The 56,728-nt window shown below is 57.4% G+C and carries 58 protein-coding genes, 1 tRNA gene and 1 pseudogene (1 of these 60 cut by a window edge); 19 read left to right on the forward strand and 41 right to left on the reverse strand.

What is annotated here, in order from left to right; genetic code table 11:
- Both BCF11_RS25575 and BCF11_RS25580 read right to left on the reverse strand, forming a co-directional pair.
- On the reverse strand, window positions 1-667 hold a 667-nt coding region (locus tag BCF11_RS25575; RefSeq protein WP_158229291.1), incomplete at its 3' end, for a TAXI family TRAP transporter solute-binding subunit.
- Window positions 668-715: 48 nt separating this feature from the next.
- Window positions 716-928, reverse strand: coding sequence for a DUF3820 family protein (locus BCF11_RS25580; protein ID WP_098497694.1), 213 nt, complete (start codon window positions 926-928; stop codon window positions 716-718).
- Between the two features lie 206 nt (window positions 929-1,134).
- Between BCF11_RS25580 and BCF11_RS25585 the strand changes: the two genes are divergently transcribed.
- From BCF11_RS25585 to BCF11_RS25595, 3 genes are read left to right on the forward strand one after another with little or no spacing between them, the layout of a single operon-like run.
- Window positions 1,135-1,860: an ABC transporter ATP-binding protein gene (locus BCF11_RS25585; RefSeq protein ID WP_098497695.1), complete on the forward strand. Its 726-nt coding sequence runs from the start codon at window positions 1,135-1,137 to the stop codon at window positions 1,858-1,860.
- Window positions 1,857-4,445 (forward strand): ABC transporter permease, encoded by a 2,589-nt coding sequence (locus BCF11_RS25590; protein ID WP_098497696.1) that lies wholly within the window; start codon window positions 1,857-1,859, stop codon window positions 4,443-4,445. Before BCF11_RS25585 ends, BCF11_RS25590 begins: the two co-directional genes overlap by 4 nt.
- Entirely contained in the window at window positions 4,445-5,536 is a 1,092-nt protein-coding gene (locus BCF11_RS25595) for a lipocalin-like domain-containing protein (protein ID WP_098497697.1), read from the forward strand. The genes BCF11_RS25590 and BCF11_RS25595 overlap by 1 nt, the downstream gene beginning before the upstream one ends.
- 20 nt (window positions 5,537-5,556) lie before the next feature.
- Here the strand turns inward: BCF11_RS25595 and BCF11_RS25600 are convergent, their stop codons facing one another.
- The gene (locus tag BCF11_RS25600) at window positions 5,557-6,423 is read right to left on the reverse strand and encodes a LysR family transcriptional regulator (protein WP_098497698.1); all 867 of its coding nucleotides are present in this window, start codon (window positions 6,421-6,423) and stop codon (window positions 5,557-5,559) included.
- Between the two features lie 133 nt (window positions 6,424-6,556).
- On the opposite strand from BCF11_RS25600, the gene BCF11_RS25605 reads away from it, so the two are divergent.
- The 3 genes from BCF11_RS25605 to BCF11_RS28105 all read left to right on the forward strand — a co-directional run bounded on the left by BCF11_RS25605 (window position 6,557) and on the right by BCF11_RS28105 (window position 8,664).
- Window positions 6,557-7,960: an MFS transporter gene (locus BCF11_RS25605; protein WP_098497699.1), complete on the forward strand. Its 1,404-nt coding sequence runs from the start codon at window positions 6,557-6,559 to the stop codon at window positions 7,958-7,960.
- A 159-nt stretch (window positions 7,961-8,119) separates the two neighbouring features.
- Window positions 8,120-8,497: a hypothetical protein gene (locus BCF11_RS25610; RefSeq protein WP_143751516.1), complete on the forward strand. Its 378-nt coding sequence runs from the start codon at window positions 8,120-8,122 to the stop codon at window positions 8,495-8,497.
- A gap of 23 nt (window positions 8,498-8,520) precedes the next feature.
- Entirely contained in the window at window positions 8,521-8,664 is a 144-nt protein-coding gene (locus tag BCF11_RS28105; RefSeq protein WP_158229292.1) for a hypothetical protein, read from the forward strand.
- A gap of 55 nt (window positions 8,665-8,719) precedes the next feature.
- On the opposite strand, the gene BCF11_RS25615 is transcribed toward BCF11_RS28105, so the two are convergent.
- From BCF11_RS25615 to BCF11_RS25640, 6 genes are all read right to left on the reverse strand, one after another.
- Entirely contained in the window at window positions 8,720-9,334 is a 615-nt protein-coding gene (locus BCF11_RS25615) for a glutathione S-transferase (RefSeq protein WP_098497701.1), read from the reverse strand.
- A gap of 168 nt (window positions 9,335-9,502) precedes the next feature.
- Complete coding sequence (locus tag BCF11_RS25620) at window positions 9,503-9,727, reverse strand: hypothetical protein (protein ID WP_098497702.1); 225 nt, start codon at window positions 9,725-9,727, stop codon at window positions 9,503-9,505.
- Window positions 9,728-9,799: 72 nt separating this feature from the next.
- Window positions 9,800-9,985: a hypothetical protein gene (locus tag BCF11_RS25625; protein WP_098497703.1), complete on the reverse strand. Its 186-nt coding sequence runs from the start codon at window positions 9,983-9,985 to the stop codon at window positions 9,800-9,802.
- A 673-nt stretch (window positions 9,986-10,658) separates the two neighbouring features.
- On the reverse strand, window positions 10,659-11,219 hold the full coding sequence (locus tag BCF11_RS25630; protein WP_098497704.1) for a hypothetical protein: 561 nt from the start codon (window positions 11,217-11,219) through the stop codon (window positions 10,659-10,661).
- Window positions 11,220-11,340: 121 nt separating this feature from the next.
- A complete protein-coding gene (locus tag BCF11_RS25635) occupies window positions 11,341-12,108 on the reverse strand; it encodes an anti-sigma factor (protein WP_098497705.1) in 768 nt (255 codons plus the stop codon).
- Complete coding sequence (locus tag BCF11_RS25640; RefSeq protein WP_098497706.1) at window positions 12,105-12,659, reverse strand: sigma-70 family RNA polymerase sigma factor; 555 nt, start codon at window positions 12,657-12,659, stop codon at window positions 12,105-12,107. The genes BCF11_RS25635 and BCF11_RS25640 overlap by 4 nt, the downstream gene beginning before the upstream one ends.
- 154 nt (window positions 12,660-12,813) lie before the next feature.
- On the opposite strand from BCF11_RS25640, the gene BCF11_RS25645 reads away from it, so the two are divergent.
- On the forward strand, window positions 12,814-13,734 hold the full coding sequence (locus BCF11_RS25645) for a metallophosphoesterase (RefSeq protein ID WP_098497707.1): 921 nt from the start codon (window positions 12,814-12,816) through the stop codon (window positions 13,732-13,734).
- Between the two features lie 2 nt (window positions 13,735-13,736).
- Window positions 13,737-14,102 (forward strand): cupredoxin domain-containing protein, encoded by a 366-nt coding sequence (locus BCF11_RS25650; protein ID WP_098497708.1) that lies wholly within the window; start codon window positions 13,737-13,739, stop codon window positions 14,100-14,102.
- 15 nt (window positions 14,103-14,117) lie between these two features.
- Here BCF11_RS25650 and BCF11_RS25655 read toward each other — a convergent pair whose 3' ends face one another.
- The 4 genes from BCF11_RS25655 to BCF11_RS25670 form a co-directional block, all read right to left on the reverse strand.
- The gene (locus tag BCF11_RS25655) at window positions 14,118-14,711 is read right to left on the reverse strand and encodes a YdeI family protein (RefSeq protein WP_098497709.1); all 594 of its coding nucleotides are present in this window, start codon (window positions 14,709-14,711) and stop codon (window positions 14,118-14,120) included.
- Window positions 14,712-14,913: 202 nt separating this feature from the next.
- Window positions 14,914-15,378 carry a transposase gene (locus tag BCF11_RS25660; protein ID WP_098497710.1) on the reverse strand — a complete coding sequence of 155 codons (465 nt, stop codon included), beginning with the start codon at window positions 15,376-15,378 and terminating at the stop codon, window positions 14,914-14,916.
- Window positions 15,379-15,409: 31 nt separating this feature from the next.
- Window positions 15,410-16,657 (reverse strand): AraC family transcriptional regulator, encoded by a 1,248-nt coding sequence (locus BCF11_RS25665; protein ID WP_143751518.1) that lies wholly within the window; start codon window positions 16,655-16,657, stop codon window positions 15,410-15,412.
- 369 nt (window positions 16,658-17,026) lie between these two features.
- Window positions 17,027-17,701 carry a haloacid dehalogenase type II gene (locus BCF11_RS25670; RefSeq protein ID WP_098497712.1) on the reverse strand — a complete coding sequence of 225 codons (675 nt, stop codon included), beginning with the start codon at window positions 17,699-17,701 and terminating at the stop codon, window positions 17,027-17,029.
- An 83-nt stretch (window positions 17,702-17,784) separates the two neighbouring features.
- Here BCF11_RS25670 and BCF11_RS25675 point away from each other — a divergent pair, with 83 nt between their 5' ends.
- From BCF11_RS25675 to BCF11_RS25695, 5 genes are all read left to right on the forward strand, one after another.
- The gene (locus BCF11_RS25675) at window positions 17,785-18,321 is read left to right on the forward strand and encodes a thermonuclease family protein (protein ID WP_098497713.1); all 537 of its coding nucleotides are present in this window, start codon (window positions 17,785-17,787) and stop codon (window positions 18,319-18,321) included.
- A 77-nt stretch (window positions 18,322-18,398) separates the two neighbouring features.
- Window positions 18,399-19,538: an NHL repeat-containing protein gene (locus BCF11_RS25680; protein ID WP_098497714.1), complete on the forward strand. Its 1,140-nt coding sequence runs from the start codon at window positions 18,399-18,401 to the stop codon at window positions 19,536-19,538.
- Between the two features lie 688 nt (window positions 19,539-20,226).
- Window positions 20,227-20,718 (forward strand): type VI secretion system tube protein Hcp, encoded by a 492-nt coding sequence (locus BCF11_RS25685; RefSeq protein ID WP_098497715.1) that lies wholly within the window; start codon window positions 20,227-20,229, stop codon window positions 20,716-20,718.
- Between the two features lie 495 nt (window positions 20,719-21,213).
- Window positions 21,214-21,951, forward strand: coding sequence for a hypothetical protein (locus BCF11_RS25690; protein WP_143751520.1), 738 nt, complete (start codon window positions 21,214-21,216; stop codon window positions 21,949-21,951).
- 67 nt (window positions 21,952-22,018) lie between these two features.
- Window positions 22,019-23,977: an exotoxin A binding domain-containing protein gene (locus BCF11_RS25695; RefSeq protein WP_199111249.1), complete on the forward strand. Its 1,959-nt coding sequence runs from the start codon at window positions 22,019-22,021 to the stop codon at window positions 23,975-23,977.
- 3 nt (window positions 23,978-23,980) lie between these two features.
- Here the strand turns inward: BCF11_RS25695 and BCF11_RS25700 are convergent, their stop codons facing one another.
- Window positions 23,981-26,068 (reverse strand): TonB-dependent copper receptor, encoded by a 2,088-nt coding sequence (locus BCF11_RS25700; protein WP_233212714.1) that lies wholly within the window; start codon window positions 26,066-26,068, stop codon window positions 23,981-23,983.
- 160 nt (window positions 26,069-26,228) lie between these two features.
- Complete coding sequence (locus BCF11_RS25705) at window positions 26,229-26,642, reverse strand: PPC domain-containing DNA-binding protein (protein ID WP_098497982.1); 414 nt, start codon at window positions 26,640-26,642, stop codon at window positions 26,229-26,231.
- Between the two features lie 142 nt (window positions 26,643-26,784).
- On the opposite strand from BCF11_RS25705, the gene BCF11_RS25710 reads away from it, so the two are divergent.
- On the forward strand, window positions 26,785-27,423 hold the full coding sequence (locus BCF11_RS25710) for a LysE family translocator (RefSeq protein ID WP_098497718.1): 639 nt from the start codon (window positions 26,785-26,787) through the stop codon (window positions 27,421-27,423).
- Window positions 27,424-27,472: 49 nt separating this feature from the next.
- On the opposite strand, the gene BCF11_RS25715 is transcribed toward BCF11_RS25710, so the two are convergent.
- From BCF11_RS25715 to BCF11_RS28450, 5 genes are all read right to left on the reverse strand, one after another.
- Window positions 27,473-29,077 carry an FAD-dependent oxidoreductase gene (locus tag BCF11_RS25715; RefSeq protein WP_098497719.1) on the reverse strand — a complete coding sequence of 535 codons (1,605 nt, stop codon included), beginning with the start codon at window positions 29,075-29,077 and terminating at the stop codon, window positions 27,473-27,475.
- A 114-nt stretch (window positions 29,078-29,191) separates the two neighbouring features.
- The gene (locus tag BCF11_RS25720) at window positions 29,192-31,129 is read right to left on the reverse strand and encodes a thiamine pyrophosphate-binding protein (protein WP_098497720.1); all 1,938 of its coding nucleotides are present in this window, start codon (window positions 31,127-31,129) and stop codon (window positions 29,192-29,194) included.
- Window positions 31,130-31,548: 419 nt separating this feature from the next.
- Window positions 31,549-31,920: a hypothetical protein gene (locus BCF11_RS25725; protein ID WP_098497721.1), complete on the reverse strand. Its 372-nt coding sequence runs from the start codon at window positions 31,918-31,920 to the stop codon at window positions 31,549-31,551.
- 293 nt (window positions 31,921-32,213) lie between these two features.
- On the reverse strand, window positions 32,214-32,768 hold the full coding sequence (locus BCF11_RS25730; RefSeq protein ID WP_098497722.1) for an RNA 2'-phosphotransferase: 555 nt from the start codon (window positions 32,766-32,768) through the stop codon (window positions 32,214-32,216).
- Between the two features lie 117 nt (window positions 32,769-32,885).
- Window positions 32,886-33,857, reverse strand: a complete 972-nt coding sequence (locus tag BCF11_RS28450; protein ID WP_233212715.1) for an energy transducer TonB — start codon at window positions 33,855-33,857, stop codon at window positions 32,886-32,888.
- A 423-nt stretch (window positions 33,858-34,280) separates the two neighbouring features.
- On the opposite strand from BCF11_RS28450, the gene BCF11_RS25740 reads away from it, so the two are divergent.
- Entirely contained in the window at window positions 34,281-34,919 is a 639-nt protein-coding gene (locus tag BCF11_RS25740; protein WP_098497723.1) for a dihydrofolate reductase family protein, read from the forward strand.
- Window positions 34,920-35,049: 130 nt separating this feature from the next.
- On the opposite strand, the gene BCF11_RS25745 is transcribed toward BCF11_RS25740, so the two are convergent.
- The 8 genes and pseudogenes from BCF11_RS25745 to BCF11_RS25775 form a co-directional block, all read right to left on the reverse strand.
- A complete protein-coding gene (locus tag BCF11_RS25745; protein WP_098497724.1) occupies window positions 35,050-35,310 on the reverse strand; it encodes a hypothetical protein in 261 nt (86 codons plus the stop codon).
- An 83-nt stretch (window positions 35,311-35,393) separates the two neighbouring features.
- On the reverse strand, window positions 35,394-36,335 hold the full coding sequence (locus BCF11_RS25750; protein ID WP_098497725.1) for a cupin-like domain-containing protein: 942 nt from the start codon (window positions 36,333-36,335) through the stop codon (window positions 35,394-35,396).
- Window positions 36,336-36,835: 500 nt separating this feature from the next.
- Complete coding sequence (locus BCF11_RS25755; protein WP_233212716.1) at window positions 36,836-37,036, reverse strand: hypothetical protein; 201 nt, start codon at window positions 37,034-37,036, stop codon at window positions 36,836-36,838.
- A 55-nt stretch (window positions 37,037-37,091) separates the two neighbouring features.
- Complete coding sequence (locus tag BCF11_RS25760; RefSeq protein WP_199111251.1) at window positions 37,092-37,664, reverse strand: GNAT family N-acetyltransferase; 573 nt, start codon at window positions 37,662-37,664, stop codon at window positions 37,092-37,094.
- Between the two features lie 117 nt (window positions 37,665-37,781).
- Window positions 37,782-38,054: a hypothetical protein gene (locus BCF11_RS25765; RefSeq protein WP_143751523.1), complete on the reverse strand. Its 273-nt coding sequence runs from the start codon at window positions 38,052-38,054 to the stop codon at window positions 37,782-37,784.
- A 220-nt stretch (window positions 38,055-38,274) separates the two neighbouring features.
- Entirely contained in the window at window positions 38,275-42,780 is a 4,506-nt protein-coding gene (locus BCF11_RS25770; RefSeq protein WP_369827885.1) for a YadA-like family protein, read from the reverse strand.
- A 42-nt stretch (window positions 42,781-42,822) separates the two neighbouring features.
- Window positions 42,823-42,921: pseudogene (locus BCF11_RS28735) on the reverse strand (ESPR domain-containing protein); the annotation flags it as partial.
- A 118-nt stretch (window positions 42,922-43,039) separates the two neighbouring features.
- On the reverse strand, window positions 43,040-43,471 hold the full coding sequence (locus tag BCF11_RS25775) for a transposase (protein ID WP_098497728.1): 432 nt from the start codon (window positions 43,469-43,471) through the stop codon (window positions 43,040-43,042).
- Between the two features lie 310 nt (window positions 43,472-43,781).
- Between BCF11_RS25775 and BCF11_RS25780 the strand changes: the two genes are divergently transcribed.
- Window positions 43,782-44,804 (forward strand): AraC family transcriptional regulator, encoded by a 1,023-nt coding sequence (locus BCF11_RS25780; RefSeq protein ID WP_098497986.1) that lies wholly within the window; start codon window positions 43,782-43,784, stop codon window positions 44,802-44,804.
- A gap of 146 nt (window positions 44,805-44,950) precedes the next feature.
- Here BCF11_RS25780 and BCF11_RS25785 read toward each other — a convergent pair.
- The 13 genes from BCF11_RS25785 to mltG form a co-directional block, all read right to left on the reverse strand.
- Window positions 44,951-46,128 (reverse strand): IS3 family transposase gene (locus tag BCF11_RS25785; protein ID WP_098493244.1). Its coding sequence is split into 2 segments (ribosomal slippage): window positions 44,951-45,867 and window positions 45,867-46,128, totalling 1,179 coding nucleotides; the frame shifts between segments, so codons are not numbered across the junction.
- Between the two features lie 197 nt (window positions 46,129-46,325).
- Complete coding sequence (locus BCF11_RS25790; protein WP_098497729.1) at window positions 46,326-46,691, reverse strand: hypothetical protein; 366 nt, start codon at window positions 46,689-46,691, stop codon at window positions 46,326-46,328.
- A complete protein-coding gene (locus BCF11_RS28110; RefSeq protein ID WP_098497730.1) occupies window positions 46,678-46,950 on the reverse strand; it encodes a hypothetical protein in 273 nt (90 codons plus the stop codon). The genes BCF11_RS25790 and BCF11_RS28110 overlap by 14 nt, the downstream gene beginning before the upstream one ends.
- A 289-nt stretch (window positions 46,951-47,239) precedes the next feature.
- Window positions 47,240-47,632, reverse strand: coding sequence for a hypothetical protein (locus BCF11_RS25800; protein ID WP_098497731.1), 393 nt, complete (start codon window positions 47,630-47,632; stop codon window positions 47,240-47,242).
- A gap of 226 nt (window positions 47,633-47,858) precedes the next feature.
- Entirely contained in the window at window positions 47,859-48,494 is a 636-nt protein-coding gene (locus tag BCF11_RS25805) for a hypothetical protein (protein ID WP_098497732.1), read from the reverse strand.
- Window positions 48,495-48,910: 416 nt separating this feature from the next.
- Window positions 48,911-49,000 (reverse strand) — tRNA-Ser (locus BCF11_RS25810).
- 92 nt (window positions 49,001-49,092) lie between these two features.
- A complete protein-coding gene (gene hemW / locus BCF11_RS25815) occupies window positions 49,093-50,349 on the reverse strand; it encodes a radical SAM family heme chaperone HemW (protein WP_098497733.1) in 1,257 nt (418 codons plus the stop codon).
- On the reverse strand, window positions 50,346-50,930 hold the full coding sequence (rdgB, locus tag BCF11_RS25820; protein WP_098497734.1) for an RdgB/HAM1 family non-canonical purine NTP pyrophosphatase: 585 nt from the start codon (window positions 50,928-50,930) through the stop codon (window positions 50,346-50,348). Before rdgB ends, hemW begins: the two co-directional genes overlap by 4 nt.
- 98 nt (window positions 50,931-51,028) lie before the next feature.
- A complete protein-coding gene (locus BCF11_RS25825; RefSeq protein ID WP_098497987.1) occupies window positions 51,029-51,541 on the reverse strand; it encodes a GNAT family N-acetyltransferase in 513 nt (170 codons plus the stop codon).
- A 21-nt stretch (window positions 51,542-51,562) separates the two neighbouring features.
- Window positions 51,563-51,943, reverse strand: a complete 381-nt coding sequence (locus tag BCF11_RS25830; RefSeq protein ID WP_098497988.1) for a PilZ domain-containing protein — start codon at window positions 51,941-51,943, stop codon at window positions 51,563-51,565.
- A 20-nt stretch (window positions 51,944-51,963) separates the two neighbouring features.
- Complete coding sequence (locus tag BCF11_RS25835) at window positions 51,964-53,007, reverse strand: DNA polymerase III subunit delta' (RefSeq protein ID WP_098497735.1); 1,044 nt, start codon at window positions 53,005-53,007, stop codon at window positions 51,964-51,966.
- A gap of 28 nt (window positions 53,008-53,035) precedes the next feature.
- Entirely contained in the window at window positions 53,036-53,665 is a 630-nt protein-coding gene (tmk, locus tag BCF11_RS25840) for a dTMP kinase (RefSeq protein WP_098497736.1), read from the reverse strand.
- Window positions 53,666-53,757: 92 nt separating this feature from the next.
- Window positions 53,758-54,738, reverse strand: a complete 981-nt coding sequence (gene mltG / locus BCF11_RS25845; protein ID WP_098497737.1) for an endolytic transglycosylase MltG — start codon at window positions 54,736-54,738, stop codon at window positions 53,758-53,760.
- Between the two features lie 144 nt (window positions 54,739-54,882).
- Between mltG and BCF11_RS25850 the strand changes: the two genes are divergently transcribed.
- The 3 genes in view from BCF11_RS25850 to BCF11_RS25860 are tightly spaced (at most 7 nt apart) and all read left to right on the forward strand, a layout consistent with a single transcriptional unit that may run on beyond the window.
- Window positions 54,883-55,926 (forward strand): folate-binding protein YgfZ, encoded by a 1,044-nt coding sequence (locus tag BCF11_RS25850; protein ID WP_098497738.1) that lies wholly within the window; start codon window positions 54,883-54,885, stop codon window positions 55,924-55,926.
- A 7-nt stretch (window positions 55,927-55,933) separates the two neighbouring features.
- Window positions 55,934-56,227, forward strand: a complete 294-nt coding sequence (locus BCF11_RS25855; protein WP_098497739.1) for a DUF4936 family protein — start codon at window positions 55,934-55,936, stop codon at window positions 56,225-56,227.
- Window positions 56,218-56,728, forward strand: partial view of an NRDE family protein gene (locus BCF11_RS25860; protein WP_098497740.1) — the 5' portion only. It continues 266 nt past the right edge of the window; 511 of the gene's 777 nt are visible here — the first part of the coding sequence; its start codon is at window positions 56,218-56,220; the stop codon falls past the right edge of the window. Before BCF11_RS25855 ends, BCF11_RS25860 begins: the two co-directional genes overlap by 10 nt.

A 56,728-nucleotide genomic window follows, 5' to 3' on the forward strand; every position in this document is an offset into this window, starting at 1 on the left:
TCATGGTCGGCGGCGAGGCTGAATCGCCCATCAGGAAAGCGGCGTCGATCTTGCCGTCGGTCAGGGCCTGCGCCGCTTCATCGCCGCCCATGTCCAGCAACTCGGTGCTGCCGCCGAGTTCGATCTCGTTGGCTTTCAACAGCGTCAGCGCCAACACCCGCGAGCCGCTGCCGGGAACGCCGATCGCCACCCGCCTGCCGCGCAGCTCGGACAAGCGGTCCAGCCGCTCATGGCCGCGGTAGAACACCGACACCGGCACATAGGAAATGCTGCCCAGCGACACCAGGCCGTCGATCGGCATGTCGCCGGCCACCCCGCCCTGGACAAAGCCGACGTCGATGCCGGAATGCGGATCGCTCAGCTTCTTCAGGTTATCCAGCGAACCCTCCGAGCTGACGATCTTCAGCTTGATGCCGTTGCGCGCCAGGATCGTCCGGTATTTCTCCGCGATCTTCCAGAAACTACTGTTTTCGGAACCCGTGCTGATGGTGATGGTGCTCGGCGGCGCCGGGTGGATGAACTTGATCGCCAGCCAGATCGCGAAGATGGCCAGCAAGGCAATCGGACCGAAGCTGATCGCCAGGTCGCGCCAGGAAATCGCGACGAAGCGCGTCTTGATGTTGATTGCGGATTGCTTGAGGTCGGACGGTTTGAGTGGATTAGCCATGCGTCTTATTTTATCGTTGAAGAGCTGCAACCAGCACTTTTCTTTACCTTATCGCTGGCGCAAGGGTTCCAGCAGGTGCGCCAATGCATTGTGATCCAGTTCATACATCAGCGCCAGCAGACCGCCCAGCTCGCCGGCGGGAAAGCCTTCACGGGCAAACCAGGCCAGGTAATCGCCCGGCAGATCGGCGATCAGGCGCCCTTTGTATTTCCCAAACGGCATCTGGCGGGTCACCAGCAGTTGTAGATGTTCCGGATTCATGGCGCGATAGCTTCTTGTTCAAGGCAATGGATGCTTGGTAGTGGCGCGTATTGTGCCAAAATTCCTGCCGTCATGCGCTTTTTGCAAAAACAAGAGATGGCGCCGCTATTTGCGCTATCTGCGCGCACAAGCAACTGTAGGAGAAAAATCCTCTACACTGTCGACCACAAACTTACTTAATCACTCAATTCAACGCCCAACCTTCCATGCAAAGCAGCACCGAACCAACCGCACCAGCCGACACCAGCATTCCGGCACTGGAATGCCGCGGCTTGCGCAAGACCTACGGCCATGGCCGGGTGGTGCTGGCGCATCTCGACTTTACCCTGGCGGCCGGCGAATACGTCGCCATCATGGGCGACTCGGGGGTCGGCAAGTCGACCTTGCTGAACCTGATCGCCGGCCTCGACAACGCCAACGGCGGCGCGATACTGATCGACGGCGTCAACATCTCGCACCTGGGCGACGACGCCGCCACCCTCCTGCGCCGGCAAAAGCTCGGCTTCATCTTCCAGGCCTTCCATATACTGCCGCACCTGACCTTGCAGCAGAACGTCGCCCTGCCTTTGCTGCTGAATCAAGCGCCGCAGGAGCGCGCGCTGGAGTTGCTGGCGGCAGTCGGCCTGGACGGCCGCGGCAACGATTTTCCGCGCCAGCTGTCGGGCGGCGAACTGCAGCGCGTCGCCATTGCGCGCGCCCTGGCGCACCGCCCCAAGCTGATCCTGGCCGACGAACCGACCGGCAACCTCGATCCGGACACTGCCCATGAAGTGCTGGCTCTGCTGCGCCAGGAAATCAAGGCCAACGGCGCCTCCGCCATCATGGTCACCCATTCCGCTGCCGCGGCTGCCAGCGCCGACCGCATCCTGATCATGAGCGCCGACGGCTTGCGCCCACTGCCGGAAAACGCCACGCTGCCGCTGCTGCAATGAGCGCGGACGCCCCTGCCGCAGTCCCGATCGAAGGCGGCAAGCCGCTGCGCACGCTGTCGCGCTGGCTGCTGCTGGGTGAATGGCGTGCGCATCCGGTGCGGGCGCTGGTGGCGATTGCCGCCATCGCGCTCGGCGTCGCCCTCGGCTACGCGGTCGACCTGATCAACGATGCTGCCTTCAACGAATTTTCCGCCGCCACCCGCAGCCTGTCCGGCCAGTCCGACCTGCAGGTGCGCGGCGTCCAGGCCTGGTTCGACGAAGCGCTCTATCCACAGCTGGCGCAACGGCCAGGAGTGGCTGCCGCCAGTCCGGTGCTGGAACTCAATGTCACCGTGCCAGGTCAGCAGAGCGCCCTGAAAGTACTCGGCATCGACGTCTTTCGCGCTGCGCACATTGCACCCGACCTGGTTGGCGTGCCGGCCCCGGAACGGCCCTTCGATACGCTTTCCGACGATGCCATTTTCCTGTCGGCGGCAGCGCAGGAATGGTTGCAGGTGCGGCCGGGAGAGCAGCTGGCGCTGCGCAACGGCACCGGCCTGGTCCATCTGCGGGTGGCCGGCGGCCTGGCCAGTGCGCGCGCCGGACAGCGCGTGGCCGTGATGGATATCGGCGCCGCGCAATGGCGCTTCGGCCGCATCGGCAAACTGTCGCACATCGATCTCAAGCTGCAGCCCGGCGTCAACCGCGCCGCATTCAGAGAGCAACTCAGCAGCCAACTACCGGCCAGCGTGCAAGTGACGGCCAGCCAGGATCAGGACAGCCGCAACAATAATATGTCGCGCGCCTATCGCATCAACCTGAACGTGCTGGCGCTGGTGGCGCTGTTTACCGGCGCCTTCCTGGTGTTCTCGACGCAGGCGCTGTCGGTCATCCGGCGCCGCCCGCAATTTGCCCTGCTGCGCGTAATGGGCTTGCGCCGGGCCCAGCTGCTGCGCCAGGTGCTGCTGGAAGGCGCCCTGCTCGGCTGCCTGGGGGCGTTGCTGGGACTGGCGCTGGGATACGCCCTGGCCGCGGCGGCCCTGCATTTCCTCGGCGGCGACCTCGGCGGCGGCTATTTCCGCGGCGTGCAGGCCAGCGTCCGCTTCGACCTGCCGGCCGCGCTGGTTTTCTTTGCCCTGGGCAGCGGCATTGCCCTGCTCGGTAGCCTGGCGCCAGCGATGGAAGCAGCCAGGGCCAAACCCGCGGCAGCGCTCAAATCCGGCAGCGAGGAAAGCGCGCTGGCGCGGCTGGCGACGCCCTGGCCGGCGCTCGCCTGCCTGCTGCTGGGCGCCCTGCTGACCCGCTTGCCGCCGCTGTTCGGCTTGCCAGTGTTTGGCTATCTGGCCGTGGCCCTGCTGCTGATCGGCGGCATCACGCTGATGCCACGGCTCGCCGCTCTGGCGTTTTCCGCGCTGCAGAGATTCAGCCTGGGTCGCCGCATCGGCATCGTCCAGACGCTGGTGCTGGCGCGCCTGGCCAACGTCCCGGGGCAGGCTTCGATAGCGCTGGGCGGCGTGCTGTCCAGCTTTAGCCTGATCGTGGCGATGGCCATCATGGTGGCTAGCTTCCGCGTCTCGGTCGATGACTGGATGCAGCAGCTATTGTCAGCCGACCTGTATGTACGCTCCGCCAGCAACGGCGAAACCGGCGCCATGCGCCCTGCCGAGCAGCGCCAGCTGGCGGCGGCGCCCGGGGTCGCGCACGCGGATTTCCTGCGTAGCTCGCCGCTGACGCTAGAGCCGGCGCGGCCGCCGGTGATACTTATCGCCCGCAACATCGACGCTGCCGATCCCGGCCGCACCCTGCCGCTGATCGGCCCGCTGTTGCCGGCGTCTGCCGTGGCCGCGGCTATTGCCGCCAGCGAGCTGCCGATATGGGTATCGGAAGCCATGGTCGATATCTATCACTACCGCCTGGGCCAACGCCTCATGCTGCCGCTGGCCGGCCGCAGTTTTCCGGTGGTGGTGGCCGGCACCTGGCGCGACTATGCGCGGCAATCGGGCGCGATCCAGTTGCGCCTGGCGGATTACCAGCGCCTCAGCGGCGATAGCGAAGTCACCGACGCCGCCCTCAGCCTGCAGCGCGGCGTCGATCCGGAGACCGTGATCGCGGCGCTGCGCAAGCTGCCGTTCGGCGCGGCGCTGGAGTTTTCCCAGCCGGGAGAAATCCGCGCCCTCACCCTGAAAATTTTCGACCGCAGCTTCGCCATCACCTATCTGCTGGAAATCGTCGCCATCGTGATCGGCCTGTTCGGCGTCGCCGCTACTTTCTCGGCCCAGACCCTGGCGCGCGCCAGGGAATTCGGCATGCTGCGCCATGTCGGCGTCACCCGGCGCCAGATCCTGTCCATGCTGGCGCTGGAAGGCGGCTTGCTGACGGCGCTGGGAATGGCGGTGGGCTTCCTACTGGGCTGGGTGATCAGTCTGATCCTGGTGTTCATCGTCAATCCGCAATCGTTTCACTGGACCATGGATTTGCATATGCCCTGGTTCGGCCTCGCCATCGTGGCGTTGCTGTTGCTGGTTTCCGCCGGCGCCACGGCTTTGCTGGCGGGCTTGCGCGCGGTGTCTATCGATGTCTTGCAAGCGGTGCGGGAGGATTGGTGATGTTGCAGAGAATATTCACATGGCTGGCCGGCTGCTTTCTATGCGCCATACTGGCATGGGCGCCGCCGTCATTCGCCGCAGCACCCGAGTTTGTCCAGGTCACCCCGGAAAAGACGTTGGCGCTGCCGCAAGACACCGGCGCCCATCCCGATTTCCGCACCGAGTGGTGGTATGCCACCGGCTGGCTGGCTCTGCCTGACGGTAAGCCGCTCGGCTTCCAGATCACGTTCTTCCGCTCCGCCACCGAACATGACCGCGCCAACCCCAGCGCCTTTGCACCCAGCCAATTGATCATCGCCCACGCAGCGCTGTCCGATCCGAGCCTCGGCAAACTGCTGCACGATCAGAAAAGCGCCCGCGCCGGCTTCGGCCTGGCGTATGCCAAAGAGGGCAACACCGACGTCGCCCTGGATGACTGGCGCCTGCTGCGCCAGGCCGACGGCCGCTACCTGGTCAGCGTCGCCGCCCGCGACTTCACGCTGGAGCTCAGCCTAGCGCCGACCCAGCCGCCCTTGCTGCAAGGCGACGGCGGCTATTCGCGCAAAGGGCCGCAGGCAACGCAAGCCAGCTACTACTACAGCGAACCGCAGTTGCAAGTAAGCGGCAAAGTGAGCCGCGCCGGCCAGGCCCAGGCTGTCAGCGGCAGCGCCTGGCTGGATCACGAATGGTCGACCAGCGTGCTGGCGGCCGACGCCGTCGGCTGGGACTGGCTAGGCGCCAACCTGGACGATGGCTCCGCTCTGATGGGGTTCCAGATCCGCAATCGCAGCGGCGACAAGGTATGGGCGCATGCGGTCTTGCGCGATGCGCACGGCCAGGTCACCCAGTACGGACCGGAGCAGGTCAGCTTCGTGCCGCAACGCAGCTGGCGTTCGCCGCGCACCGATGCCAGCTATCCGGTGCAAGCCGTCTTGCACACCGGCGCAATCGCATGGTCGCTGCTGCCGTTGCAGGACGATCAGGAGCTCGATTCGCGGCTGTCGACGGGATCAGTCTATTGGGAAGGCGCGGTCACGGTGAACCGGGACGGCAAACGCGCCGGGCGCGGCTATCTGGAGCTGACCGGCTATCTCAAGGCCTTGAAATTCTGAAGGCAAGCTGTGCGCTCTGCTTACATGTCGCCATACACTTCGACGATGGCATCGGCCACGGCGCGCACCCGCGCCGTGCGGTTCAGGTCACCATGCAGCACCAGCCAGATATCGTAGGCTTCGGCGCGCTGCGGCCAGATGCGCGCCAGCAGAGGATCGCCGTCGGCCATATGGGTCGGCAGCTCGCCGATGCCGAGCCCGGCACGCACCGCTTCGATCATCATCAGACCGGAATTCACTTCCATCGCCACGCGCGCATTGCCGCAGGGTTCGCCGCACAAGGCTTCGCTCTGAGAAGGTGAGATGCTGCGCTGGTAGATCACCACGTCGTGTCCCTGCAAGGCGCTATCCGGCTGTGGCTGGCCGCGCAGTTTCAGATAGCTTTTGGAGGCATACAAGCCGACTTGGCGCCGCGTCAGGTGGCGCGATATCAGATCCGGACTGCTCGGGCGCAAGGTGCGTACCGCCAGGTCGGCTTCACGCCGGGTCAAATTGGAAAGCTGGGTAGAGGTGCTCAGCACTACCCGGATATCCGGATGCAAGACGTGCAAACGCTGCATGGCGATCATCAGGAAATGCTTGCCCATGGTATCGGTGGCGGCCAGACGCACTGTGCCGGACAGACGGTCGTCAATGCCTTGCATCTGCCGCTGCAACTGGTCGGCGGCCTGCTCCATGCGCTCGGCCGCGGCAAAGGCCAGCTCGCCGGCCGGAGTCGGCACATAGCCGGTGGGGGTACGCAGGAACAGGCGCGCGCCGAGCGATTGCTCCAGCGCCGCCAGACGGCGGCCGACCGTAGCCTGGTCGAGGTGCAGCAAGGCGGCAGCGCCGCGCAGCGTGCCGACACGATAGATGCCGAGGAAAATCCTGGCGTTGTCCCAATCCATAAATCCTCGCCGCTGTTTTAGTGATGCATTTTTGCATCAGACAAATGAAATTATACGGATTTATTACATCAGCAGAGGGGACTACCATACAGGGCTATTAATAGACATGCCGGCAACACAGGAGAAACAGACCATGGCCGCTCAATGCCCTACCCCCGTCAATCTCGCCGGCACGGCGCCCAGCGGTCTGCTGCCGCTGGTCACGCTGGCCATCGGCTTCGTCATGGCGATGCTGGACGTCACCGCCGTCAATGTCGCGCTGGCCGACATTTCGCATAGCCTGCGGGTACCGCTCAGCGGCCTGGTATGGGTGGTCGACGGCTATACCCTGACCTTTGCCGCCTTGCTGCTGGTCGGCGGCGCGCTGGCTGACCGCTATGGCGCCAAGACTGTCTACCTGGGCGGACTGGCGCTCTTCATGCTGGGCTCGGCGCTATGCGGCGCCGCACCCGACGGCAACGCCCTGATTGCCGCCCGCATGCTGCAAGGCGTGGGCTCGGCCTTGTTCATGCCAAGTTCGCTGAGCTTGCTGACGCACGCGTACCAGGACGACCGCGTACGCGCTCGCATGCTCGGCACCTGGTCGGCGATTGTTGCCGTGGCGGCGGCCATGGGCCCCTTGGTGGGCGGCGTGCTGGTCGACCGCTACGGCTGGCGCAGCGTGTTTCTGATCAACCTGCCGGTCGGCCTGCTCGGCCTGCTGCTGGCGCAGAGCGTGATCCCTGCGGTGCCCAGGCACTGGCGCGCGCTGCCTGTATTCAGCCACGTGCTTGGCATCGGTGGCCTGGCCAGCCTGTGCTTTACCTTGATTGAAGGGCCTGTGTACGGCTGGACCTCGGCGCCGATTTTGACCAGTGCGGCGCTGTTTGCGACTGCGCTGGCGCTGCTGGTGCGGCGCGAACGGCGCGGCGCCGAACCGCTGCTGCCGCGCGCCCTGTTTGACACGCCGCGCTTCGCGGCTGCCAATGCGATAGGCTTCCTGATCAATTTCAGCGCCTTTGGCCAGCTGTTCCTGCTGAGCCTGTTTTTACAGCAGGCGCGCGGCAGCGATGCCTTGCATACCGGTTTGCAGCTGCTACCGGTGATGGCGGTATTTTCCATCGGTAACCTGCTGTCGGGACGTATTACAGCGCGTTGGGGCGCACGCCTACCGATGCTGGGCGGCCTGTTGCTGGCGACCGCGCTGACTGCGCTGCTGGCCGGCATGAAGCCGGATACCCCGTATCTGCTGCTGGCGCTGGCGGTGGCCGTCGCCAACTGGGGCGTCGGCATTGCGATTCCGGCGATGACCACCACCGTGATGCAGGTCGCCGGACGCAGCTATGCCAACAGCGCAGCGGCAGCCTTGAACGCCAACCGCCAGATCGGCGCCCTGGTCGGCGTCGCCATTGTCGGCAGCATCCTGCATGCCGCCTCCGGCTGGGATAGCCGCCTGCCGCTCGCCTTCGGCGCCATCAGCCTGGCTTATGGCGGCGCCGCACTGCTGGTGTGGCGCTACATCAGGAATCCGGCGCAATCGCGCAGTGTGCGAGCCTGATGACAACCGTTCAGCCCGGCGCTTGCTATCAATGCTGCTCGATCGGCGCCAGGTTTCCATTTCTGTCAACGCAGGCTACACTTAGAGCCAGGACCAAAAGATGATACATTTAACCTCGATAGCTTAAATTCAACTCGCTGCATTTTTATCGGGAGACGCATGAAAAGTCCATTGACAGGTCCATTTCTATTTCTCGCCACTATCCTCCTCGCCGGCTGCAGCATGATGCAGCCCAATGTGCGCAGCTACACGCCACCGCCGCGCAGCGCAGCCCAGGCGCCAGCGCCGGTATCGCTGTCGGAATCGCTGAGCCCGTCGGAACAGATCGTCGACATGCCGCAAGCAAGCGCAGCGCCGAAACGCGGCGAATTATCCGACGTGGTGGAACGCATGGCGCGCCGCAACTCGTGCGCACCGGCCGCAAATGCCACACTGATCGCCAAGACCAGCGCGGTCGAGACCTACCAGGTCAGTTGCCAGGATGGCCAGCAACAGCTGTACAAGTGTGAGCTGCGGCAGTGCCGCTTGATGAATTAAAACCAGACCGACAGGCGGGTTTCATGAAAACTGCACTAGGCGTACTTGTACTCATTTCACTGCTGGCCGGCTGCGCCTACCCGCATCTGAAATGCGACGATCCTGATGCGCGCCCTAGCTGGTGCGACGATACCGGCGGCATGCGCGGCACCAAGCATCAGCAATAAGGCGCAGCCGTTTCCTCATCCGAAAACAGCTGCCTGCACCGATGGCAATCGGCAGCTATAGCGGCGGCGCGGCGATGAATTCAGCCAGATTCTCCGCTTTTTCCGAAAACGCTTGCAGCGCCGGATAATCCGAGGCGATGACGATTTCCGGCAACATCATCTGCGTGAAATTCCAGGCAACGGCGGTCGTCAGCCCAGCCTGGTTCATGGTCCGGCTCGTCACTTCCAGCGGCTTTTTGCGCAATTCAAGCTCCAGCGCCTGGTACGCCGCGAACAGCTGGCCCTGGACCCGCGCCACCCACGGCTCATGCTGTTTTTCCGGCGGCCGCAAGTTGCGCTCGTAGACGATCTGCATACTCTTCTCGCATGCCGCCAGGCCCAGGCCAATAAGCCGCAAGGCATGCAGTCGCTCGCCGATCTCCGCCGGCATCAGGCTTTTGCCCGGCGCCACCAGTGCTTCGGCGTATTCCAGGATCAGCGTGGAATCCATCAGCACTGCGCCATCGTCGCACACCAGCGAAGGCGCCTTGACTACCGGATTGATCTGGCGGAACTGTTCAAAAGTGCTGAATACAGAAATCGATTGATGCTCGAAGGGGATGCCAAGCAATTGCAGGGAAATCGAGACGCGACGGACGTAAGGTGAATCAAGCATACCGATGAGCTGCATGGTTTCTCCAGTTGAAGGTGCGATAGGGCCGCCGGCGGCGTCGTGCAGAGCGCGTTGCAGCGATGGAAATCGTAGCATGAAACCGCGTCAGCGCATGATGCATGCCTGCGCGATGTATACCAGCTTGCTGGAATGTAGGTGGCCGGCAGGCGCATGCCGCCGGCGGGGCTAGGATTGCGAGTCAATCCAGATCTTTGCCCATTCACTGCCGAGATGTTGTGCTTCGGTCTCGCTGGCCGCCGCGATCGGGGGCTTGAAGACCAGTTCGATTGCCCTGTCCGGGCCCGATATCGCTACCATCACAATTACTACTGAAAAGCTGCCGTCGGCAAGGGCATTTATTTTCAGCGAGTACCTGTAATTGCCATGTTCACGCTGTGCTGCAAATAACATAAGGTCTTGACAAGAGAAAATTTCAAACGCGTTTGATGCCTACCGCCGCAACACCATCTTTAAACCATTACCTCAAGCTTCTTCCACCTCGCGCTTGGCGGGCGTCGCATAGATGTCGATACACTTGAAGGTATCCGCATAACGCTTGGGGTCGCCACCGGCTTCCAGGCTTTTCTTGAACTCCGCCGCTTCGGCAGTACTGTCGAACTCGTAAGCCAGTCCTTTAAAAATGACGGTCGCTTCATTAAGCCTAACCATTGCAATCTCCTTAGATTTTATTTGAAAGGAAGTGCCATCCTAGCATCGCTGAAAGTATCCGTTTTCCCCTTATTGCAAGAAAAGGTAACGACACTTGTCTTGCCGCACCACACTCGGCAAGAGCGCCAAAGTCAGTACCGCCGGTATAGGCGGCCCATTTGGTCAGATTGATATTACGCTTTTGAAGTTCCCTGATGAACTGTCAATAGTGGCAGTCGTTTGTATCTGCGCGGCGATGTCTTTTGGGCTGGCAGACAAGGTACCGCGCGCAACTGCCGCTCCAGACTTATTCACTGTCGTCGACGAAACGGCATCTGTCAAACAGCCAAATGTTATGGAATTGTAGATCCCCATCAAGAAATGCTAATGAGCGCCCCGCTACCCCGCAAAAATGCGCGGCAAATGCGCGGCAAAAGAAAAAGCCCCGACGTGATCGTAATGCCGTTCAGTTAAGACTGAGCGGCATTTTTATTTGCGGAACTCGTAGGGTGGGCACTCCGTGCCCACGCGGACGGGCCGGGGCGCGTAGCCGGGGCACGAATATCCATGATACTGCGTGGGCACGGAGTGCCCACCCTACGCCATATCGTTCTGCCCTAACTGAACAGCATTACCGACGTGATCGGGGCTTTTTGTTTACGACTTGCGGCGCTGCAGCAGCACTAGCAAGCGGTTACTGCGTTTTTTCCGGCGTCACTTCAGGCGCGGCGACAGCCGCAGCTTCCGCCTCTTTCGGCTCGGCTTCGTTCACTATCTGATAGGAGGGATCGTGCACCCAGCGGCTCAGGTCCTTGCCGATGGCGGCTGCGCTACGGTCAAGAATGGTGCAAGTGCCTTTGAAGGCGCCGAACATGCCGCCCATCGACCAGCGGTTGATCTTGGTATGGCGCAGCACCTTGCCGCTAGAATCCAGCAGGTCAGCGTTAACGGTGATGGCTTTCGGACCGCTGAAAGCGCCGCCGCCGACACCCAGCACATGGGTGATCTGCAAGCGCAGCAAGGTAGCGCCGGCGCTATCTGCGCCAGTGGCAATAGTGCCGTCGCCGCCCTTGTTCAGCTTGGCCAGCACCGGACCGACCCGGTGCTGCAACATGTTTTCAATCTGGCACTCTTGCTTGACTTTTTCCACCACGCCGGCGTCCGGGTGATAGGTGACTGGCACTTCCAGCAAGGTGGAGCTGGCAAAAGCCGCTGTGCCGTAGCTTAACAGGCCGATCAACAACAATTTTTTCATCAATATTTCCTGAAGGGTGAGAGAAAAGAGAACATCTTGCCGAGAAGACAGCGCCAGCATTGTACATTGTTGCAAGATGAACACTTGTTCCAAGGGGAAATAAATTTCCCCTCTCCCCCTTTTACTGCCTCACCATGGAGCGCACCATGCCCGCGAACTGCTCCAGGTCTTTGGCCGCCAGGTCCGACACTGTCCAGTAATTCATGCCGTCCCAGGTCCAGCGCACCAGATGATAGCCTTGTTTGTTTTGCAACTGCGGCGCCACATCCCGGTCAGCTGTAGGCCAGATATACAGATTGATCGGATGCTGTGCATGCCGGTAGATCAGCGCCGCCACCGGCCGGCCGCCGAGATAGTCAAGGCGGCCACCGATCAGCGGAAAGCCCTGCGACGCCAGGTCGACCACCGGCGGCGAAAAATTCAGCTTGCCGTTGAACCAGGGCTTGACCGTGTGCTGGTCGGTCGAGACCACGTCCGACAGATGATCGACCTGCAGCGAGCGCACATGGCTGGCGACCACTTCGTCAGTGAGCTTGTCCTGGTCCGACGGCAGATTGAGATAGAGGCCGACGCTCCAGGCCAGCGCCAGCATCGTCGCCAACGCCGCGCCTGCATGGCGCCAGCTGATGCCCCAGTTGAAATGCGAGAAACTGGCGCTGGCGGCATCCTTCGGCAAAGCATCGATGATGCGTTGCGTCAGATGCGCCGGCGCCTCGAAATAAGCGACACCCTTCTTGAAGCGCGCACTGATGATGCGCTGTGCCGCGTACTCGCGCTGGCAATCGGCACAACCGTCCAGATGACGCTGGATCTCAAGCGTCTCGACGATGCCGAGTTCCTGGTCGGCATAGGCGGGCAACAGTTCCAGGACTTCCTGATGGTCCATCATAGCTCCTGCGGTGCAGTGTCCGGCGCCAGAATCGTCGCCAGCAATTTACGGCCGCGTCCAAGACGCGACATGACGGTGCCGATCGGTATACCGACAATGCCGGCGATTTGCTTGTAAGACAGTTCTTCCAGTTCGCGCATCACCATCACCTCTCGGAATTCCAGCGGCAAGGCTTGCAGCGCCTGTTGCAGCTGCCGTTCGCTGTCCTTGCTCATCAGCAGCGCCTCCGGATTGTTGTCGGCTGCCATCTGGCCGATGCAGTCGCCGGCCTCGGCTTGATGCAGTTCCTCGTCGAACGAGGTCTCCTGGCGGAGTTTCTGGCGCTCCTGATACCAGTTGTAAAAGGTATTGCGCACGATCGTCAGCAGCCAGGCGCGACCGTCTTCGCCGTGAAAGCCATCGAAAAACCTGTAGGCCCGCAAATAAGCCTCTTGCACTACATCCTCCGCATCTTGGTGGTTGCGCGTCAGCCAGCACGCCAGGTTGAACGCCGAGTTCAGGTGCGGCAGCACGACAGCTTGGAATCGTTTCTTTTTTATCGAATCGCTCATTCACGCGTTTCCATGGTTCATGCAACACTAGACCGCCGATATGCAGAATATATTCCCGAAAAGACGATTAAAACAAAAAAAACGGGAATAAATAACAGGGTACACCGGTATAGGATTTTGTCGATCAAGTGATCGCGATAATCACGGAGGGATCATGAAACAAGCCCATGCCGGCGCCCACGCCATCAATCGCCGCAGCTTTCTGCGGCTGGCGGGATTAGGCGGCGCCATCTATGTCTCCGGCCTGAGCGGCTGGTCCAGCGCCGCCGCCCTGCCCGGGGGAGCGAACGAAGACTTCTTTTTCATCCAGCTGTCCGATACCCACTGGGGCTTTGCGGGAGCGCCCAATCCGGATGCCCGCGGCACCTTGCAAAAGGCGGTGACGGCAGTCAACAGTCTGGAACAGATCCCGGACTTCATCGTCTTCACCGGCGACCTGACGCATACCACCGACGATCCGCAGGAACGCCGCAAGCGCCTGCGCGAATTTAAAGAGATTGCTGCGGGACTCAAGGTAAAGAATGTTCACTTCATGCCTGGCGAGCACGATGCCTCGCTGGATCACGGTGAAGCCTATCAGGAGTTTTTCGGCAAGACCCACTACAGCTTCGCCCATAAAGGCGTCAACTTCATCGTCATCGACAATGTCTCCGACCCTACCGGCGCCATCGGCGAGACGCAGCTGGCGTGGCTGTCCGACGAACTGCAGCAGTTGCCGCCACAAGCCCGCATCGTGGTCTTCACGCACCGCCCCTTGTTCGATCTCTATCCGCAATGGGACTGGGCCACCCGCGACGGCGCCAAGGCCGTCGAGCTGCTGCAGGCGCACGCCAACGTGACGGTGTTCTACGGCCATATCCATCAGGAGCATCACCACATGACCGGCCATATCGCCCATCATGCGGCGAAGTCGCTGATTTTCCCGCTGCCGGCGCCTGGTTCGCAACCCAAGCGCACGCCGCTGCCCTGGGACGAGGCTAACCCCTATCGCGGCCTCGGCTACCGCCAGGTGGCGGCAGAGAGCGCCCGGCCGACGGACTACAAACTGACTGAACTGCCAGTACTGAAAGGCTAATCATGGATCTCCTCTACAAACGCCGCCTGCTGCTGGCAGGCGTGGCTGCCGGCAGCCTGGCTGCAATCACCCGGCTGGCGCTGGCGCAAACGCCGGAACGGGTCATCAAGATCGTCGCCAAGAAATTCGACTACACGCCGAGCGTGATCCGTCTGAAAAAAAATGTGCCGGTGACACTGGAGTTCACCTCGCTGGACGCCGTCATGGGCTTCAACCTGCCGGACTTTGCGATCCGCACCGACATTCTTCCCGGTGCCGCCTCGCGCCTGCGCTTCACGCCGGACAAGAGCGGTGAATTTGCCTTTCACTGCGATGTATTCTGCGGCTCCGGCCACGAAACCATGACTGGCTCGGTGATCGTGAGCTGAAGCGCGGCAGCGCTGTCAGGGATGCAGTTTCTTGCGTTCGCTCAGCATCTGGGTGAAGACCGCGATCCGCTTGGCGCGGGTTTCGGCCTTCTTCGCGGTCTGGATCCGGAACAGGACGGCATAGCGGTTCTGGGCATCGAGCGTGGCAAAAAATGCCTGCGCCGCGGGATTGGCGGCTAGCGCCTCCTGTAGATCATCGGGGATCGCCGAGGTGCGCGCCGAATCGTAGGCGGCCTCCCAGCGGCCATCGCTTTTTGCCCTGTCCACTTCCTGCAATCCCGCCGGCTGCATCTGGCCAGAGGCGATCAGCGCCAGCGCCTTGTCCCGGTTGATCTTGGACCAGATGCTGCGCACCGAACGAGGTGTAAATCGTTGCAGCCAGTATTGTGCGTCGTCGCTCTTCTTCTGGCCGTCGATCCAGCCGTAGCATAGGGCCAGTTCCAGCGCTTCCGGATGGGATATGGAGCTGCATTCAGCATTCTTCTTGGCGAACCTCAGCCATACGCCGGGCGACTTGCCGTGGTTCTTCTTCAACCATGCCGCCCAGGCCCTTTTTTCGTCAAACAGCAGTATCGATGCATCCTCAGTCGGCTTGCGATCCAGGCTCATGGTTTTTTTCCACGGCAAAAGAGAGTGCCTATTATTGCCGCTCATTTCCCTTAAAGCAACATCCTCACAAAATCTCAGCCCTGACCTGACAGGACATCGAGGCCTTGTTCTCGTTTCGTTACCAGTCATCGGCGAGTTGCCACGTCAGCTTGCGTTTCACGGCAACACCCCGAGTTCGACTCCGCCATGCATGCGCCTCTCCTCATTTGCTGTTGACTCTTTGCCGCATGGATCCCATTATCAGCCGCAGCCAGTCTGAACCCGCTTCAATTTCACTGCCATACGGGTTTCCTTCGTTGCCGCTTTTCAGCATGGGCCAGCTGTGAGCTTTCCGCACGCTCTTTTTGTTCGCTTTTTGCACTGCGCGCCGCTGGATATTATCGGCGTGGGCGACGATCTTTTCGAACTGCGCCAACAGTTCAGGATCGTCCTTCACTTCTTCCTTCAAGCGATGCCAGATGCCACTCAGATTCCAGCGCCGAAAGCGCATGTACGCTGTGTTCCATTTGCCGAATTCAGGCGGCAGATTACGCCACCGGCGCGCGCTGACATACCAGAATACCGCTTCGATGAACAGCCTGTTGTCGCGCCCCTGCATGCCTGGATCCCCCTCTCTGCCAAGCAGCAGCGGCTCCAGTTTTTCCCATTGATCATCTCTAAGAATCATTTTTCACACCCGTGATGGATTCGATTGAAAGCTAGGGTGTCCCTGCCCGCCTCTCTGCCTTGAGCATCTCTACATACGCGCCAGGGGACATTTTTTTCTGCTGGCGAAACACCCGGCAAAAATGCGACTGTTCGGCAAAACCGCAGCGCCAGCCAATCTCAGCCAAAGACATGGGTTCTACATCTTTTGCCGCCAACAGATGAATCGCGGCATCCAGGCGGATATCGCGCAACATGGAATGGAAACTGATGTCGTCGCCGGCATTCAGGAAAACATGATGAACATTGCGCACCGACATCCGGAACGCGTCAGCTATAGTTTGCGCAGTCACGCTTGCATCGCGGTAGTTCTCCCTTAGCCACAACACCATGCTGCGGTGCAGTTCGCCGGGCTGCCGCAAATTGCGCGCCTGGCCGCTTTCCTTTTTTGGCAGACCCGCCTCCTTGAAAGCGAACCGCATGAGCGAAGCGATATGGTCGGCGATCAATGCCTGTTCATAAAGACTTACCGGCGCTTGCAAGATCTCGGCATTGAGGTTGCGAAGATAAGCGGACAACACCGCACCCCAGCCGCCGCTCCCATTCAGTACATGGGCGGCGCAATGCTCGACCTGCGGAATCCAGCGATTGGCGAATGCTTCGGAGAAGGAAATCACCCGCGCGTCAGTCACTTGTTCTTTCACGCTGGAAGACAGCAAGTGCGAATCGATCAGCACCATGTCGCCGCTGGCAATGTCGATAGTGCGGCCAAGCTGGCTGAACACGTGGCGCCCGTCCTGCGTCAGCACCAGATGGAAACGCAGCGACGGCACGTTCCGCAGTAAAGTTTCAGTCCGCGCGATGGTGACCGCCGGCCCGAAATAGCGCGTCACGGCAATCGGCCCCATGGACGTCGACTCGACGCCGCCGTGAAATGCCGCGTGCTGCTGGCAGCTCACTTCCACCGTGTGCAGGCGACGGCCAAGCTCCTTGCTCCAGTATTCAAGCTTAAGGCGTTCAGGCAGGTTCTCTGTCGTAAAAACATGGGTTTTTGGTTTTTCCATTTCTTCTCCAGAAATTCGGTAAGGAATTTCGGCATGGTTGATCCAGGTTGGCAGTGATCGTAAAAATGCATGGTTATCAAACTTGAAAATACAAACTCGCCCCCCCGAAACCTGCCCTTCATACGCGCCGACCGAAGTTGCCGCGCCGGCCTTTACAGCGGGCAAGCGCAGGCCGCTCCTTGAGTTGGCGCGAACAGGGAAGATCAGGTTTTTGTACCCGACAGGATTGCTCGTCAATCAGCATGACAGGAGAGTTCCAGGAACACCGCGAGCCGTGCTCCTGTATCAGCTAACGTGGGCGGAAAAGAGTCAGTCGCGTTACCGAAAGTAATCCTCACACAGATTCTGTGAGCGATACGCGAACAAGATGAAATTTGACATTGCTCTGACAATTCACGGCAAGCGAATTGCCGTGCGCCCCGTTTCCTACCGGCACTAGCGGCGTAGCGCGCAGAGCATTCTGACGACATTGTCGCCGACAGGCCCCAGGTAACAATCCGATTTTCAGAAGAGGAAAACTGGAGCGCATGCAGACTCGATGCCGGCGCCAGCTGCTGGCCTGCCATCGATATGGAAGGATGTGATGGCTTGGTCGGGTATCTGACCCTAGGTTGCGACCAAGTCCGCCAGTTGATCCAGTCCTTGCGCGACGTGATCAGGAGACTGACCCAACTCGTCAAAGGTATTGCCGGCCCGATTGATCCAGCACACGGGATAGCCGAAATGGCGCGCTCCCGATGCATCCCAGGCGTTCGAAGAAACAAACAAGAGCTCGGAGCGGTGGCGCTGCATCTGCTGTTCAGCCAACTGGTAAACACTGTCATGCGGCTTGAAGATCCGGGCGTTGTCGGCGCTGATCAGATGGGCGAAGCGATGTTCCAGCTGCGACGCCGCGACCACGCTGCGGATCGAATTGACCGAGCCGTTGGAGAGAATCGCGAGCGGTATCGCCATCGCCTGCAGCCTGGCGAGCGCGGCCGGCACCTCGGGAAAGGGCTGGATCCTGAGATATTCCTCGCACAGCGCGGAACAGGCCGCCTGGTCCAAAGGCAGTTTCAAGTGGCGCGACGCAAACACCAAGGCGTCATGCGTGACCTGTTCGAAATCGACATACGCCCCCATCAGGCTACGCAGCCAGGTGTATTCAAGCTGCTTTTGCCGCCACACGGCGCTCATCTCGCGGCCTCGGCCGGGATGGTAGCTGTCGCACGGCGCCGCGACCGAATGCACATCGTAAAGCGTGCCGTAGAGATCGAATACGATACCTCTTATATTTTTCATTGCCATTCCTCTGTAAACTAGAACATGACAGTAATCCAGGCCGGCATTGCCTGCCGCCATAGAGATCACCTCAGCAGCGTTAAATGAAAAAAATCTTTGCCGCTTTCCTTTTGCTCGCACCGCTGGCCGTGCACGCGCACAAGATTGTCCACATAGCCGACGGCGACAGCCTGACGCTGCAGGCCGGCCGCAAAAAACTCAAGCTGCGCCTGGCCGGCATCGATGCGCCGGAAATGAAACAAGCCTTCGGCCTTCAGGCCAGGCAATCACTGTACCAGCTATGCTGGGGCAAAGACGTGCAATACTCAGCCAAAGCGATCGATCAGTTCGGCCGTACCGTGGTGACGCTGCGCTGCGACGGCATTGACGCCAGCCGAGCGCAGGTGGAGCGTGGCATGGCCTGGGCTGCTGCGCGCAGCGCAAGCGGCAGCTATCTGAAGATGCTGGAGACCGCTGCCCGCAACGCAAGGACAGGATTATGGTCGGACCCGCATCCGCTTGCCCCTTGGCGTTTCCGCCACGGATCGGCCACCAGCGCGGACGCCGGCGCCACCTGCCACACCGGGCCGCGCGGCGGCCGCTATCAATGGATTAACGGACGCAAGATATACGGCTGCTAAATCATGTTAAATTTGCTTTATCTTGAATCCGAATCCCGCTCGCCTGTTTCGCCTGGGCTTAACCAATGCAAATCTAAATGCGACTACAAAAACTGCCCGCCGGACTTTCCTTCTGCCTGCTTGGCCTGATGCTGGCCGGTTGCTGCAAGAACAATCAGACGACCTCCTGCGACAACGCCGGCAGCAGCAACACCAGCGCCGGCAGCAGCGACGGCAGCGGCAATAATGTGCGCTTTAACCAGCCCACCGGGATTGCAGCCGACGCCGGCGGCAACCTGTTCGTCAGCGACACCGGCAATAACACCATCCGCAAAATCACTGCCGCCGGCGTCGCCACCACCGTCGCCGGAAGCGCCGGCAATGCCGGCAGTACGGATGGCGCCGCTTTGAGCGCGTTGCTCAACCAGCCCGGCGGCATCGCGGTTGATGGCGCGGGAAACCTGTATGTGGCAGACACCCGGAACAACACCATCCGCAAAGTGAGCGCGGCCGGCATCGTCTCGACCTTGGCGGGCAGCGCCGGACAAAGCGGCCAGGCTGACGGCCTTGCGGGAAATGCCCGCTTCAACCAGCCTTGGGGCGTCGTGCTGGACCCGGCCGGCAACCTGTATGTCGCCGACACCGGCAACGATACCGTGCGCAAGGTCAGCCCGGCGGGGCTGGTCACGACGCTGGCGGGCGCCGCCGGCAACGCCGGCAGCCAGGATGGCGCCGGCAGCAATGCTCAGTTCAATTTACCTCAAGGCATCGCCATCGACAGCGCGGCGAATCTGTATGTCGCCGATACCGGCAACAACACGATCCGTAAATTGACCCAGGCCGGCGTCGTCAGCACGCCGGCCGGTACCGCCGGCAACAGCGGCAGCAGCGACGGCAGCGGCCAGCGCGCCAGCTTCAGCCAGCCGAACGGCATCGTGGTGGATAGCTCGGGCAATATACGCGTAGCGGACAGCGGCAACCAGCTGATACGCAGCGTCTCCGCTTCCGGCGTCGTCAGCACCCTCGCGGGTGCGGCCGGCAACGCCGGCGCGACGGACGGCAGCGGCAACAAAGCCCGCTTCAGCCTGCCCAAGGGTATCGCCAGCGACGCCGCCAACAACATGTATATTGCCGACACCGGCAACAACCTGCTGCGCAAGGTGACGCCGGGCGGCCAGGTCACTACCTTGCTATCCGGCGGCAACGGCTCTTCGTGCCTGTGCCTTTTCAATTTCTGATCTATATCGGCTGGCGCTGCATACCCTGCGTCATTTTTTTAAGAAAGACAGCCGGCTGGATAAGCGACCAGCCAATTGGCAAGCTATGAATGACACCCAGATCTACCTCCTCGCCACCGGTATCGCGGTCCTTTTCATTGTTCTGTTTCTGGTCAAAGCGGCTATGTAATGCAAGCTGACAGAATCAATGCGCCGGTTGCCGCCATTGGCCTTGGCGTCGCCTTTGCCGGCGCCGTTCTGGCATGGCTTGGAAGTTTCTGACCGAGCAAGCACGACCGCTTCAAAAGCGTTTATCAGGCATTTCTTGTCATGCCGGCCAATTATTTGCAATAAAAACATCTATCCTGTAAATTTGTGGAAAAATTGCCAAATGAACAGCGCAAGCTGGCGGGATTTATTGGACATTCGCTGAAATTGATGCGATAGTTGCACTATAGAAACTAATTAATTGCCCAAACGATACAATCGTTTGCAATTGAACATGCCAAACTGATATAAAGTCAATATTGCAAACGTGAATTAAACACTTAATCTGGCGCCGCTTTCGAAAAGTCCCGGCAGTCATTTTTGGTGACTGGAATTTTGTCCTGTTTCTGATCCTCATCAGACAGAACATTCTGTTTTAACTCGTCTGGCAGCGGCACGGCCAGCATCACTCAAGTCTCAACCTCAATAAGGGAGCATTACCATGGCAATCGACGTATACCTGCAAATTAACGGCATCAAAGGCGAATCGACAGACAGCGCCCACAAGGACTGGATCGAATGCAAATCGGTGCAATGGGAAGTGCTGCAGCCTAAGTCGGCTACTGCATCGACCGGCGGCGGCCACACAGCCGAGCGCTGCGAGCACAAGGACATCGTGCTCACCAAGATCGCCGACCTGGCTACGCCTTTGCTGCTGCAGAACTGCTCGTCCGGCAAGACCATCGACAGCGCCAAGTTCGAATTCCTGCGCGCCGACGGCAAGGGCGACCGCATCAAGTATTTCGAAATCGAACTGTCGAACCTGCTGATCTCCGATGTCACGCCATCCGTCACAGAAGGCGATGTACTGAGCGAAACAGTCAGCCTGAAGTACTCCAAGGTCAAATGGAAGTACACCCAGCAAAAAATCGGCGGCGGCTCCGGCGGCAATACTTCCGGCGGCTGGGATCTGTCGACCAATAAGATCGTGTAATTCCCGATATCGGCAAGCAGAACCGCAGCATGTCGACGCTGCGGTTTTTTTTCGCCCCCCCCTTATTGCAAGGTGCGCTTGCATCTCTTGCTGCCAGCGGCAACTCAGCCCGCTCTAGTCCAAATACGCGTAACTTGTCGGCGCAAACAATTAGCGACGCCACGCTTTCAATCGAATTTATCGACACTACTATTGATAATGATAATCGTTTGCGATAAGATGGCGACAATTCAACTTCACTGACTTACCCGCTTCTTGCCGGCGCTGCAGGTGTCCGCCGCATCAACGCGCTACGCCGCTATCTGTCAATGTCGGTGTTAGATAATGTGCCACATGCACAGTGAGCATCTCGCCAGACGCTCATCTTCGACGTTCATCCAAAATCATTTTTTTTGCCAGCCGCGCCGCCAGCAAGGACTTCACTTTGCGGCACGGATCCGCGCAACGCGCGCCCTTCCCCGCAATCTATCGTTTCTTTTTTTACAGGGGATTCCCATGAGAAAACGCTTGCCTTATTTTTTTCGCACAACGTCCATTGTTGTGGCCGGATTACTCGTTGCGCCGGCATCGGCTATCGAAACAAATTCAGAATCTTCTGAAGCTGAAGACCAAATGAAAGTGAAGCGTGCTTTCGATGCCTTGAGCTATTCCAAGGCAAGACGCGCTCTCGATGCCTTATCGCCCACGGAACGCAAGAAACTGTTTTCGTCGCGAACTGCAAGAATTGCGCCGAAGCCCGCCAGGAATTTTCTTCAGGAAGAGAACGACGACTGCATCAGCGTAAAGGACTATAGCGAGAATAGCGTCGGTTTCAGAATGGGATTCAATCCTGACGGCGTGAAATTCAACGGCGGGATTTATAAAAAAAAGAATGGCAGCGAATCATTCGGCTCCTCTGTACCGGCTTCCCACAAGCACTCAGCCTTTTGCGCATTGTCATCGCCCGAAACAACATCGACGCGCCAGCCAAATCCGGTTGAATATCCGGACCATGTGCATAGCCTGAATACCCTGCCTCCTTTCAACGATCGTCATTTACCCGCTTCAGAACTGGGCGAATCACTGCGCCGGCAGCGATATGCAAACGGACAGCCACAACAGTTGGCGCCCGCTCCATCGATGCCGATGACGGGGGAGACCTATCGCGAAGGCCGCTCAAGCCGGACCCCTGAGCTGCCCGGCAGAGTGATCGTCACCACCCCTGGCGGGGGTCTGAAAATGAAGATGCAGTAGCCGCGATCCTGCCCTCCCTTCCCGAGCCGCTTGCTTTAACAACGTTTTCACTATGTGAGGTAATTCCATGTCCAAATTCATGTCGCAACGCTGGATCTATCTGTTCGGATGGCTTTTCCTGCTCGGAACCGGCAGCACCAGGGCGAATACGATAGAGGGAAACTTCAGGCTTTGGGACGATTGCAGCAGCTACTGCCTGGTTTACGCCGCCCCCCATAAAATCTATCAGACCCCTTTGGCCACGCAGGCTGTGCCGGATTCTCCCGGCAAGGAAGGCGTACTGCATTACTCCATGGTGATGAAAGACTATGTCGGCAACGGCCAGGTTCTGGCCTTGCGCCTTGACGATTTCGCCACCGTCTTTGTCGAGCAAGAAAGCCTGAGACTGAGCCTGCTTGGCTCTGACGGCAAGCCCAGGAATTTCCAGTATGCTCGCCAAGGCGCGAAACATTGGTCGCTTAACTGGCTGGTGCCCGTTGGCGATGACGCTCCCACCAGCATCAAGGTCTTCTTCAAGAACCTCGACGGCCAGAATAATATTCTCTCCATCTCGCCTCTTTACAGTGTGGAGGTAGACGACAAGACACTCGCGCGCTGGCCCGCACTCGCCACCTTCTCTGTCACCCAGGAGAATGTCACTCAGGGCCAAGGCCTGCTTGGGATACGACGTGCAGGCGTCAGTTACGTCGCCGCTCCCGTGAACCATGACCGTCACAAACGCTGGAGCGAGTGGCACAGCGGCAAGCTGCTCTGCCTGCTCGACCCTTTGGATGCCATTTACAACTACGTCAGCCAGAACCGCTGCAGTCTGGGCGAAACCTGGGAAGGCGCAATTTATCAAACCCTGGCAGGCCGGCCTGTCGACAAATACGCCCCACCGGCAAGCAAGCCAGTTATTAGCCAACGCATCCATTTTGCCAAGGGCAACGCTCTGGAAGCGCTAACCAGTCACCGGGTATGCGGCATACCTCTTGAGTCCTTGGCACGCAGACGCAAGCCGAGAGGATGGGAAGAATGGTCTTCGTGTGGCAATCCCGCGGCCAATTTCGTAGCCCTTTACATCGCCACCCGCTTGCCGTTCGACCAATTCCGTCAGGTGATTCATAACCTGGTTCACGGGCAAGCAGTTGCAGCGCCTGATCCGGTGCCTCTGGATGCCCTGAGAACGGCCGTCATTGAGCAACCGGAACTGGCACGTCAAAGCATCGCCCAGGCAGCCGACATCTTCAGGAACTACCAGGCAGCCAATCCTGGCGCCAGTGCCGCCGCCGCACAACAGGCCGATGTGCTGGCCGTCACCTGTCCGGCTGACGCGCGCCCGTGCGGCTCCGGCGCAAGCAGCGGCGTGCTGGTCCAGCGTGAAAATCCCACCGGAGCGCACTTTCTGAATGACGGAGAGCTGCCAAGCTTCACCGTACAAGGCACGCAAAACTGGAACCTGAACCGCCTGCAGGCTGCTCACCTGCGCCTGCAGGTGCAGGGATACGTTTTTGCGGGTTATCACGGCACATCGCTGGAGGGCGCACAGAGTATCGTGTTTGGCGGCATCCATAACCGCCAGCAGGATCTTGAGGAAATCTGGAGAGGCCTGTACGTTGCCGGAGATCCCGCTCTTGCCTACGGCTATGCGCAAGATGCGGAAGGAGATGAGCGCGGCCGCATCCGCAACGGCACGATGTTGCGCGTCTATGTCCCGCGCAGCGCTCTCCCGCGACTCTTTGCCACCAGCCTGCCTCTGGACCATCCAGGCGCCTCGCAAGAAGTTGCGCGTTTGATCGGCCACCCGCTGCCCTTGCTTTATGAATCGATCACCGGTCCGGAAGCAGCAGGCGGCAATCGCCTTGAGACGATCCTGGGCTGGCAGCTCGCGGAGCAGGCAGTCGCGATTCCCTCGATGATCCCGACCAATAGCCGCACTGTCGGAAATCCCCTCGATCCCGCCACCGTCACGCTTGAAGAAAAGCAGATCAGCAGCTTGCCGGGCTACGCCACAAAACCTGCGAAAGACGACAAGACGGAACTATGAGTCTTAATACTTTACCCCCAGCTTCACCCAGGCGGTGCGGCCCTGGTCATTGATGGCGCTATTGGCTGCATAGCCAAAGCCGGTATTGCCAGCCAGATTGAGATGCTCCGCATACGCCTTGTTAAAAACGTTGTCGATGCCGGCAACGATTTGCAGCGATTTGGAAAATGCATAAGCTGCATTCATCGACAAGACGCCAAAGCCCGCGCTCCGGCCGAAATCCTTGCCGACGACATTGCCCTCATTGAGAGCGACCCGGTTTTGCGCCGAAACGAGACGCCATAGCGCGCCGAATGACCAGCGTTCGTCGTTATAGCTCATGGTAAGCCGGGTATCAAGCGGCGGCATTTGCGGCAAAGCCTTGCCGTCGCTACGGTTGCGGCCCCAGGCATAGGCCAGCGAACTGTCTATCTTCCAATGCGGAGCGAAGCCATAGGATGCGCCGAGCTCGCCACCCATGATCTGGGCGTCGATATTGTTAGCTTGCGATGTTGCGCCCATCGCTCCCGGCAGATAAGAAAACAAGATGTAGTCGTTGACCACGCCGAGGTAGGCCGATGCCCAGGCCTGCCATGCGCCGGCTTTATATTGCGCGCCGATATCAAGCTGCGTGGTTTTTTCCGGACGGATGCCGGCAAAGGCATTGGGCGATCCGGCCGGCGCCATTTTTGGCGAGAACAATTCCCAGTAGTCCGGAAAGCGTTCGGCATGGCCCAGTCCCGCGTAGAGGGTTCCTGCTTTCGACGGCAAATCGTATTCATAACGGGCAAAGCCGCTCGGCAAGGTAACCCGGCGCTCCATATCGGCGGTAGGATTGGGCGCCGCCGCCATGCCCTGCCCCAGCGTGCCGCGCTCATCTTTCACCGTTGCGTAATCGATGCGCACGCCACTGATGAGCCGCTGCCGCGGCGCCACCGACCAGGTGACCTCGCCAAACATGCCGACATTGCTGAAAGCGGCATCCTTGTTCCACGGTTTTTGCGCATAGCTGCCGATACCCATGCCGTTGCGCGCGCGGTGAGCGTTCTGTTGCATGTCAAAGCCGGTGACCAGGCTCAGCGCATCGTCCCACTGCAGCGTCGCGGCAATCCTGGCGCCAACGGTGCGCCGGTCGACTTCCGATGCCATCGGCATTTTCATCATGCCGGCATTGGGGTCCGGCTTGCGCAAGGTGTAGTTATCCATCAGGTGATCGGCATAGTTGTAATACGCCATCGCCTCGATCTTCCCGACGTGCTGGCTGACATTACGCTTTTCGAACTTTGCGTTGAAACTGTGGCGCTTGAAACTGACGCCATCCATCCCGCGCCCGGCGTAAGCCGCCGAGCCGTCGCCAGCGCCGGCATTCAATTCCAGCATAGTATTGGCATCCGGCGTAAAGCCGAGCGCAGCGTCCAGATTCCACTTGTCCCAGCGCGACGCCACCGTCTGCTTGTTGCCATCCTTGTAGTCATTGGCCTTGGCGTGATTGGCGATGACGCGCGTATAGATATCCGGCGTGCCGGCAGTGAGATCCGCTCTCTGTTCATTGCGGCCGTACGATCCGGCCGTCAGCCCGCCGTCAAAGCGGACCGGATTTTCAGTTTCTGAAAACCGTTCTGTCTGCCGCTCAAACAGCACCGTGCCAGCCGATGCTCCCGGCCCCCAGATCACGCTTTGCGGCCCTTTGATGACAGTCAGCTTGTCGAAGCTTTCCGGCGAAATATAAGAAGTCGGCGCATCCATGCGGCCGGGGCAAGCACCCAGGATGGTGGTGCCGTCATTCAGGATATTGATGCGCGAGCCGAACATGCCGCGCAAGACAGGGTCGCCATTGCTGCCGCCGTTGCGCACGGCGGAAAAGCCCGGGATGGTTTTCAGGAAATCGGCGCCGTCGCTGGCCGGTATCGGCTGCCGCGGCGCTTTCGGGTCGACCACGATGGTCAGAGGAGAAGTCTCCTGCGCTGCCGTGATGACGACTGTCGGCAGTACAACTTCGTTCGTCGCCACATCGCTGGCAATGGCGCCGGCGGTCAGCGCGCTGGAACTGACGATGGCTGCATGGATCAGCGTAGGCAGGAATTTAGGGCGGGCGTTTGGAACATGAGGCATTGGCATCCTATAAATGGCTGAGAAAAATCCCGCCGAGTATAGAAGCGCATCCCTTCAAAAAGAATGCGGCTAATTGTCGCACCCTGCAGCGCCAAGCGACTGTGGTTCAAACCGGAGCAAGCCGGCGCGCCATTCAATTGACATGTGATGCCTGCCGGGCTCAAATGCCATCGGGGCGTCGTCGCGGCGCTATCACCAACTCGTCGAAGCCTGAAACCGCATCCGGTTCGCGGACAAAACGATGTTCCGTCAATAGCGCCACCAGCAGCTCGGCTGTCGCGCGCACAATGCATCCGGGCGCTACGTGGCCACCCAGCACGCAACCTTGCGCATCGGCTACCGTCATGTGGAGATGAGCGCCATCGACCGAGAGCGATCCGGCAAGTGTCAGTATCTCCAGGTCACCGCGAAGTTCGGTAGCTTGTTTTGCCCCGGCAAATCGCAGCTGTGCAAGGGATAAACTGCCAATACCCTGGAGCACAAAAGCGGCGCTGACGCCATGTTCGGTCAGTACAGCCTCCAGAACCGAGCGTAGATCCTGTCCGGGAGCGAGACGTAGAGGTAGGGTTTGCATGGGCAACATTACGCTTGATAGGCTTGGGAAAGATATTACATTGAATGGCGCATGACCGGAGCGCCCGCAGCGCTGATCGAGCAGGACGTGTAATATGCATTCGACCGGCATTTCCCGCCCGCCGTCCCAAGGAGACACGTCAATGAGCCCGTTAGCCGCTATCGCAGCCATTCTTGCCGCATTATTGATCGGGGCGATGAGCCCGGGCCCAAGTTTTGTGATTGTTGCCAGGCATTCGATCGGCCTGTCGCGCCGTGACGGCCTGGCCACCGCTGCCGCCATGGGGATAGGCGGAGTATTTTTCAGCGGCATTGCCCTGGTCGGGCTGTATACCTTGCTGGCAACCGTAGGATGGCTCTACATGGGCCTCAAGATAGCCGGCGGACTTTATCTGATTTACCTGGCGTCCAAAATCTGGCGCGGCGCGGCGGCCCCGCTGGCCCTGGACAGCGACCAGCCTGCAAGCGGCGGCAACGTGCGTAAATCTTTCTGGGTCGGCCTCAGTACCCAATTGAGCAATCCGAAGACTGCCGTTGCCTATGGCAGCATCTTTGCGGCCCTGCTTCCCCAGCACCCGCCCCTTTGGTGTTATTTCGCCCTGCCGCCGCTGGTTTTTGCGGTCGAAGCTGGCTGGTACACAGTCGTCGCCCTGTGTTTTTCCAGCAAACGGCCGCGTGAACTTTATTTGAAAGCCAAATCAAAGATCGACCGTGTCGCCGCCGGCGCCATCGCGGCTCTCGGGCTCAGGTTGCTGTTTACCGCGCATAGGACCGGCATTTAAGTCGCTCCCATGAAAAAACCCGGAAATTTCCGGGTTTTCCTTGCCTGATTCAGGGATTATCTAATTTCTCCAACCCAAATTTCTCCAGCATCATATCCGCGGTTTGCAACGCCCCCTCGACCCAACCCTGTGCATCGGAATAGGCTTCGCCGCAAATATACAAGGGCTGCCGGCCGATCGGCTGGATGATCTTTTGTTTCACTTCCCAGCTCTTTACGCCGATGTTCCAGCTATTCCAGCCGCCGCCGAAGGGATCATCACCCCAATCGCGGAAACAGGCATCTTGCACCTTAGGGGTATAACTCAAGCCATGCATGGTCGCCAGCTGGCGCGCCACTTCGGTAACCATGCGGTATGGCGCCTGGTGCTGGTCCCACTCCAGTTCCGGATTCGGTTTGCGGTTTTCGGCCACAAACGGTTCACTCACTTTGGCGACAGACTGTCCCCTGGCCTTGTGTTGATGCCTCTGCGGCCGCAAGCCATCCCAGAATCCGGTGTTGTCGCCGTCGTCATAACTGGCTAACAACATGGCGGGGCCAGTCTTGACGGGCGCGCCATCGCTTTTCGGCCAGTAATAGGTTTGCCGCACCGGAATATCAGTCACGCTGCGGCCGGCTTCCACCGACACCACGCTGCCGTCAGGCTTGCTATACCCGGCTGCGCGCCACCATGGATTGGCATAGGTGGTAAATAATTTAAACAGCGGACGCGGCGTGACGGAAGCGATCAAGCCGCTGATTTCCTGCAGGATCGGGCTGCTGTCAGCGAGCAGATCCAGCGAGCGGCGCGGCATGGCCAGGATCACGGAATTGGCGCGGACCGACTTGCCGTCGGCCTGGAATTCAACTGCGCCATCCAGACTTGCAAGCGCCGACACGCTGCTGTTTAAACGTACCTCGCCACCTGCCTCGGTGAATAATTTTGCCAGAACCCGGGGCACTTCCTGGAAGCCTTTGGTGAACCCCTTGTAAACAGGCTGAACGCCGAAGTCAGACAAATACCAGGGGATGGCATCGGCGGCGTTCCAATTGCTCATGGTGGAGTCATACCCGCCCGCATCCAATGAATATTGATACGATTCGCCGTTAATGACGCGCATCAGCACGTTCCAGAATCCCTGTTGATACAGAGGTTTGCCGGAGAAACTGGCTTGCTGCGCCATTTCGCGACGCTGGTCTTCGGTGAGATCCGGATTGGTAATGCCCGGCACAATCTGCTCAATTGCATTGATCATGACGGAACCGGCGGTTTGCCCATGATTCGGAAAACCGAGCCGGTACGGCACCTTGTCCGGATTGGTAGTGAAGTCAGACAAGCGCAAATAAACGCCGCGCAGATAGGCGATGTTTTGCGCTTCGTCAACCGGGAAGGGATACAACTTGATTTGCTCGCTATCCGGCAGCAAGTTATTCAGCGCATCGATCAGGGTGCTGATCAGCGGTTGTACTTTGGGCAGAATCCGCATGCCGCCCAGTTCCGCCACCATATCGGGAATGCCGGGCGGCGTTATCGACAGCAAGCGGCCGCCTATATGATCGTTTCCTTCGAACACCACGATTTTTTGTTTCGGGTTGGCTTGTTTCAGCCGCCACGCGCTATATACGCCAGAAACTCCGCCGCCGACGATGGCGATATCAATTTTTTCATCTGCCATGATGCATATCCCCTTTTTTTTTCAAGTAAATGGAAGAACGAATCCCTGGAGGCAGCTGGACAACATGCCGAAACCCGGCTGCCCTCTGGGTACCGCATTTGCTGCCGACGCTGCTTAGAAAATCACCGGTGTATTCTGATTGTCGCCAGGCCTCACGTCAGCGAGCAGCTGTCCTTGCTGATGGAACAGATTCAAGGCGGGCTGCAGCGGGGCTCTTGTTTGTCTTGCTTGTTTGCCGGCGTCGTCGTCCGTACTGGGCGGCGGCGGCGGATTCTGGGCGGTACGCATATCCAGAATATAAGCCTGCTGATGCTGCAGGACATGATCCATGCCGCGACGCACGGCTGCTTTGACGCCTTCCGGATTATCGACCACTTCACCGCTCAGGCCGCCCAGCGCTTTTGCAATGGCGACAAAATCCATTACCGGACTTTGTATGCGCAGATAAGAGGGGTCCGTATTGTTGTCTTTGGGATGCCATTCATAGCCTGGCGCGTTTCCATACGCTGCTACCAGCTGTTGCAAGCCGTTTTGCAGGGTATGGTATTCATGATTATTGGTGATGATGTACAGCACCGCCAATTTGCGATGCGCCGCAGTCCACCAGGTTTGCGGATAAAACAGCGACGAACCGTCGCCCACCGCCGCCACCACAAACTCGGCATCGATCTGTTGCCAGCCTTGCGGGCTTAGCTTGATGCCGAGCGACGCCGGCATCGACCAGCCCAGCGAACCGCCGCCGACGCAGTAATAACTGATCGGTGCCGCGCCTTCCGTACCGAACGGCAGCAGGTACTGGAACGGTGCGGGATCGGAAACCGCCTCGTGCACATAGACAAATTTCCGGTTCAGATTGCGTTGCTTGATTTCTTCACGCAAAGCCTGGGCAATGACTACCGCCAAAATATTCGGCGCCGCCAGTGCTTCAACAAAATACTTGTCCCACTGCACCCGCCGCTGCGCCGCCAGCACGGCCAATTTCGCATTGCGGGCGGCGGCCGCTGCAGACGGAGCGCTGCCTACCTGCGCATTGATCAGCGGCAGCGTAGCTTTAATGTCGCCAAACACTGCCGCTTCGCCATAATAATTTTTGCCTATATCCCAAATATTATTACTGAGGTAAACCTGTCTGACAGCTGGGGGAATCAGAGCGCCGTCCGAATATTTAAAAATCGTGATCTGCGCCTGGTTGCTGAAACCGCACAGAAATGCCACGTCATGATCCTTGAATACATTTTGCACGCCGGCTTGGGTACCCGGCAGCTCACCCTGCCAATGACTATCGTCATTCGGGAAATTCGCCACGGCGCTGAAGGTTTGCAGCAATACGGGCGCCCCGATCAGCTCCGCCATTTGCTGCAGTTCCGGCCAGGCGTTGGCGTAGCCGACCGCATCGCCGGCGATGATGATGGGATTTCTTGCTTCTTTGAGCGCATTGGCAAGCTGGGTAATCGACTCCGCTGCGCCGGTGAAGTGCGGTGAAATACGCGTCACGCCTTTGATCTTGTCGTCGGCGCCGATTTCGCGCATGGTGAACTCCCACGGAATCGATACGAACACCGGGCCGTTCGGCGCCGCCATCGCTTCTTTAAAAGCCCGTTGCAGTACCAGCGGAAGTTCCTCGGCGGCGCGCACTTCATGCGCCCATTTGGTGTATTGCCTGGCTAAATCGACCAGATTGGATGCCAGCAGCGGTTCCTGTGTCACCAGCTCATTTTGCTGTTGGCAGCATAAAATCACCAGCGGCACCTGCGAGCGTGAAGCATTGAACAAATTACCGATGCTGTGTGCAATACCCGGCGTGACGTGTACCACCAGCACCCCAGGCAAACCGGTCATGCGCGCAGACCCCATTGCCGCACCGAGTGCGATGTTTTCATGCAGGCACTCGATGTACTCCACCTTGTTTTTCGGGTAGGAGGTGCCATCGATAATTGGAATCTCGTTGGTTCCCGGCACACCGAAAATATAGTGAATGCCAAGTTCGCTCAAGATGTCGAAAACATAGTCGCGCGCCCAGCGCGTCGGCGCCTGCCCAAGCTTATCCGCCATTTGTTCCCCCTATTTAGACTAAGTTATCCAGCTAAGAAATGAACGGACCGCACATGCATCTATCCCTGCCGTTCAAGCGATGACAGCCTGCCCTGCTTCTTTGTCTCAATACCGTGATGAACTGTTGGCAAAGCTCCCCGCCGATCCGTGGGCAGTGTCCACGAATATCGGCAGACACAATCCTCTCGTTCGTCAACTGCGCCGCTATCGTAGCGGAGATGTAGTCAGGCGATGAATGAAGGGGACGGGAAGCGATGCAGGCAATTGTATGCCTGTATTTCCACAGGGAAACCTGCCACAATTGATAGGTGGACAATCTTTGATATTGTGCTTCTCCGAAGAGCAATCACATAGAGGCAATGGCAGTGCTAAGAAAGCATCCATGCCCCGTTCGCTACAAGGGCCTTGCACTGCAGTGCCTACCCCGCCGTGACCTTGAGCACCAGCTCAGGCGAAGTCAGCTCCGCCTTCCTGGCGGTGATTACGCTGTAATCGAGCGTCAACGAACCGCCGGCCAGTCGATCCAGCAGATTCTTCGGCACCACAAAGCGCAGCGGCCGATTGATGTCTGAACTCAAAACATCCCGGCTTTCGATATAAGAATACGGCGTTGCGTCAGCCGCGCGCGCCAGCCAGTTCAGTCGTACTACGTCGCCAGCGCTCATGCCCGGGTAGGCCGCGATCTCGACCGTCGCACCGGCAGCCGGTATATGAGCCAGATCTAATTTCTCCCCCACGCCTTCGAGCACCAGCGGCTTAGGGAACGTGGGCGACATCGGGTCATGGCTCATGGCGGTACTCCGGAAAAAGAGACGGACAACAGGTTCCGCAGGTCAAGCAAGCGGACTTGCTGCTACGGGACGATTGACAGCGGCGATGATGGCTAAGCCGCGCAATTGTAAGTTGTTATCTATACGCGGAAACCTGTCAGAATTGATAGGCCGCGCCAGGTATCGGCGAGCGCATCCCTGCAGTCTGGCGCCTCAAGCCAAACCGGATATTGGACGGTTTTGATCCGTGCAACCGTTCTTGGCTTGAGAAGACAGGTGAACATACACAGCACATTAACCAAACCGTTTTAAATCTATGCCGCCAATTCAATGTAATCCTTGGGCACGGCCTCGGTTAACCAGACACCATTCTGCGACAGATAAAACCTGTGGCCATCGTCGTGCATTGCCTTTGCCTGGATTATCAACACTCTCGGACTGCCGTGGCGAGTACCGACAGCGATGGCTGTCGTTTCGTCAGTGGACATATGGACGTGCTGCCGCGCCTGAGGCAACAGCCCTTGCTCCAGAATCGCGGCAAGGAAGCGGCTGGCTGTGCCATGGAACAACAACGTCGGCGGCAGCTGCAGCTGCAGCGCCAGGTCGATATCAACAGAATGCCCCTGATTTGCCCTGATCCGCATTCCGTCATCGCTGATAGCGAAGCGCTTCTTGTCGCTGGTGGCGACAATTTCATCGAGCAAGGCGCGATCAAGCCGGGCTCCATGCGCACTGGCCCGTATCAATAACTCGTCGATGCCAGCCCAGCCGGATGCATCCAGGACAAGGCCGATGGTCTCCGGAGCATGGCGCAAGACCAGGCTTAAGAACTTGCTGCTGGCGGTCAGGCGTCCCTTGTTTTCAGTCATATTTACTCCTTTGGCGGCTACGCTGCTAGCGACACGCTAGATCATCCAGCCCGTCTGCTTTACATTACTTATCGACGCGGCTTCAGCGCATCATCAGCGGCTGATAACACAGCGGGTTCACTCAAGCCGCCAGACATATTGCATTCTCGTAGTGGATGCCACCGGCACGCCGTCTGCCATGGCAGGTTTGAAGCGACAAGAAAACCAGGCGTTTAACGTAGCGCTATCCAGACCGATGAAACCGCTACTTCTTTCGACAAAAGCATCTGCTACGTAGCCTTTGGCGTCGATGAACAATTTCACTGTAACGGTTCCCTCTTCCTCATTACGCAACGAGCGTCTTGGATATTCCGGCTTCTCGCAGCCCTCTGATGAGACATTCGCGCTGTAGTCGCGGATAGCGCCATTTTTTAAAGCAACCCGGTCGTACCGAAGCGGCATGACAGCTTTTTGAAAGCCCTTATCCGCAATCAGATTCGTCAGCAAGCTCTGAACCGCGCCCACATAGTTGCGGCCCGCGGCGGAGATCGCCATCGTGTCGCTGAAAGAAGGCTCCCATTGTTTTTCTCCGGTGACGACCTTGTCGAATGCCTTGTAGCCTTCTCGCATCACGAAGATATGGGCACTGATTCTGGCGACATTGTCGCTGGACGGCGCCACATCCAGCGAGTTTTCCAAAAGCTCTCCGCTGATAATCACTTTCGATGCGCCGTCAAGCTTCCCGGCTCTCTCTACTTCAGCTTGCAGCGCTGCCTTCAGGTACTCTGCATAGGAATCGTTGTAAGGCGAACTGTAGGGAGCGCCCCGGACTGTCAGTTTATCCAAGGCTTCGCTCTTCGCTATGAACTGGCCCAGCGCCAGCTTATTGCCCGGACGGGTTTTCAATGCCCATACGTTGTCGTTGCTGTGCTGATAGGCTGGCGCTGTTGAGACTGAGGCGCATCCTGTCAGCGACAGCAGCACGGCGCCGATGCCAGCCAACGCAGTTGCACGAACCAGTGTCATGCAAACGCCAGCAATCTCCTTAAGACTCACGCTAAATGGGCGAGAGAGTAGAAGCAAACAGCTCTTGCCGGTAATAAACTGCATGAAGACTTCCTTTACGTTCTAACAATATGGTTTGCTTAAATACATATATGCATGGCAAGTTAAATTGCCATAGGTGCAATTCTAAATTGTAAAGAAAATATTGGGGAGAAGAAATGAAATTAAATGTTGATTTACAACTTACCTGCATGGAGGGGCCACATTGAAGAATGTAACGATAGTCCGCTTCCACCCCATAGGCGACATAATGGATTCGCATCCTCAACGAGCGGTGGCTTACTACCAGGTATTTGCAGGTATCCAATGTCGCGTGGGGATAAGCTGTGGATCTGAGCGGCTCCTATCAAGAAACCAGTGCGGCCGTCAAAGCGGAGAAATGCGTCAACAAAAGTTGTCCAGCACACTTATGCGGAAGCGCTACCTCCATAAGTTAGACCGACATACAAAAATCGGGAGAGATGAATCATGACCAAGATCTTCGTAAACATCGGACTTAGCCTCGACGGCTACATGGTACCGGAAGGGATGACTCTGGAGAATTGGGAGAAGCCTGAGTATAAGAATTGGGGCGCCAAGTGGGGTGCGCTCATGGGCTGGATCCTTAATCAGCAATACTTTCGCGAGAACCTCAAGCTCGGACCAGGGGGCGAAACCGGTCCGGTCAATGACATGCTTCGTAACACCACGGAGCGCATCGGCGCCAACATCATGGGCAAGCGAATGTTCGACGTCGGCGAGCGCGCTTGGCCAGAGGAGGCTCCATTTCACACTCCGGTATACGTTCTTACCCACGAGAAGCGCGAACCTTGGGTCCGCCCGGGCGGGACGACGTTCTACTTTGTCAACGACGGCCCGGAGAGTGCCCTCGAGCAGGCTCGGGAATCTGCGGGTCGTCGCGATATTCGCATTGCGGGCGGCGCGGATGCGATTCAGCAATACTTGAACCTCGGTGTCATCGATGAACTGGAAATCGCCTTGGCGCCGGTGCTCTTCGGCGGTGGGAGACGTCTCTTTGAGAACCTGCACGAACCGGCTCCGAGCTTCCGGATTGACAAGGTGCTTGAAGGTCCAGCTGCAACACACTTGCGTTACGTGCGTGACTAGAGGCGGCCCAACAACCGGTTGCAGCGGACATCCGCTGCTCGCCCCCGCAGCTGAACCGGAGCGTTCGACGCCAACAGGAGTAGCCAGATTCACACGGCCGACTAGCCTCTAGCCATCTGAAACACCCCGCTCAAAAGGCGGATGCTGCGAAGTATCGCTCACCACACATATGGAGCGGCAATGGGGCGCCGACGATTGCGCCATCGCCGTTGCTGCCGAGATAAATCGCAGTACCACCAATAAGTTCAGAACCATTGAAAACGGAATCTTCAGTGGCCCATACCCCAACGTATTGGGCAGGTAATACATCGGCGGCCTTCGCCGAAAGCGCACAAAGCATAATGACGACAATGGTGAGTATTTTCATAATCGGGTAGTTGACGGGTTGCATCCTAAATTTTTGTCAATGCTACATCGGATTGCCATCTAGCTCCACCGACGGCTATTGACCGGGAGCGGACCGATTCGATCAACTTAGCCGGCCTTCAGCGAAGCATCCCCATTCAATGCCAATGGCAGCGCCCTGGCCCATCGGTTGGCCGAAAGCGAAAAAGTCAGCGCGCGAACCTGGTGGTACCACCCGGCTGGCACATACAGAAGCTCACCGGGTTGCATGATGCATTCGATCATTGCTGCCTTGCGGGCAAGCGGAAATTTCTCGAAATCCGGCGCCTCAGGGTTAAACGGCGAGCCGAACAGGATGGCGTTCGCCTCGCGGGGATAAAGGAATTCGTCGTGGTGTGGCGGCGACAGAAAAATACGTTTGGCGCCCCAGATCTGCGCAAAAATATTATCGTCATAATCGCAATGCAGCGGGGTCACTGTTCCAGAGGGACCAAGCCAAAACCGAGGCGGACCCATTTTTTTAAAATAGGCTGGCCAGTAGCACAGCCTATTCAGTTCACGCAATTCCAGATTGCCCAGATACGGTGGCAGCTCCTGCGTGTTATCAGCGACGAGCTCAAGGTACGCCAGCAGCGACATATCCTGCATCGCCCGGTCGGCCGCGAAAGCGGTATTGACATAGTCACCCACCCTCGCCCGCACGTGCAGCTCGCCGAAGCAGTCACGCAGCGTTTGCGGCATAAGGGTGGAAAGTGGCCAACGATTGACCAGCCCGGTGATGACGAATGGCAGGCCTTCTGCTGCACGCATGCGAAACGCCGCGGCGTCGAGCGTACCCATGCGTGGCACTGCGGAAATGGTCGGGAGGCCGCGCGCCGCATATCTTATCGCTTCACGCATTTCCTGTATTGAAGTGACGCCACGAACCAGCGCATCCTTTCGCTCTCGCGCCTGTTTTTTGACGATGGCGTCTTCGGGCGACATGGAGGTCGATGAGGGCCGGGGCGGCAGCAATCGTGACGATAGGCGTGCCTCTCGTCGTTCTTGATTGCCTGCTGCCGGATTTTTCATATTTCCATTTTTCTATAGCTGATATGAGGAAACGATTGCCGTGCAAAGGGCTTGGCAGAAAAGTAAAACGGCCCGTAGAGGGCCGTTTTACTTGGATCTGGCGGAAGCGGTGAGATTCGAACTCACGAACGGGATAAACCGTCGCTAGTTTTCAAGTCTAAAGTATATTCAAATGAAATCAATTACTTAGCCAGAAATCGTTTCCGCATATTGGCCATTTTATCAGGCTTTACAGCCTTTATCTAAGCCATTCGTCTATTGAATGCGGAAACGATTTTGTGGCGATAGCAAGGAAAGATATACGCGATCAGGCTAAACTAAAATGCTCCGGCCGGAGGGAATCGAACCCGTATCAAAGGGATTTCAAGGGTAATTCAGGGGCGACTTCATAGAGAAGTCTGGCCCGCACCTCCCCTGAAATACCCCTAACTATCCCTGAAAGTATCCCTGAACATCTCTCTAAAACCTGGCTTGCAAATTCGCATTCTGGGATGCAACGTCTACATAATTGGGCGCTCAATTAAGCTCTTCCGCCAATCCTCAGAGTAATCGAAGGTGGGGGCTTCGATTTGAGCCATATACCAGAAATTAGTCTGAGGGTTAAGATTTGGCGTCATATACCAAAAGGCTTTGCCGTCAAAATCCATTGCCCACCACTTTGCACCGTTTGGCGCCTGCCCCCAATCTATACCAATAGTCACGATAACCTCAATATTGTTTGTCTTTACAAGTTCAAATCCAAATGACTAGAGTCTGTTACCAGAGTCGATCTATTTCACCTGGATAGAGAGCAATTTGACACTGTGAGAACGCCTGCGCATTCAAATGTGCTTTCGCGGAAAAAAAACATCCCATCGTAATCTTATCGAATTGGTCGCTTGGAAATGGACTGTCCGGCGTACCACCAATAATAGGTGCATCGTGCAATACGTGCCATCCACTGCTTTCGTAGAAATGCTGGAGTGGTCGATCACAGGTAAAAATACTCAAATCGGCACCGTTCTTCTCCATCATATTTTTTGCTGCGACAACAAGCTTCCGGCCGTACCCAAGCCCCCTTTCGTCCGGAGAGGTAACTACGCAGCTCAACCCGCTGGCTACATAATGCTCTTCCTTGTGGACGATTTTTTTCGACAATATATCGAGAGCGGCGACCACTTTGCGATCAGAGACCATTAACATCGATAATGGGTCTAAGTCCGGGTCATGCACCACCTGAAGAACAATCGGCTCAGCAGTAGGCCAAGCAATATTTTGCAATCTCAATACTTGGAAGCGCAAGTGAGGAGGAACCGCGGATTCTGGATATGCCAAGATACTTATTTTCATTCAGTAATGAGGAAATCAAAAAAAAATAGTGGCCAACATAGCAGAACGCTGGCACATAGTCACGACTGTTCAGCTATTCCCAGCGGAAGAACCGTAGAGGCGTCAGCATTCACGCCACTATTTCAGTATCTTTGCCCTGTAATGATTTAATGCCATTTCACAATATAATCGCAAGGCATCAATATTCCGCTCGCCATCAACGTACAAACTTATGATGTCAACTTTATCGTGATACCTAAGATTTATTGCCATTGATATGTCCCCATCTTCACCGCTAGAGCCAATCTCAGAATCTATCAAAGCGTGAACAGAAATTTCGCAATTGTCGTCAAAATTAATCTTTCCGTCTTCGCTTGCAGCCATAACATTTAAATTAATACTGCATCCCATGATCGCCTCCAGCAGCCGATTCTAAATATGTACCGCAAATTTACTCAAACCATTGCATCATTCCGCGCCGAGCAAACAGATGAAATTGACATGTCAATTCTGGCGATGCGATTAGGTAATTGTCGCCGCACGCCTCTACCCCTTCTTAGAGGCTAGGCAGTGCGGTGCTAAATAAGGATCAGCAAATCCACAACACCCGCAAAACCATCAATCTTCACGGTCACCATGAAAAACCCACTCCAGCATTTATCAATGTGTGACTACCGGACGTAGTACTGACCCCCATTTTTAATACGGTATTTTGACCGACACGAGCGCTCGCACCGATTGCGAGTGCAGAATAACCAGCATAACTACCGATGCCAGCACCCAACGAGAATGTCTTATTTGGCTCGACTTGCGGCAGTCCCGCTAAGGCCCCTGCCATTGCCACGCCGCTGTAAGCTATGCGTTGAACATTCCCGACTTGATTTTGCACATTACTTAGTTGAGAAACATTTACCGCATCACTTGGATTGATGCCTGGCGCCACATTGGTAATACGGCGTTCACTTCCAGGAGAGCCAACAGATACTGTATTTTCTTGATCGGCTATCGAACCGGCGCCTAATGCCACCGAATTATTCCCTATGGCTTGGGCACCCGCTCCTGTCGCGACCGAGTTATTACCTGATGCCAGCGAATTCTGACCAATCGCGACAGTAGGATCGCCAGTCGCCTGGGCGTTATTACCGATCGCCACCGATCCGGCCTGCGAGGCTAAGGCACGGAAGCCCACAGCAGTGGTATTGGTATCAGTTGCCTGTGCGTTGGAACCAAATGCCGTTGCGCCGTCTTTGGTCGCTTGCGCGCACAAACCTGAACCGGTTGCGTCAATGCCCTTCACTGTGCTGCACGTTACCGGCGTCACATTGTTGATCACCGTACCGTTAGTGCCACGCGTCCGTACTGTGCCGTCGCTGTTGACGCCTCCGATCGTAGTGGCACCAATCGTGGCACCATTAGCAGCCGCGGCAGTAGATGCATCCGCAAGCGGCTTCAACGACGTCGATAATGAGCTGACACCCGTCAGGCTAGTTGAGAGTGACGTCAGTTGCCCCAGTCCAGTTGATATCGACGCAACGCCAGTTGACAATGAGTTGATACCACTCGTCGCTGCGCTCAAGCCGCTTGACGTTGACGTTGACAACGACGACACGCTGCTGTTCGTGGTGCTCAGGCCGGTTGACAGTGAATTAATACCACTTGCTGCCGTGCTCAAGCCCGTCGAAGTCGATGTCGATAACGACGACACACTACTGTTGGTTGTACTCAGGCCCGTAGACAATGAGTTTACCCCGCTTTGCGCAGTACTGATCCCCGTCGACGTGGAGGTCGACAATGATGTCACGTTACTATTCGTCGTACTCAAACCGGTTGATAGCGAAGTGATGCCCGTCGATGCTGAGGTAGACAACGACGTCAATTGCCCAAAATTCACGGCATCCGTTGGATTCACACCGGCAGCTACATTTTTCAGCGTCACCGGGGTCGTAGCACCTACACCGCCCAGCGTAAGGCTGGTGTGGCCTGGATTATCATACTGGACAGAATTGGCGACCCCTGTCGACAACGAAGAAATACTCGTCGAAGCAGACGTGGACAACGACGACACATTGCTATTGGTCGTGCTCAGGCCAGTCGATGTTGAAGTTGACAGTGAACTCACGCCGCTGTTGGCCGTACTCAGGCCGGTCGAAGTCGAGGTCGACAGCGAGCTCACGCTGCTATTGGTCGTGCTCAGACCAGTCGACAGCGAACCAATGTTACTGGCGTTCGTACTGATGCCAGTCGATGTCGACGTCGACAGCGAATTCACGCTGCTGTTGGCCGTACTCAAGCCGGTCGAAGTCGAAGTCGACAGTGAACTCACGCTGCTGTTGGCCGTGCTCAGGCCAGTCGACGTCGATGTCGACAGCGAGTTCACGCTGCTGTTGGTCGTACTCAGGCCGGTCGATGTCGACGTCGACAGTGAACTCACGCTGCTGTTGGCCGTACTCAGGCCGGTCGATGTCGATGTCGACAGTGAGCTCACGCTGCTGTTGGTCGTACTCAGGCCGGTCGAAGTCGAAGTCGACAGTGAACTCACGCTGCTGTTGGTCGTACTCAGGCCAGTCGACGCCGATGTCGACAGCGAATTCACGCTGCTGTTGGCCGTACTCAGGCCGGTCGATGTCGATGTCGACAGTGAGCTCACGCTGCTGTTGGTCGTACTCAGGCCGGTCGAAGTCGAAGTCGACAGTGAACTCACGCTGCTGTTGGTCGTACTCAGGCCAGTCGACGCCGATGTCGACAGCGAATTCACGCTGCTGTTGGCCGTACTCAGGCCGGTCGATGTCGATGTCGACAGTGAGCTCACGCTGCTATTGGCCGTGCTCAGACCAGTCGACAGCGAACCAATGTTACTGGCATTCGTACTGATGCCAGTCGACGCCGACGTCGACAGCGAATTCACGCTGCTGTTGGTCGTACTCAGGCCGGTCGATGTCGAGGTCGACAGCGAATTCACGCTGCTGTTGGCCGTACTCAGGCCGGTCGATGTCGATGTCGACAGTGAGCTCACGTTGCTATTGGCCGTGCTCAGACCAGTCGACAGCGAACCAATGTTACTGGCATTCGTACTGATGCCAGTCGACGCCGACGTCGACAGCGAATTCACGCTGCTGTTGGTCGTACTCAAGCTGGTCGAAGTCGAGGTCGACAGCGAGCTCACGCTACTGTTGGCCGTGCTCAGGCCAGTCGACGTCGATGTCGACAGCGAGTTCACGCTGCTGTTGGTCGTACTCAGGCCGGTCGATGTCGACGTCGACAGTGAACTCACGCTGCTGTTGGCCGTACTCAGGCCGGTCGATGTCGATGTCGACAGTGAGCTCACGCTGCTGTTGGTCGTACTCAGGCCGGTCGAAGTCGAAGTCGACAGTGAACTCACGCTGCTATTGGCCGTGCTCAGACCAGTCGAAGTCGAAGTCGACAGTGAGCTCACGCTGCTATTGGCCGTGCTCAGACCAGTCGACAGCGAACCAATGTTACTGGCGTTCGTACTGATGCCAGTCGACGTCGACGTCGACAGCGAATTCACGCTGCTGTTGGTCGTACTCAAGCCGGTCGAAGTCGAGGTCGACAGCGAGCTCACGCTACTGTTGGCCGTGCTCAGGCCAGTCGACGTCGATGTCGACAGCGAGTTTACGCTGCTGTTGGTCGTACTCAGGCCGGTCGATGTCGATGTCGACAGTGAACTCACGCTGCTATTGGCCGTGCTCAAGCCAGTCGAGGTCGATGTCGACAGCGAGTTCACGCTGCTGTTGGTCGTACTCAGGCCGGTCGACGCCGATGTCGACAGCGAATTCACGCTGCTGTTGGTCGTACTCAGGCCAGTCGACGCCGATGTCGACAGCGAATTCACGCTGCTGTTGGTCGTACTCAGGCCGGTCGATGTCGAGGTCGACAGCGAGCTCACACTACTGTTGGTCGTACTCAGGCCGGTCGATGCTGACGTCGACAGTGAGCTCACGCTACTGTTGGTCGTACTCAGGCCGGTCGAAGTCGATGTCGACAGTGAACTCACGCTGCTGTTGGTCGTGCTCAAGCCAGTCGAGGTCGATGTCGACAGTGAACTCACGCTGCTGTTGGCCGTACTCAGGCCGGTCGATGTCGATGTCGACAGTGAGCTCACGCTGCTATTGGTCGAGCTCAGACCAGTCGACAGCGAACCAATGTTACTGGCGTTCGTACTGATGCCAGTCGACGTCGACGTCGACAGCGAGTTCACGCTGCTGTTGGTCGTACTCAAGCCGGTCGAAGTCGAAGTCGACAGTGAGCTCACGCTGCTGTTGGTCGTACTCAGGCCGGTCGAAGTCGAAGTCGACAGTGAACTCACGCTGCTGTTGGTCGTACTCAGGCCAGAATACAACTCTGAACCGTTAACGGCGTCGGTCGAGATCGATGAAACCTGGCCGGCAGCAAGATTGGTAATCTGGCGCTCATTGCCCACGGAGCCGACGCTAACTGTGCCGGCAGTAGACGGCGTGGTACCAGCGAAGCCGCTGTATATGACACCGCCCACAGTTGCGCTGCTGGTATTGACGCCGGCAGTAGTTGCCGTGGATCCAGCACCGAGTGCCACGCTATTAGGATTCGAGGCGATTGTATTCAAGCCAATAGCGATTGTATTAGTATTGGAGGCATTGGCATTGTTACCTTCCGCGATCGTACTAGTTCCACTGGCATTGCTCATTGGACCTATAGCCAAACTATCCGTGCCAGTCGCGCTACCGTCGGACGCAACGGAATTTACATGAAAATAAGGAAAGGAAATCGCTCCATTAAATGTGGTCGTTCCATTGACAACTAAGTTCTGAAGCGTTGTCGTGCCGTTCACATAGAGCTTACCGCCAATCGACATGTTGGTGGCATTAGTCGTAGGGCTATTCGCGTAAGCAAGAATCCGGTTGGTTTGACTAGATACGTCGCTAGTTCCACAAACAACATTCAAACCATAGTTACCTATTGAATTGACGCCATCGTGCGAATCACCGTTGAATCCAAAACCATAACCATTTTGGCCATACGATTGATATGAAGAATCGCTACAGTCCGGAGTGGCACCCCCAGTACCATAACCGATCGTAGTAAATATACCGCCTACATAGCCCGGTGCTGCCAGTACCTCGCCGCCAAATCCCACCACGACCATTGCAGCAACAATTATTTTCGTAGCGAGACCGCCTTTTGACTCACTCTTGCCTTTGCTGCGACTCTTGGTTAGCTCACCAACCACACACCACCTGCCTGCAGCCTTGTTCCAAATAATTCTATAAATTTTATTCATATCCGCCCCCTAAATTTTTGCAATAGATATTCGATTTCCCAACACACTCCATCACAAGCGGGAGCAGTGAACCACCCAACAATCGCACGCTGATTGCCTAACGCTACTTGGCGCCTCTTCAGAACTCGCAACCAACAAGAGTTGATTTATCTTCGTTCAGTCCTGAATTGCGCCTGCCTTCTATTTTTCTAATGGATTCGCTGTAAAATTCTCGTGCATCTTTCCTGCTAGCCCTCAACCGTCTCCGAAGGAACTGTTGATCTCCATACACAGCGATCTTTTTGATCATTTCATGAAGTTCCGGGGCGTCACATAAATCCATTGCCAATTGATGCCAAACACCCGCTTCATTCCAACGTTTGAAACGCATATAGCTGGTGTTCCATTTGCCAAATTTGGACGGCAACTCACCCCAATTGCATCGACTGGAAATGTGCCAAAGCACGGCTTCGATAAAAAGGCGATTGTTGCGGGCACAACTTCCTCCGTCGCCTTTTTTACCTAGCAGCAGTGGCTCTAATTTTTCCCATTGATCGTCTCGGATGTTCATAATTAATTCCAATATTTCATTTTTCCGACAAAAATCACGTTCCGATTAAAAGACTATGTGATGGCAAAATCTTAAGTTGATAAACGAGGTTTCGCCTTGACGCACAGCGCCAAAAATTTAACAATTTGTGCCATGATAAAAAATAAAAACCCCAGCTTTGAGAGCTGTCGGAGTTACACTAATGACGTCAAAAGGAAACATTTTTCAGTAAGTTTCCATACGGAAACCACTTTCTTATTGACGAGTGTTTTTGAATTGGCAAATCGGTGAACACATGACTCGGCTCTGTAAATATTTAACAATTAATGCCATGTCAAAATCCAAATCCCCACCTGCCCGGGGTGTTGTCCCTAGCACCTACGTACGCCTGCTTTATGAATATCTTGAAAAGCAGGGTGTAGATGCAGAAGTCTTGCTCGGAGAAGAGTCGCCTGAACCTGCAGACCGCGGTTTGCTGCGATATCCGATAGCTCGATGGGGTGCGCTGCTGGAGCGCGCGGCTGATCATTTGGACGATCCCTTGCTCGGTTTACACTTGGGCCAAACCATTACTCCGGCACATATGGGCGTCATGGGCTATATATTGCTAGCCTGTCCGCACTTAGCTGCGGCGCTGACGCGCATGCAGCACTATCAACGCCTGCTCTACGACACGAATCCGCTTAACGTAACCATGCAAAATGGCGAGGTTCTGCTTGAATGGGGAGTGAATCTTGGACGTCCCGGGCCGCTTGTGGACGAGTGTGCGATCACTGGACTAATACAATTCGCTCGTGATATCACTGGTCTGCGTGGAACTCTGATCGAGATTGGTTTCGTCAATCCTGCGCCACCAGATCTCAAGCCTTATCGAGATTGGTTTGCCTGTCCGGTACTTTTCGAACAACCGACGACAACCGTACGCTTCCCTCTAACACGATTGATTCTTCCACTACGTCAGCCAGATGCAGCCCTTTTGCGAGTATTGGAAAAACAAGCCGCATCAATGTTGGCTGAACTTCCCCAATCAGATGACTTCGAACAAGCTGTGCGCCTATGCATTGCACGCCTGATTCGCGAAGGCGAACCGGAATTAGAACGGGTAGCTAATGAACTACATATTTCGTCACGCACCATGCAGCGTCGTCTGGATGAAAACGGGGTTAATTTCCGTGCACTGCGCGAGGAAACCCGCCGCCATCTAGCCAAGCACTATTTGCTCGACCCTCGCTTACAAATGGCCGAAATTGCACTGCTGCTAGGTTATTCCGAACAAAGTGCGTTCACTCGCGCATTTCATCGTTGGACTGGGCGCACGCCGTTTGCCTATCGTCAAATGCCTGACATTACGTAAGGCGTAAAAAATAAAATATCATTGCAAATCAAGAGGGTTCGTTACGACGAATCTAATTAATTGATGTCCAGAGCCGTAAATTGTTTACGGCGCCGGAACATTCGTAGTGAGGTTCCCTCTGTTTTTCGTCTTCCAACAGACGACTTCTATGCAGCTCGTTTTTCCTGATTCTGTTCACTGATCCAGCGCTGTAGAAACTGGAGCGGCGATTTATAACCGAGGGTCGAATGCTGCCGCTTGCGATTGTAAAACACCTCGATGTATTCGAAACTGGCCGCCCTCATTTCAGTCTGGGTGGTGTAGCGCAGGCCATGGTAACGTTCGTTCTTGAAACTGTTGAACCAGCTCTCAGTCGGCGAATTGTCCCAGCAATTTCCCTTGCGGCTCATCGAACACGTCATACCGAACTCACGCAACTTGTCCTGGTAGGCCTGACTGGCGTACTGGCTGCCGCGGTCCGAATGATGCAGGACGCCGGGCGCAGGACGTCGGCGGAACCAGGCCATCGTCAGCGCGTCTGCCACCAACTCAGTCGTCATACGCGGCTTGAGCGACCAGCCGATCACTTCCCGATTGAACAGATCCAGAACGATGGCGAGGTACAGCCAGCCTTCATCGGTCCACAAGTAGGTGATGTCGGCCGTCCAAACCTGATTCGGCGCCGCCGGCGCGAAATCGCGGTCAAGCAGGTTTCTCGCCACTGGCAAACCGTGCTTCGATTCGGTCGTAACCCGGTAGCGCCGCTTGTGGCGCGCATGAATTCCGTGCGTGCGCATCAACCGCTCTACGCGTCCCTTGCTCGCCGTGTAGCCCCGCCACCGCAACTCGCGGATCATCCGAGGACTGCCATAAGCACCTTTTACCTCGGCGTGGATGGCGCGGATCATGGCCAGCGTCTGGCCGGCCGTCAGGCGCTTGCGATCGGGCGTGCCGCCACTCTTCCAGGCTCGGTAACCGCTGATGCTCACGTCGAGCGTATCGCACATTTCCCTCAGCGCGAATCGATTAGTCTGCGCATCGATCCAGGCGTACTTCACAGAACATCCTTCGCGAAGTACGCCGCTGCCTTTTTTATGATTTCGTTCTCCCGCTTGAGCTTGGCATTCTCGGCACGTAAGCGCGACAATTCCATCTCTTCCGGTGTCACAACCTTGCTACCAGCGCCGTTCAACTTGCCAGCCTTAGCGGCCTTGACCCAGTTGCGCAGCGTTTGTTCGCTTAGACCAAGTTCCTTGGCTGTCGCCGCGAAGGACTCGCAGGCATTGACCCGTCTGACTGCCAATTCCTTGAATTCCGCCGTGTATGAACTTCTTGAAATCTTCATTTCTTGCCTTCCCAAAGTAACGTCAATTTTACGTCACCTGTGGAAGACGAAATTTCAGGGAAAGCTCATAGTTAACTGTAGTCGCACTGTAGTGCTCTCGCAAACCTAAGACTAACTCTCGCCAGGCGCGGCAACTTCTGGAGTTAAAGACTTCTGCTTCAGCGACTTGAGTAAGCGAAATTCCGGCGGGTTCTCGGTCAGAATCGATGGTGTTGAGGATTGCTTAAAATTGACCCATCTGGCTGTTGAACCTTCTTGGCACCTGCATAGACAAGGAGAATGACCCCGTTGCCTTGGCCTGTTGCAAGAATTACATAGTACGTGTGATTTGCGGTCGTGAAGAAGAGAATATCTTCCCCGGTATGCGGTGAGGTACTGCGACTGTGGACAAAGAACGGCGCTTGCTTTGTAGCGATTTGCTCCAGTTCCACTGCGTCCTTGCGACCATAGCGATACACAACCTTCGAGACCGGTTCGGTGTCGCGGTCAGCGCAGATTGAAAGAATCTTCCCGTTCCTCTTGAATGGATGGCTGCTTTGCGAGCCGTACTCAAGAGTCGCCATTCGTGCGCTCAAAAAAGTGATCTCCCCCCCCAGAACAAAGCGTCGGAACCGAGTCAACCGCCATTGCGACCGAGGGTAGCAAGGCGGTCGCTAGCGCGGCTACTGTGGAGCAAGCGATGAGAAGGCGAAGCATGCCGAACCAGAATGTGGCGCCTAACTTAGGCAGCGATGCCATTCCAATGTGAGTAGCGCCCGCTTCATTTGGCAGACCATTGGATGAAAGTTCAGGAAAGAAGCCTTCCGCATCATCGTCTTTCATAGATTTTCGCTTCTTCCAAATTTATCTGAGTAAATGCTGACTTCGTCAGATCCAGCGCATTTTGTGTGTAAAGGATAATGCTTAGCCGGCGGTACCTTGTCGCCAAAATGTTAACAGATCACATCAAATTGCTCTGGTGCGCGACTGTCAGGAACTGGCCGTTTTGAGCCGGTCCAGACAGGCAAATTTCGACCCAAAGGCGACCTACGATTTACTCCAAAGCTGCCGTTCAAGGACACAGTTCACCGGCGCATAGCGGCAGTGTTTAACAAAGAGTTAAACAGCACATTTATCGACTACAACATGCCATAGTGAACACAACAGTGGCAACGAATGCAAAAAAACAGAAGCCAGCAATGGCGAGAACAATAAATAAACCTTTTATCCAAACCTTTGGTGGTCTGGGGTCAACAGGAGTCAGCTCTGGAGAATAGACCTGCGCATTCTTGAGCCCCACGCTGAATACCGCTGCGACACCCGCCGCTATGCCAGCAGCGACAACGCCGCTGACGCCGAAAATTACGGAGATCAGCGCAATACTGAAAAAAACTAAGGCGAACCTGCCATGGCGTATGCCAAACGTCAAGCTCTTACCGCAATGCGGGCATACCTTCGTTTTTCCAAGTTCAGACATCGCCTTGGAAAACAGTCCGACATCCTCAGAACAGTGTGGGCACTTCATTGAAGTTTTCTCAATATGAAAGTAGCAGATAAATGGCGATTGATTGGTGGGCAGAGCATGCGAGTACCTTTGTATTGGTGGCTACCGAATATGTATCACAAATGTCAATTGAACACGGGTGAACGGCTGCTATGGAGGATATTTTTGAACGGCTGGATTTGGCCGGGTGCTGTCGGTCGAACAGATACAGCCACTACCCGATAGAGCCAAACACATAAGTGGGCACTCAAGGCATTGTCAAATCGACTGACTGAAGAAGTTCTTTCAAGTGACGATACTCAGGTTCCCTGAACTCTTTTTTTGATGCCTCCAATACAGCAAGCAACGGACCTATGATTTCAGTCCCGAATATTTTTTCATTTTCAATCCGACGCAAAACGCTGACAAAATCCTGATGAGAGATATTTGCTCGTCGAAAGCAATTTATCGCGTATTTAACAAAGCAAGGTGCATCAACAAATGATCCCCTCTTTTGACCGACAATGTGCATGTCGCAATTACCAGGTTGCTTCGAATCACTTACAAACGCAAAATCAATATCTGAGCCATATTCCGACGTAAACGTTACATACCAGCACTTACGAAATATCTGATATGGAAACCAAATCGTCGTCATATTCCAGTCGGACCCATCGAATCCAATTTTTGGAAATGCGTTGGCTAGCATAGATAATTGGCTCCCCAAATTTTTTGTTACTGTCGCGGCCATGCTGTAAGAGTCGCTATCCGGCCCGGTTGACTTCCCCGCAATGAAAATTTTTAGCTCATCATCCCAAGGGCAGAACTGACGGAGACACTGGTCAATTTTGGCAATCCTTTCCACGCTAGCCACCCAGCATTGATCCAGAATAGCGGGAGCCATAACGTCTTCAATGGTCGATATGGTTTCCCTCTGAAGTATGGAATTTAGAATTGTGGATCGCAGTGTATTCAACTTGGGAATTCGATCAGAGATATTTGATTGAAGTTTCGATGGAAATTAATCATCTCAAAGTCACCACGAACAAATTAGTAATATATCATCGGATTGCCTATGGCCATTAACGTCGCATATTGGCCGATTTCTGTCAAAAGCGTACCGAGCAATGTTTGATTCCCCCTGGAATAGCTTATCAAGTCAAATCCAAATTAGTAGAAAACAGTTGCAATATAAGCACAATAAAATATCTCGGCGTGCTTCAATGTGCGGAAACGATTTGAAAAATGCGGAAACGATTGCTATGCAAAGGACTTGGCAGAAATGCAAAACGGCCCGTAGAGGGCCGTTTTGCTTGGATCTGGCGGAAGCGGTGAGATTCGAACTCACGAACGGGATAAACCGTCGCTAGTTTTCAAGACTAGTGCCTTCAACCACTCGGCCACACTTCCGGAAAGGACGTAATTATACCCAATTTGCAACAACTTAACGATAGCCGCCCCGCTTTTTATGCAAATTATCCTGGGCCAGCCAGGAAAACGGCTCAATCCAGCAGGAACATTTGCTGCAAATCATTCAAAAACCGTTGCCCCAGCACTGTCGGCTTGATGATCTTGTGGTCGCGGTACAGCAAGCCCTTGGCTTCGGCCTGGTTCAGCGATTTTTCTATCGTATTTAGCGCCAGCCCGGTCCGTTCGCTGAACAGGTTGACCTCGAAGCCGCCATTCAGGCGCAGCGCATTCAGCATGAATTCAAAACCGAGGTCGTCGCGGCCGATTTCCGTTTCTTCCTGCACCACATTGCCCAGCCGGCTGTGTTCCAGATAAGCCTTGGGCTGCTTGTAGCGCATCTGGCGGATCACGCGGTGCGGGAACGACAGCTTGCTGTGGGCGCCGGCGCCGATGCCGAGATAGTCGCCGAACTGCCAGTAGTTCAGGTTGTGGCGCGCCTGGCGGCCCGACTGTGCATAGGCCGACACTTCGTAGTGGCCGTAGCCGGCGGCGCCGGTGTGGGCGCTGATCATGTCTTGCATTTCGGCGCTGGCGTCATCGTCGGGAATCGCCGGCGGATACTTGGCGAAGTAGGTGTTCGGCTCCAGCGTCAGGTGATACAGCGACAGGTGCGGCGGTGCAAAGGCGATGGCGGTGGCGACGTCTTGCTGCGCCTCTTCCAGCGTTTGCGACGGCAACGCATACATCAGGTCGAGATTGAAATTGTCGAAGGTCGCGTGGGCGATCTCTACCGCGCGGCGCGCTTCGCCGTCGTCGTGGATCCGCCCCAGCGCCTGCAGGTGGCGGCCGTTGAAGCTTTGGATGCCGATCGACAGGCGGTTGATGCCGCTGTTGCGGTAGGACTTGAATTTCTCGACTTCAAAGGTGCCGGGATTGGCTTCCATGGTGATTTCCGCGGCGCCGTCCAGCGGCAGCAGCGAACGCACATCCGACATCAAACGATCCAGCCCGGCTGCCGACATCAGGCTGGGCGTGCCGCCGCCGATGAAGATGGTGTAGATCTTGCGACCCCAGATCAGCGGCAGCGAGGCTTCCAGGTCGGCGCGCAAGGCAGCCAGGTATTCTTCTTCCGGGAAGCCGCCCTTGGCTTCGTGCGAATTGAAATCGCAATATGGACACTTCTTCACACACCAGGGGAAATGGATGTAGAGCGACAGCGGCGGCAAGGCGCTCAGGCTGAGCGCGCCTGGCTGCAGATAGGCTAGCGCGGCCCGGGCTGCGGCTGAAGGCTTGTCGGCTGGCGTACTTTTGGCCTGCCCTGGCATGCCGATAGGCTTGATCGGGATCATCGCAGTTTCTCTACCAGCGCCCGCAGGGCCTGGCCGCGATGCGAGATGGCGTTCTTTTCCGCGGCGGTGAATTCCGCTGCGGTCTTGTTGTGCTCCGTGACCAGGAAGTGCGGATCGTAGCCGAAACCGCCGGCGCCGCGCGCTTCGCTGATGATCTGGCCGTTCCAGCGGCCGTCGGCGATCACCGGCTGCGGATCGTCGGCATGGCGTACAAACACCAGCACACAGTAATAATAGGCCGATTTGTCGGCATGTGAGGCCAGGTCGGCGATCAGCTTGCGGTTGTTTTCGGCATCGGACTTCGGTTCGCCGGCATAGCGCGCCGACAGTACGCCAGGAGCGCCGCCGAGGGCGCTGACGCAGACCCCGGAATCGTCGGCCAGCGCCGGCAGACCACTCAAGCGCGAGGCGTGGCGGGCCTTGGTGAGCGCGTTTTCGACAAACGTCAGATACGGTTCTTCCGCCTCGGGAACGTCGAATTCGCCTTGCGGACGGACGTCGAAATCGATCTGCGCCAGCAATTGGCCGAATTCCTTTAATTTTCCAGCATTGTTGGAGGCTAGAACCAGGGTGCGCGACATAGGCAACTCAAAACAGAATAGGAGAAAACCGGTACTTTAGCACCGGCAGGAAATAGCAACGGATACAAACTTAAATGGAAGCTTAATGCGGCGGCGCTTCAGGCGACGCGCTTGCCCAGGATCACCAGGTCGCGCTCGATGCCATCCAGGGTGGCGACGCGCGGCATATTGGCCCAGCGCTCGAAACCGAAGGCATCGAACAGCTTCAGGCTCGGCTGGTTATGGCCGAACACGAAGCCCAGCAAGGTGTGCACGCCGATGCTTGGGGCGTGCGCAATGGCTTGTCCCAGCAGATAGCGGCCCATACCCTTGCCGCGCGCATCTTCGTGGATATAGATGGACAGTTCGGCAGTACCGGAATAAGCCGGACGGCCGTAGAAATCGGAATACGACAACCAGCCCAGCAGCGACTTCCGGCCATCGGCGCCCTCCTGCTCCACCACCCACAGCGGGCGGCGTTCCGGATTGTGATGATCGAACCAAGCCTGGCGCGACGCCACCGTGACCGGCTCGGTATCGGCCGTCACTTCCCGCGAGGCGACGGTGCTGTTGTAGATGGCGACGATCGCCGGCAAATCCTGCTGGTTGGCGAGTCTGAAGCTGTAGTCCATATGATCCATGCTGCTGTGTATTTAATAAGTATGAGTCGGGCGCGCCGAACCCAGCGCCGATCCCAGCACTTCCTCGATCCGCTTGCGCAGCCGCTGGCCGCTGTCGTCGTCCGGGAAATGCACGCCAACGCCCTGCGCCTTGTTGTTATTGGCATTCTTCGGCGTGATCCACGCCACCTTGGCAGCGATCGGATACTTGGTGCCGTCATCCATCAGGCTCAGGATCAGGTAGATTTCATCGCCCAGGTGATAGGTCTTGTTGGTCGGCACGAAGATGCCGCCATTGGTCAGGAACGGCATGTAAGCGGCGTACAGCGCCGATTTTTCCTTGATTACCAGCGACAATACCGACGGCCTGGATAATTTGACCGGCTCGGCCGCGATTGTGGTGTTCTCTGCCATCTTGATCCTATAAACAAAATTCAAGCAAACATGCTGGCGTAATCCAGCAGCATTTCTTCAATAAACAGGCGCGCCGAGAGCGGATGTTCGGCGACCGCGCGACGCTCGTTGCTGCTTTTCAGGGCCCGCAGCAAAGCGCCGGTCTCGATTTTGGCGGCCAATCCGGCGAGCGCCTTTTCATACCGGGGATAATACCGGATTGTGCCGCACAATTTAAGCGAAAACAGATCGTACAGCCAGCGTTGTTGCCATGCCACCAGCTCGGCCACCGGGGTTTTCTGCAAGTGCTCGGCGCATTTCAGGGCGCCGTCGATGCCGGGCCGGGTCAGATGCTGCAAGAACTCGTCGATCAGCTCGCGCCCTTCGCTTTGCGACTGCGCATAGGCGGTCAGGGGGGCGCCGCCCTGCTCGGCCAGCCAGACATCGGCATCCTTGACATCCTGCTGGCGCAGCCAGGCCAGCGCCTGCTCGCGCGAAGGCAGCGGCATGGCGAATTTACGGCAACGCGAGAGGATGGTCGGCAGCAGCCGGTCCAGGCTGTTGGAACTGAGCAGGAACACCGTATTCGGCGGCGGCTCCTCCAGCGTCTTCAGCAAGGCATTGGCGGCGGCGGTATTGAGCGCCTCGGCCGGATACAGCAGCACCACGCGCTGGCCCTGGCGATGGGTGGAAATGTTCATGAAACCGGCCAAGGCACGGATCTGATCGATCTTGATTTCCTTGGACGGCGCCTTGGCCGACTTGGCGGTCTTTTTAGCGTCGCCCGCCTCGCCTTCGGCGCCATCGCCCTCGCCGGCGTCGTCACCGTCCAGGATCTCGGGCCGCACGCGGCGGTAATCAGGATGGTTGTACTGCACGAACCAGCCGCAGGAGCCGCATGTGCCGCAGGCATGGCCATCCGCCTGCGGTGTTTCGCACAGCAGCGATTGCGCGAACTGTTCCGCAAAAGCGGTTTTGCCTATGCCTTCGGCACCATGGAACAGGATCGCGTGCGGCAGCCGCGCGCGCATCTGCTGCAGCTGCTGCCAGACCTCGCCCTGCCATGGAAACAAGGAATTACTCATGCATTGGCCTTATCGGTTGACCGTTGAGTCATGGCGTCGCCTGTCTTGCGCATAAAGCCGCGATGATTGTGCTCAGCGTCTGCTGGACCTCGGCTATCGTCCTGGTCGCATCGATGATCTGGAAGCGCTCTGGAAACTGGGCGGCGCGGCGCAGGTATTCGGCGCGGGTGGCGGCGAAGAAGTCTGACTTTTCCTGTTCGAACTTGTCCAGCGTACGGGTGGCGTCGAGACGGTCGCGCGCCACTTCCAGCGGCACATCGAACAGCAAGGTCAGGTCCGGCTGCAGATGCGGATGCACCCATTGCTCAAGCGCTTCCAGTTTGGCCAGCGGCAGTTGCCGGCCGCCGCCCTGGTAGGCGAAGGTGGCGTCGCTGAAACGGTCCGAAATCACCCAGTCGCCGCGCGCCAGCGCCGGCTCGATGACTTGCGCCAGATGCTCGCGGCGCGCCGCAAACATCAGCATGGCCTCGGTTTCCAGGTGCATTTTCTGGTGCAGCAGCACTTCGCGCAACGCCTCTCCCAGCCCGGTGCCGCCCGGTTCGCGGCTGGTCACTACCGTCAGGCCGCGGCTGCGCAGCAGATCGGCGACAAAGCCGATATGGGTCGACTTGCCGGCGCCGTCTATGCCTTCGAATGTGATGAATTTTCCTGATGCCATTGTCTTAATCTGTTTGTGGAGCTGTATCACGCTGCTGAGTTGCGTTACTGCTTATTTACTATTTTTACTATTATCCCCCATCAGCGGGAAATCTAGCGCTGATACTGATTGACCGCCTGGTTATGTTCGCCGAGATTGCTGGAGAAATGGCTGCTGCCATCGCCACGGGCGACGAAGTACAAGGCGTCGGTTTGCGCCGGGTGCAGCGCCGCCGCGATCGATTCGGCGCCGGGCAAGGCAATCGGCGTCGGCGGCAGGCCGGCACGGGTGTAGGTATTGTAAGGCGTGTCGGTGGTCAGGTCGCGTTTGCGGATGACACCCTGGTACTGCTCGCCCATGCCGTAGATCACGGTCGGGTCGGTCTGCAGCAGCATGCCGATCTTCAAACGGTTGACGAAGACGCCGGCAATCGTGCTGCGGTCGGCGCGGCGGCCGGTTTCCTTTTCCACGATGGAGGCCATGATCAGGGCTTCGTATGGGGTCTTGTAGGGCAGCGTGGCGTCACGCCCTTCCCAAGCCTGGTTGAGGCGCTTGAGCAGCAAGGCATGCGCCTGCTTGTACACCTGCAGATCACTGGATCCCTTGGCGAACAGATAGGTGTCCGGAAAAAACAAGCCTTCCGGCATGCTGTAGTCCGGGCTGATCTTTGCCAGCAGTTCGGCATCGGACAAGTCCGCCGTATCGTGCTTGAGCGCGGCTTGCGCCGCGACCGCCTGGCGCATCTGGCGGAAAGTCCAGCCTTCGATCACGGTCAGCGATTCTTGCGCAAACTCGCCGCGCACCAGCTGCGTCAGCAGGCGCAGCGGCGTGGCGCCCGGTTTCAGCTCGTAGCTGCCAGCCTTCAGCTTGCCGCCCTTGCCGGTGACGCGCGCCAACAATTCCAGCAGTTGCGGATTGACGCCGGCGCCAGCATCGGCGATCTGTTCCGCCGAACTGGCGAGGGTGCTGCCGGGCTTGATGGCGAACGGCCGCACCGGCCCGGCGTCGAATACCGGTTGCTGGGCCCAGTAAGCCACGCCGCCGGCGGCCAGGCCGCCCAACAAGATTACCCACAACAATAGTTTTTTAAACAAGACCGGTCGCTCCGAATTTATCGCATTTATTAGCGCATTTATTAACTCAAGCAGCGCAAAAACGGCTAAATCCAACGCCTTTTTTGCGACATCACTATAATCAACCCAATATGATAATCGCTGTTTTGGGAATGCCTACAATTTATGAATGAAATGACAAGTATCTGGCCGGATTTTTTACAGCAACAGACATTGGCAGCGCTGCCGCCGGCTGCGGCGGCCCAACCGTCTTTCTTCGCCCCGCTGCCGGAACTGGGCCTGATCGCCGTCAGCGGCGAAGACGCCGCCAGCTTCCTGCACACCCAGCTCACCAACGACGTCCAGAACCTGACCGCCGCACAGGCGCGGCTGGCCGGCTATTGCTCACCCAAGGGCCGCCTGCAAGCGACCTTCCTGATGTGGAAGAGCGGCGACAGCGTCTTCCTGCAACTGCCGCGCGAGATCCAGGCAACGCTGCAAAAACGCCTGCAAATGTTCGTCATGCGCGCCAAGGCCAAGCTGGCTGATGTCACTGATACGCACGCCGTCCTCGGCCTGGCTGGCAATGCCGTTGCAGCAGCGCTGGCGCCATGGTTCCCGGTTTTGCCGGATGCGCCCTATGGCAAGATCGACAACCAGCATGGCAGCCTGATCCGCGTCGCCGACGCCGATGGCGCGCCGCGCTACCAATGGATTACCAGTCCTGAGACGGCCATCGCCGCCTGGCCGCTGCTGAGCGGCAGCCTGCAAGCGCTGGGCGCGCAAGCCTGGCGCCTAGGCGAAATCCAGGCCGGCATCCCGCAGATCACGCTGGCTACGCAGGAACAGTTCGTACCGCAAATGGTCAACTTTGAAGTGGTTGGCGGCGTCAATTTCAAGAAAGGCTGCTACCCGGGACAGGAAATCGTCGCCCGCAGCCAGTACCTGGGCAAGCTCAAGCGCCGCGCCATGCTCGCCAGCGTGCAAGCTACCGGCATCGCCGCCGCCACCGAGGTATTTTCCAGCAACGATCCCGAGCAGCCGTGTGGCATGATCGTCAATGCCGAGGCCGACAGCGCGCACAGCAGCCGCTGCCTGCTGGAGATCAAGCTGGCTGCGCTGGAGGGCGGCGGCACCATACATCTGGGCTCGGCGCACGGCGCGCAATTGCAATTCCACGCGCTGCCGTATTCGATCATCGACGTCACCGACTCTGAGCTGTCGGCCTGAGCCAGCGATGAGCACCAATCTGTATATCTACTACAAGGTCGCGGCCAGCCGCGCCCAGGAATTCGACCATGCCGCCGCCGCCATGCAGGCCGACCTGTCGCTGCAGCACCAGATCAATACCGCGCTCAAGCGCAGCGCGGAAATAAAAGATGAACACCATACCTGGATGGAAGTGTATTCTTCGGTGCCGCCGGATTTCCTGCAAGTGATCGATCAGGCGGTTACCCAGCATGGTCTCGCAGCCTTTATCGAAGGCCCTCGTCATACCGAATTTTTTGTAAATATTTCATCATGTGCTTGATTGTTTTTGCGTGGCAAGTGATTCCTGGCTCTCCCTTGATAGCCGCCGCCAACCGCGATGAATTCTATGCGCGCCCGAGCGCTGCCGCCAGCTGGTGGGAAGACCAGCCCGACATCTACGCCGGCCGCGACCTGCAGGACGGCGGCACCTGGATCGGCATCACCCGCGGCGGCCGCTTTGCCGCCATCACCAATGTCCGCGCGCCGGCCGAACGGCGGCCCGATGCGCCCAGCCGCGGCGCGCTGGTGGCTGATTTCCTGGCCAGCCGAAAAACGGCGGCGGAATATGTCGCTGAAATCGCTGTCGACGCCGCGCGCTTCAACGGTTTCAACCTGCTGGTCGGCGATGGCAGCCAGCTGATCTGGTACTCTAACAAGGGCGAGGCGGATCCGCGCAACGGCCAGCCTTTGGCGCCCGGCGTCTACGGCTTGTCGAACGCCACGCTGGACGTCTGCTGGCCCAAGGTGGTGCGCACCAAGGCGCAATTCTCCAGCCTGCTGT

This window comes from Collimonas sp. PA-H2 (assembly GCF_002564105.1).
Classification (GTDB): Bacteria; Pseudomonadota; Gammaproteobacteria; order Burkholderiales; family Burkholderiaceae_D; genus Collimonas.

Coding starts and splice junctions, on each gene's coding strand:
- BCF11_RS25660 (WP_098497710.1), bottom strand. CDS start 15,378: ATGATTCTTAGAGATGATCAATGGGAAAAACTGGAGCCGCTGCTGCTT.
- BCF11_RS28110 (WP_098497730.1), bottom strand. CDS start 46,950: ATGAAAGACGATGATGCGGAAGGCTTCTTTCCTGAACTTTCATCCAAT.
- BCF11_RS25620 (WP_098497702.1), bottom strand. CDS start 9,727: ATGTTATTTGCAGCACAGCGTGAACATGGCAATTACAGGTACTCGCTG.
- BCF11_RS25670 (WP_098497712.1), bottom strand. CDS start 17,701: ATGAAAAATATAAGAGGTATCGTATTCGATCTCTACGGCACGCTTTAC.
- BCF11_RS25800 (WP_098497731.1), bottom strand. CDS start 47,632: ATGAAGTGCCCACACTGTTCTGAGGATGTCGGACTGTTTTCCAAGGCG.
- BCF11_RS25595 (WP_098497697.1), top strand. CDS start 4,445: ATGTTGCAGAGAATATTCACATGGCTGGCCGGCTGCTTTCTATGCGCC.
- BCF11_RS25805 (WP_098497732.1), bottom strand. CDS start 48,494: ATGGCTCCCGCTATTCTGGATCAATGCTGGGTGGCTAGCGTGGAAAGG.
- BCF11_RS25645 (WP_098497707.1), top strand. CDS start 12,814: ATGAAACAAGCCCATGCCGGCGCCCACGCCATCAATCGCCGCAGCTTT.
- BCF11_RS25650 (WP_098497708.1), top strand. CDS start 13,737: ATGGATCTCCTCTACAAACGCCGCCTGCTGCTGGCAGGCGTGGCTGCC.
- BCF11_RS25695 (WP_199111249.1), top strand. CDS start 22,019: ATGTCCAAATTCATGTCGCAACGCTGGATCTATCTGTTCGGATGGCTT.
- BCF11_RS25835 (WP_098497735.1), bottom strand. CDS start 53,007: ATGAGTAATTCCTTGTTTCCATGGCAGGGCGAGGTCTGGCAGCAGCTG.
- BCF11_RS25725 (WP_098497721.1), bottom strand. CDS start 31,920: ATGAGCCATGACCCGATGTCGCCCACGTTCCCTAAGCCGCTGGTGCTC.
- BCF11_RS25730 (WP_098497722.1), bottom strand. CDS start 32,768: ATGACTGAAAACAAGGGACGCCTGACCGCCAGCAGCAAGTTCTTAAGC.
- BCF11_RS25585 (WP_098497695.1), top strand. CDS start 1,135: ATGCAAAGCAGCACCGAACCAACCGCACCAGCCGACACCAGCATTCCG.
- BCF11_RS25765 (WP_143751523.1), bottom strand. CDS start 38,054: ATGGGATGCAGTATTAATTTAAATGTTATGGCTGCAAGCGAAGACGGA.
- BCF11_RS25590 (WP_098497696.1), top strand. CDS start 1,857: ATGAGCGCGGACGCCCCTGCCGCAGTCCCGATCGAAGGCGGCAAGCCG.
- BCF11_RS25615 (WP_098497701.1), bottom strand. CDS start 9,334: ATGCAGCTCATCGGTATGCTTGATTCACCTTACGTCCGTCGCGTCTCG.
- BCF11_RS25790 (WP_098497729.1), bottom strand. CDS start 46,691: ATGGCGACTCTTGAGTACGGCTCGCAAAGCAGCCATCCATTCAAGAGG.
- BCF11_RS25745 (WP_098497724.1), bottom strand. CDS start 35,310: ATGCAACCCGTCAACTACCCGATTATGAAAATACTCACCATTGTCGTC.
- BCF11_RS28450 (WP_233212715.1), bottom strand. CDS start 33,857: ATGCAGTTTATTACCGGCAAGAGCTGTTTGCTTCTACTCTCTCGCCCA.
- BCF11_RS25625 (WP_098497703.1), bottom strand. CDS start 9,985: ATGGTTAGGCTTAATGAAGCGACCGTCATTTTTAAAGGACTGGCTTAC.
- BCF11_RS25780 (WP_098497986.1), top strand. CDS start 43,782: ATGTCAAAATCCAAATCCCCACCTGCCCGGGGTGTTGTCCCTAGCACC.
- BCF11_RS25710 (WP_098497718.1), top strand. CDS start 26,785: ATGAGCCCGTTAGCCGCTATCGCAGCCATTCTTGCCGCATTATTGATC.
- BCF11_RS25580 (WP_098497694.1), bottom strand. CDS start 928: ATGAATCCGGAACATCTACAACTGCTGGTGACCCGCCAGATGCCGTTT.
- BCF11_RS25690 (WP_143751520.1), top strand. CDS start 21,214: ATGAGAAAACGCTTGCCTTATTTTTTTCGCACAACGTCCATTGTTGTG.
- BCF11_RS25750 (WP_098497725.1), bottom strand. CDS start 36,335: ATGAAAAATCCGGCAGCAGGCAATCAAGAACGACGAGAGGCACGCCTA.
- tmk (WP_098497736.1), bottom strand. CDS start 53,665: ATGGCATCAGGAAAATTCATCACATTCGAAGGCATAGACGGCGCCGGC.
- BCF11_RS25655 (WP_098497709.1), bottom strand. CDS start 14,711: ATGAGCCTGGATCGCAAGCCGACTGAGGATGCATCGATACTGCTGTTT.
- BCF11_RS25715 (WP_098497719.1), bottom strand. CDS start 29,077: ATGGCAGATGAAAAAATTGATATCGCCATCGTCGGCGGCGGAGTTTCT.
- BCF11_RS25605 (WP_098497699.1), top strand. CDS start 6,557: ATGGCCGCTCAATGCCCTACCCCCGTCAATCTCGCCGGCACGGCGCCC.
- BCF11_RS25630 (WP_098497704.1), bottom strand. CDS start 11,219: ATGAAAAAATTGTTGTTGATCGGCCTGTTAAGCTACGGCACAGCGGCT.
- BCF11_RS25855 (WP_098497739.1), top strand. CDS start 55,934: ATGAGCACCAATCTGTATATCTACTACAAGGTCGCGGCCAGCCGCGCC.
- BCF11_RS25640 (WP_098497706.1), bottom strand. CDS start 12,659: ATGAGCGATTCGATAAAAAAGAAACGATTCCAAGCTGTCGTGCTGCCG.
- BCF11_RS25850 (WP_098497738.1), top strand. CDS start 54,883: ATGAATGAAATGACAAGTATCTGGCCGGATTTTTTACAGCAACAGACA.
- BCF11_RS25635 (WP_098497705.1), bottom strand. CDS start 12,108: ATGATGGACCATCAGGAAGTCCTGGAACTGTTGCCCGCCTATGCCGAC.
- BCF11_RS25680 (WP_098497714.1), top strand. CDS start 18,399: ATGCGACTACAAAAACTGCCCGCCGGACTTTCCTTCTGCCTGCTTGGC.
- rdgB (WP_098497734.1), bottom strand. CDS start 50,930: ATGTCGCGCACCCTGGTTCTAGCCTCCAACAATGCTGGAAAATTAAAG.
- BCF11_RS25600 (WP_098497698.1), bottom strand. CDS start 6,423: ATGGATTGGGACAACGCCAGGATTTTCCTCGGCATCTATCGTGTCGGC.
- BCF11_RS25775 (WP_098497728.1), bottom strand. CDS start 43,471: ATGAACATCCGAGACGATCAATGGGAAAAATTAGAGCCACTGCTGCTA.
- hemW (WP_098497733.1), bottom strand. CDS start 50,349: ATGATCCCGATCAAGCCTATCGGCATGCCAGGGCAGGCCAAAAGTACG.
- BCF11_RS25830 (WP_098497988.1), bottom strand. CDS start 51,943: ATGGCAGAGAACACCACAATCGCGGCCGAGCCGGTCAAATTATCCAGG.
- BCF11_RS25675 (WP_098497713.1), top strand. CDS start 17,785: ATGAAAAAAATCTTTGCCGCTTTCCTTTTGCTCGCACCGCTGGCCGTG.
- BCF11_RS25685 (WP_098497715.1), top strand. CDS start 20,227: ATGGCAATCGACGTATACCTGCAAATTAACGGCATCAAAGGCGAATCG.
- BCF11_RS25700 (WP_233212714.1), bottom strand. CDS start 26,068: ATGCCTCATGTTCCAAACGCCCGCCCTAAATTCCTGCCTACGCTGATC.
- BCF11_RS28105 (WP_158229292.1), top strand. CDS start 8,521: ATGAAAACTGCACTAGGCGTACTTGTACTCATTTCACTGCTGGCCGGC.
- BCF11_RS25740 (WP_098497723.1), top strand. CDS start 34,281: ATGACCAAGATCTTCGTAAACATCGGACTTAGCCTCGACGGCTACATG.
- BCF11_RS25610 (WP_143751516.1), top strand. CDS start 8,120: ATGAAAAGTCCATTGACAGGTCCATTTCTATTTCTCGCCACTATCCTC.
- BCF11_RS25760 (WP_199111251.1), bottom strand. CDS start 37,664: ATGAAAATAAGTATCTTGGCATATCCAGAATCCGCGGTTCCTCCTCAC.
- BCF11_RS25705 (WP_098497982.1), bottom strand. CDS start 26,642: ATGCAAACCCTACCTCTACGTCTCGCTCCCGGACAGGATCTACGCTCG.
- BCF11_RS25720 (WP_098497720.1), bottom strand. CDS start 31,129: ATGGCGGATAAGCTTGGGCAGGCGCCGACGCGCTGGGCGCGCGACTAT.
- BCF11_RS25825 (WP_098497987.1), bottom strand. CDS start 51,541: ATGGACTACAGCTTCAGACTCGCCAACCAGCAGGATTTGCCGGCGATC.